The 57671-nt window shown below is 66.6% G+C and carries 53 protein-coding genes (2 of these 53 only partly in view); 42 read left to right on the top strand and 11 right to left on the bottom strand.

What is annotated here, in order from left to right; translation table 11 throughout:
- Together pgsA and pdxS are read left to right on the top strand one after the other, a co-directional pair.
- Positions 1-26, top strand: partial view of a phosphatidylinositol phosphate synthase gene (gene pgsA / locus ACETK3_RS10165; RefSeq protein WP_236798489.1) — the 3' portion only. The gene continues 598 nt to the left of window position 1, outside the view; only the last 26 of its 624 coding nucleotides appear in the window; the start codon falls outside the window, past its left edge; the stop codon is at positions 24-26.
- A gap of 137 nt (positions 27-163) precedes the next feature.
- Entirely contained in the window at positions 164-1090 is a 927-nt protein-coding gene (gene pdxS, locus ACETK3_RS10160; protein ID WP_141181666.1) for a pyridoxal 5'-phosphate synthase lyase subunit PdxS, read from the top strand.
- A 351-nt stretch (positions 1091-1441) separates the two neighbouring features.
- Here the strand turns inward: pdxS and ACETK3_RS10155 are convergent, their stop codons facing one another.
- Together ACETK3_RS10155 and ACETK3_RS10150 are read right to left on the bottom strand one after the other, a co-directional pair.
- On the bottom strand, positions 1442-3454 hold the full coding sequence (locus tag ACETK3_RS10155; RefSeq protein ID WP_373992825.1) for a M3 family metallopeptidase: 2013 nt from the start codon (positions 3452-3454) through the stop codon (positions 1442-1444).
- 35 nt (positions 3455-3489) lie between these two features.
- Positions 3490-3624, bottom strand: a complete 135-nt coding sequence (locus ACETK3_RS10150) for a hypothetical protein (protein WP_373992824.1) — start codon at positions 3622-3624, stop codon at positions 3490-3492.
- On the opposite strand from ACETK3_RS10150, the gene ACETK3_RS10145 reads away from it, so the two are divergent.
- The gene (locus ACETK3_RS10145; RefSeq protein ID WP_237428240.1) at positions 3623-4996 is read left to right on the top strand and encodes a hypothetical protein; all 1374 of its coding nucleotides are present in this window, start codon (positions 3623-3625) and stop codon (positions 4994-4996) included. The genes ACETK3_RS10150 and ACETK3_RS10145 overlap by 2 nt on opposite strands.
- Before the next feature lie 16 nt (positions 4997-5012).
- Here the strand turns inward: ACETK3_RS10145 and ACETK3_RS10140 are convergent, their stop codons facing one another.
- Together ACETK3_RS10140 and ACETK3_RS10135 are read right to left on the bottom strand one after the other, a co-directional pair.
- Positions 5013-5768: a type 1 glutamine amidotransferase gene (locus ACETK3_RS10140; protein ID WP_236798486.1), complete on the bottom strand. Its 756-nt coding sequence runs from the start codon at positions 5766-5768 to the stop codon at positions 5013-5015.
- A complete protein-coding gene (locus tag ACETK3_RS10135) occupies positions 5765-7057 on the bottom strand; it encodes a MurT ligase domain-containing protein (RefSeq protein WP_373992823.1) in 1293 nt (430 codons plus the stop codon). Before ACETK3_RS10135 ends, ACETK3_RS10140 begins: the two co-directional genes overlap by 4 nt.
- A 90-nt stretch (positions 7058-7147) precedes the next feature.
- On the opposite strand from ACETK3_RS10135, the gene pdxT reads away from it, so the two are divergent.
- The 9 genes from pdxT (at position 7148) to ACETK3_RS10090 (ending at position 17128) form a co-directional block, all read left to right on the top strand.
- The gene (gene pdxT, locus ACETK3_RS10130; protein WP_373992822.1) at positions 7148-7858 is read left to right on the top strand and encodes a pyridoxal 5'-phosphate synthase glutaminase subunit PdxT; all 711 of its coding nucleotides are present in this window, start codon (positions 7148-7150) and stop codon (positions 7856-7858) included.
- A gap of 3 nt (positions 7859-7861) precedes the next feature.
- The gene (locus ACETK3_RS10125) at positions 7862-8617 is read left to right on the top strand and encodes a YebC/PmpR family DNA-binding transcriptional regulator (RefSeq protein WP_236798483.1); all 756 of its coding nucleotides are present in this window, start codon (positions 7862-7864) and stop codon (positions 8615-8617) included.
- A 65-nt stretch (positions 8618-8682) separates the two neighbouring features.
- Positions 8683-9261 (top strand): crossover junction endodeoxyribonuclease RuvC, encoded by a 579-nt coding sequence (ruvC, locus tag ACETK3_RS10120; protein WP_159631890.1) that lies wholly within the window; start codon positions 8683-8685, stop codon positions 9259-9261.
- Positions 9262-9349: 88 nt separating this feature from the next.
- Entirely contained in the window at positions 9350-9994 is a 645-nt protein-coding gene (gene ruvA, locus ACETK3_RS10115; protein WP_236798482.1) for a Holliday junction branch migration protein RuvA, read from the top strand.
- A complete protein-coding gene (gene ruvB / locus ACETK3_RS10110) occupies positions 9987-11072 on the top strand; it encodes a Holliday junction branch migration DNA helicase RuvB (protein ID WP_236798481.1) in 1086 nt (361 codons plus the stop codon). Before ruvA ends, ruvB begins: the two co-directional genes overlap by 8 nt.
- A gap of 209 nt (positions 11073-11281) precedes the next feature.
- Positions 11282-11695 carry a preprotein translocase subunit YajC gene (yajC, locus tag ACETK3_RS10105; RefSeq protein WP_236798480.1) on the top strand — a complete coding sequence of 138 codons (414 nt, stop codon included), beginning with the start codon at positions 11282-11284 and terminating at the stop codon, positions 11693-11695.
- 99 nt (positions 11696-11794) lie between these two features.
- Positions 11795-13552 (top strand): protein translocase subunit SecD, encoded by a 1758-nt coding sequence (gene secD / locus ACETK3_RS10100; RefSeq protein WP_236798479.1) that lies wholly within the window; start codon positions 11795-11797, stop codon positions 13550-13552.
- A complete protein-coding gene (secF, locus tag ACETK3_RS10095; RefSeq protein WP_373992821.1) occupies positions 13552-14568 on the top strand; it encodes a protein translocase subunit SecF in 1017 nt (338 codons plus the stop codon). The genes secD and secF overlap by 1 nt, the downstream gene beginning before the upstream one ends.
- A 169-nt stretch (positions 14569-14737) precedes the next feature.
- Positions 14738-17128: a bifunctional (p)ppGpp synthetase/guanosine-3',5'-bis(diphosphate) 3'-pyrophosphohydrolase gene (locus ACETK3_RS10090; protein WP_373992820.1), complete on the top strand. Its 2391-nt coding sequence runs from the start codon at positions 14738-14740 to the stop codon at positions 17126-17128.
- On the opposite strand, the gene ACETK3_RS10085 is transcribed toward ACETK3_RS10090, so the two are convergent.
- The 3 genes from ACETK3_RS10085 to ACETK3_RS10075 all read right to left on the bottom strand — a co-directional run bounded on the left by ACETK3_RS10085 (position 17009) and on the right by ACETK3_RS10075 (position 20278).
- Entirely contained in the window at positions 17009-17782 is a 774-nt protein-coding gene (locus tag ACETK3_RS10085; protein ID WP_373992819.1) for a hypothetical protein, read from the bottom strand. The two genes, ACETK3_RS10090 and ACETK3_RS10085, sit on opposite strands and share 120 nt — an antisense overlap.
- Before the next feature lie 99 nt (positions 17783-17881).
- The gene (locus ACETK3_RS10080; RefSeq protein ID WP_373992818.1) at positions 17882-19393 is read right to left on the bottom strand and encodes a DUF349 domain-containing protein; all 1512 of its coding nucleotides are present in this window, start codon (positions 19391-19393) and stop codon (positions 17882-17884) included.
- 66 nt (positions 19394-19459) lie between these two features.
- Entirely contained in the window at positions 19460-20278 is an 819-nt protein-coding gene (locus tag ACETK3_RS10075; protein ID WP_373992817.1) for a peptidylprolyl isomerase, read from the bottom strand.
- 229 nt (positions 20279-20507) lie between these two features.
- Here ACETK3_RS10075 and hisS point away from each other — a divergent pair, with 229 nt between their 5' ends.
- Complete coding sequence (gene hisS, locus ACETK3_RS10070) at positions 20508-21878, top strand: histidine--tRNA ligase (protein WP_236798473.1); 1371 nt, start codon at positions 20508-20510, stop codon at positions 21876-21878.
- 28 nt (positions 21879-21906) lie between these two features.
- Here the strand turns inward: hisS and ACETK3_RS10065 are convergent, their stop codons facing one another.
- Positions 21907-23160: an APC family permease gene (locus tag ACETK3_RS10065; RefSeq protein ID WP_373992816.1), complete on the bottom strand. Its 1254-nt coding sequence runs from the start codon at positions 23158-23160 to the stop codon at positions 21907-21909.
- Between the two features lie 97 nt (positions 23161-23257).
- Between ACETK3_RS10065 and aspS the strand changes: the two genes are divergently transcribed.
- Positions 23258-25057: an aspartate--tRNA ligase gene (gene aspS, locus ACETK3_RS10060; protein ID WP_236819585.1), complete on the top strand. Its 1800-nt coding sequence runs from the start codon at positions 23258-23260 to the stop codon at positions 25055-25057.
- A 98-nt stretch (positions 25058-25155) separates the two neighbouring features.
- Positions 25156-25965 carry a GNAT family N-acetyltransferase gene (locus ACETK3_RS10055; protein ID WP_373992848.1) on the top strand — a complete coding sequence of 270 codons (810 nt, stop codon included), beginning with the start codon at positions 25156-25158 and terminating at the stop codon, positions 25963-25965.
- Between the two features lie 19 nt (positions 25966-25984).
- Here the strand turns inward: ACETK3_RS10055 and ACETK3_RS10050 are convergent, their stop codons facing one another.
- On the bottom strand, positions 25985-26653 hold the full coding sequence (locus ACETK3_RS10050) for an acVLRF1 family peptidyl-tRNA hydrolase (protein WP_373992815.1): 669 nt from the start codon (positions 26651-26653) through the stop codon (positions 25985-25987).
- A gap of 53 nt (positions 26654-26706) precedes the next feature.
- Between ACETK3_RS10050 and ACETK3_RS10045 the strand changes: the two genes are divergently transcribed.
- From ACETK3_RS10045 to nusB, 14 genes are all read left to right on the top strand, one after another.
- Complete coding sequence (locus tag ACETK3_RS10045) at positions 26707-28191, top strand: replication-associated recombination protein A (RefSeq protein WP_236798469.1); 1485 nt, start codon at positions 26707-26709, stop codon at positions 28189-28191.
- 169 nt (positions 28192-28360) lie between these two features.
- Entirely contained in the window at positions 28361-28987 is a 627-nt protein-coding gene (gene rpsD / locus ACETK3_RS10040; protein ID WP_009357431.1) for a 30S ribosomal protein S4, read from the top strand.
- Positions 28988-29132: 145 nt separating this feature from the next.
- Entirely contained in the window at positions 29133-29507 is a 375-nt protein-coding gene (locus ACETK3_RS10035; RefSeq protein ID WP_142133738.1) for a DUF948 domain-containing protein, read from the top strand.
- 16 nt (positions 29508-29523) lie between these two features.
- Positions 29524-29754: a DUF6167 family protein gene (locus tag ACETK3_RS10030; protein ID WP_236798468.1), complete on the top strand. Its 231-nt coding sequence runs from the start codon at positions 29524-29526 to the stop codon at positions 29752-29754.
- A 127-nt stretch (positions 29755-29881) separates the two neighbouring features.
- Positions 29882-32560, top strand: coding sequence for an alanine--tRNA ligase (gene alaS, locus ACETK3_RS10025; RefSeq protein ID WP_373992814.1), 2679 nt, complete (start codon positions 29882-29884; stop codon positions 32558-32560).
- Between the two features lie 7 nt (positions 32561-32567).
- Positions 32568-33167: a Holliday junction resolvase RuvX gene (ruvX, locus tag ACETK3_RS10020; protein WP_236798466.1), complete on the top strand. Its 600-nt coding sequence runs from the start codon at positions 32568-32570 to the stop codon at positions 33165-33167.
- Positions 33164-34774: an endolytic transglycosylase MltG gene (gene mltG, locus ACETK3_RS10015; protein ID WP_373992813.1), complete on the top strand. Its 1611-nt coding sequence runs from the start codon at positions 33164-33166 to the stop codon at positions 34772-34774. Before ruvX ends, mltG begins: the two co-directional genes overlap by 4 nt.
- A complete protein-coding gene (locus tag ACETK3_RS10010; protein ID WP_373992847.1) occupies positions 34771-35631 on the top strand; it encodes a shikimate dehydrogenase in 861 nt (286 codons plus the stop codon). Before mltG ends, ACETK3_RS10010 begins: the two co-directional genes overlap by 4 nt.
- Before the next feature lie 23 nt (positions 35632-35654).
- Positions 35655-36854, top strand: coding sequence for a chorismate synthase (gene aroC / locus ACETK3_RS10005; protein ID WP_236802863.1), 1200 nt, complete (start codon positions 35655-35657; stop codon positions 36852-36854).
- Positions 36854-37423: a shikimate kinase gene (locus ACETK3_RS10000; RefSeq protein ID WP_373992812.1), complete on the top strand. Its 570-nt coding sequence runs from the start codon at positions 36854-36856 to the stop codon at positions 37421-37423. The genes aroC and ACETK3_RS10000 overlap by 1 nt, the downstream gene beginning before the upstream one ends.
- On the top strand, positions 37420-38511 hold the full coding sequence (aroB, locus tag ACETK3_RS09995) for a 3-dehydroquinate synthase (RefSeq protein ID WP_236798463.1): 1092 nt from the start codon (positions 37420-37422) through the stop codon (positions 38509-38511). The genes ACETK3_RS10000 and aroB overlap by 4 nt, the downstream gene beginning before the upstream one ends.
- A complete protein-coding gene (locus ACETK3_RS09990; protein ID WP_237428224.1) occupies positions 38511-39029 on the top strand; it encodes a tetratricopeptide repeat protein in 519 nt (172 codons plus the stop codon). The genes aroB and ACETK3_RS09990 overlap by 1 nt, the downstream gene beginning before the upstream one ends.
- A gap of 171 nt (positions 39030-39200) precedes the next feature.
- Positions 39201-39764, top strand: coding sequence for an elongation factor P (gene efp / locus ACETK3_RS09985; RefSeq protein ID WP_142133745.1), 564 nt, complete (start codon positions 39201-39203; stop codon positions 39762-39764).
- Positions 39764-40174: a transcription antitermination factor NusB gene (gene nusB, locus ACETK3_RS09980; protein WP_237428223.1), complete on the top strand. Its 411-nt coding sequence runs from the start codon at positions 39764-39766 to the stop codon at positions 40172-40174. The genes efp and nusB overlap by 1 nt, the downstream gene beginning before the upstream one ends.
- Positions 40175-40253: 79 nt before the next feature.
- On the opposite strand, the gene ACETK3_RS09975 is transcribed toward nusB, so the two are convergent.
- Positions 40254-41525: a PrsW family intramembrane metalloprotease gene (locus ACETK3_RS09975; protein ID WP_373462164.1), complete on the bottom strand. Its 1272-nt coding sequence runs from the start codon at positions 41523-41525 to the stop codon at positions 40254-40256.
- A 194-nt stretch (positions 41526-41719) separates the two neighbouring features.
- On the opposite strand from ACETK3_RS09975, the gene pyrR reads away from it, so the two are divergent.
- The 13 genes from pyrR (at position 41720) to ACETK3_RS09910 (ending at position 56759) form a co-directional block, all read left to right on the top strand.
- Complete coding sequence (gene pyrR, locus ACETK3_RS09970) at positions 41720-42307, top strand: bifunctional pyr operon transcriptional regulator/uracil phosphoribosyltransferase PyrR (RefSeq protein ID WP_237428222.1); 588 nt, start codon at positions 41720-41722, stop codon at positions 42305-42307.
- The gene (locus ACETK3_RS09965; protein WP_236798458.1) at positions 42304-43332 is read left to right on the top strand and encodes an aspartate carbamoyltransferase catalytic subunit; all 1029 of its coding nucleotides are present in this window, start codon (positions 42304-42306) and stop codon (positions 43330-43332) included. Before pyrR ends, ACETK3_RS09965 begins: the two co-directional genes overlap by 4 nt.
- Positions 43332-44672 (top strand): dihydroorotase, encoded by a 1341-nt coding sequence (locus ACETK3_RS09960; protein WP_236798457.1) that lies wholly within the window; start codon positions 43332-43334, stop codon positions 44670-44672. The genes ACETK3_RS09965 and ACETK3_RS09960 overlap by 1 nt, the downstream gene beginning before the upstream one ends.
- Positions 44672-45190: a hypothetical protein gene (locus ACETK3_RS09955; RefSeq protein WP_236798456.1), complete on the top strand. Its 519-nt coding sequence runs from the start codon at positions 44672-44674 to the stop codon at positions 45188-45190. The genes ACETK3_RS09960 and ACETK3_RS09955 overlap by 1 nt, the downstream gene beginning before the upstream one ends.
- A 19-nt stretch (positions 45191-45209) precedes the next feature.
- Entirely contained in the window at positions 45210-46472 is a 1263-nt protein-coding gene (gene carA, locus ACETK3_RS09950; protein WP_236798455.1) for a glutamine-hydrolyzing carbamoyl-phosphate synthase small subunit, read from the top strand.
- On the top strand, positions 46472-49786 hold the full coding sequence (gene carB, locus ACETK3_RS09945) for a carbamoyl-phosphate synthase large subunit (RefSeq protein ID WP_237428221.1): 3315 nt from the start codon (positions 46472-46474) through the stop codon (positions 49784-49786). The genes carA and carB overlap by 1 nt, the downstream gene beginning before the upstream one ends.
- Positions 49779-50654 (top strand): orotidine-5'-phosphate decarboxylase, encoded by an 876-nt coding sequence (gene pyrF, locus ACETK3_RS09940; RefSeq protein ID WP_373992811.1) that lies wholly within the window; start codon positions 49779-49781, stop codon positions 50652-50654. The genes carB and pyrF overlap by 8 nt, the downstream gene beginning before the upstream one ends.
- Before the next feature lie 110 nt (positions 50655-50764).
- Positions 50765-51082, top strand: coding sequence for an integration host factor, actinobacterial type (mihF, locus tag ACETK3_RS09935; RefSeq protein WP_200830713.1), 318 nt, complete (start codon positions 50765-50767; stop codon positions 51080-51082).
- Positions 51083-51127: 45 nt separating this feature from the next.
- Positions 51128-51721 (top strand): guanylate kinase, encoded by a 594-nt coding sequence (gmk, locus tag ACETK3_RS09930; RefSeq protein ID WP_142133756.1) that lies wholly within the window; start codon positions 51128-51130, stop codon positions 51719-51721.
- A 15-nt stretch (positions 51722-51736) separates the two neighbouring features.
- Positions 51737-51997, top strand: coding sequence for a DNA-directed RNA polymerase subunit omega (gene rpoZ / locus ACETK3_RS09925; RefSeq protein ID WP_003800778.1), 261 nt, complete (start codon positions 51737-51739; stop codon positions 51995-51997).
- Positions 51998-52035: 38 nt separating this feature from the next.
- Positions 52036-53271, top strand: coding sequence for a bifunctional phosphopantothenoylcysteine decarboxylase/phosphopantothenate--cysteine ligase CoaBC (gene coaBC, locus ACETK3_RS09920; RefSeq protein WP_237428219.1), 1236 nt, complete (start codon positions 52036-52038; stop codon positions 53269-53271).
- 107 nt (positions 53272-53378) lie between these two features.
- Positions 53379-54614, top strand: coding sequence for a methionine adenosyltransferase (gene metK, locus ACETK3_RS09915; protein WP_237428218.1), 1236 nt, complete (start codon positions 53379-53381; stop codon positions 54612-54614).
- Between the two features lie 60 nt (positions 54615-54674).
- Positions 54675-56759, top strand: a complete 2085-nt coding sequence (locus ACETK3_RS09910; protein WP_373992810.1) for a primosomal protein N' — start codon at positions 54675-54677, stop codon at positions 56757-56759.
- Positions 56760-56772: 13 nt separating this feature from the next.
- Here the strand turns inward: ACETK3_RS09910 and ACETK3_RS09905 are convergent, their stop codons facing one another.
- On the bottom strand, positions 56773-57671 hold the 3' portion of the coding sequence (locus ACETK3_RS09905) for a glycosyltransferase family 1 protein (protein WP_236798448.1). 181 nt of this gene lie beyond the right edge of the window; the window shows 899 of its 1080 coding nt (coding positions 182-1080); the start codon falls outside the window, past its right edge; its stop codon occupies positions 56773-56775.

The following is a 57671-nucleotide window of genomic DNA, read 5'->3' as shown; positions in this document are numbered from 1 at the left end:
TGGCAGCACCAACCTCCGCTGATTAAGCATGATTAAGCCGGTCCCGCGGCGGGGGACTAGTATATAAGTGCCCGGTCAAGGGACCCGGCAACCCGTGCGTGCACCTCCGGCAGCTGCCGCCGCATGCCCGGCGAAGATCATCTGTCTACCCATAGGGGTTTTTGTGTCTACACCTGATGTAAGCAACGAGGCCGGTTCGTCCGCGAGCAGCGTCACGGGCAGCAGCCGCGTGAAGCGTGGCATGGCCGAGATGCTCAAGGGCGGCGTCATCATGGACGTCGTCAACGTCGAGCAGGCCCGCATCGCCGAAGACGCCGGTGCCGTGGCGGTCATGGCGCTCGAGCGCGTTCCCGCCGATATCCGCGCCCAGGGCGGCGTGTCCCGCATGTCCGATCCCGACATGATCGACCAGATCATTGACGCCGTGTCCATCCCGGTCATGGCAAAGGCCCGCATCGGCCACTTCGTGGAGGCCCAGGTCCTGCAGTCCCTCGGCGTGGACTACATCGACGAGTCCGAGGTCCTGACCCCGGCCGACTACGTCAACCACATCGACAAGTGGAACTTCAAGGTTCCCTTCGTCTGCGGTGCCACCAACCTCGGTGAGGCCCTGCGCCGCATCAACGAGGGCGCGGCCATGATCCGGTCCAAGGGCGAGGCCGGCACCGGCGACGTCTCCAACGCCACCGGGCACATGCGCAAGATCCGCTCCGAGATCGCAAGGCTCTCCTCCCTGCCCGAAGACGAGCTGTACGTCGCCGCCAAGGAACTTCAGGCCCCCTACGAACTGGTCAAGGAAGTGGCTGCGGCCGGCAAGCTCCCCGTGGTGCTGTTCACCGCAGGCGGCATTGCCACCCCCGCTGACGCTGCCATGATGATGCAGCTCGGCGCCGACGGCGTCTTCGTCGGCTCCGGCATCTTCAAATCCGGCAACCCCGCCCAGCGCGCCGCCGCCGTCGTGAAGGCCACCACCTTCTTCGACGACCCCGACGTCATCGCCAAGGCCTCCCGCGGGCTGGGCGAAGCCATGGTGGGCATCAACGTCGACGAGATCCCCCAACCGCACCGTCTCGCTGAGCGCGGCTGGTAACTCACTACTCGTTTTGGCGCCTTGTCGGCGCCGGACGGCGCGATCCTCTGCGTGCTATCCCCGCGCTCCTTTGGCAGCTTTCGCGGCTGGCTGGGGCGCGGGGCCCCTTTACGCACGCTGCCGGACCGCACCGTCCGGCGCTTCGTGTCGCCAACCGCGGTGACTGACGACGCCGGTTCCTCACTTTCTTCTGGTGGGGGACCGGCGTCGTCCGTTTTTTAGCTTTTCTCGTCGATTGCTCCCCACCGGCCCCCTAACCTCGCAAGCTCGGCCAGGGAACCCTGCCGACGTGGGCCCACGTACTTGTCGTTTTCGGGGGTCTGAACGACACTTGCTCAGCAATCGATGGGGTTACTCCAGACCGCGGCGCTTTAGCAGGGGCTCGAGCCTTGCTTCGCGGCCTCTCAGCGTGCGGAAGGAGTCCAGCGGGTCGCGGCTGTTGCCGCGGCTCAGGAGCTCCTGGCGGAAGCGTTCGCCGTTGCTCCTGGTGAGGCCGCCGTTCTCGGTGAACCAGTCCACCGTCTCGGCATCCAGCACTTCGCTCCAGATATAGGAGTAGTAGCCCGCTGCGTAGCCTGCCCCCGCGAAAATGTGCTGGAAGTAGCCGGTCCGGTACCGCGGCGGGATCAGCGGGTGGGCAATTCCCGCCGCAGCGAGGGCCTTGGCCTCAAACGCCAAGGCATCCTCCGGCACCTCACCCGGCTCCAGCGTGTGCCAGGCGAGGTCCAGCAGGGCCGCGCCCAGGTATTCGGTGGTGGCGAAGCCTTCCCCCCAGAGCCGTGATTCGTTGAGCCGGTCCACAATCTCCTGCGGAAGCGGCTCCCCGGTGACGTGGTGGCGGGCGTAGTTCGACAGCACCTCCGGCCACATGATCCACATCTCGTTGACCTGCGACGGGTACTCCACGAAGTCCCTGGGCACGGAGGTGCCTGAAAAGCGGGGATACGTGACGTTGGAGAACAGGCCGTGCAGGGCATGGCCGAACTCGTGGAACAGGGTCCGCAGCTCGTCCAGGGTGAGAAGCGTTGGCTCGCCCACCGGCGGCTTGGAGATGTTGAGCGTATTAGTCACCACGGGCTGCGTGCCGAGCAGGGCAGACTGCTCAACGAGCGAGTTCATCCACGCCCCGCCCCGCTTCGATTCACGCGCATAGTAGTCGCCGAGGAACAGGCCCAGGCTGGAACCGTCCTCATTCCGGACCTCCCAGATGCGCACATCCGGGTGGTAGGCCTGGAGATCCGCCCGCTCCTGGAAGGTGATCCCGTACAGCGATTTTGCGGCATAGAACACGCCGTCGGTGATGACCCGGTCGAGCTCGAAATACGGACGCAGGGCCTGTTCGTCGACGTCGTACTTCTCCCGCCGCACCTTTGCGGAATAGTAGGCCCAGTCCCATGCCTCCAGCGGGTGCCCGGCGACCTCGGCCAACGCGGCCGCTTCGGCATCCGCGTTACGGACGGCTGCCGGCGCCATGCGGTTGAGCATGGTCCGGACGGCCTCGAAGTCAGGCGCGGTCTGGCGGTCCGCGACAAGCTCGGCATAGTTGGCGAAACCCAGCAACTGCGCCTTTTCCGCCCGCAGCCCGGCCAGCTCGCGGGCCAGGTCCAGCACATCCAGGCTGCCGCCGTCACTGCCCCTGGCCAGGGACGCTTCAAACAGGCGACGGCGGACGGCACGGTTCTCGAGCGAGGCCAGGGCAGGCTGGTTGCCCGGCTGGACCAGGGTGAGCAGGTATTTGCCCTCGTGCCCGGCGGCGCGGGCAGCTTCCGCAGCGCTGGCGACGTCATCGGCGGGCAGCCCCGCCAGGTCACGGACGTCCTCCACCAGCAGGGCAGCCGATTTCATGCCCTCTTTGACCCGCTGGCCGAACTCGGTGCCCAGCCGGGCCAGCCCGGCGTTAATTGCCCGCAGCCGTTCCTGGCCTGGGCCGTCCAGCTGGATGCCCGACTGGCGGAACTCCCTCAAGTACTCCTCTACCAGCCGGACGGATTCCGGATCACGACCGGCCGTATCAATGGCCGCAAAGCGCTCGAACAGCCTCCTGTTGAGGTAGACCTCGTCCTGGTGGGCAGAGAACCGCGGTGACAGCACCGTTTCGAGTTCCCTGATCTGCTCAGACGCGTCCGCCGAAACCAGGGTGAAGAACGCCGCGGCCGACCGGTTCAGGAGTTGTCCGGAGCGTTCCATGGCAAGGGCTGTGTTCTCAAACGTGGCCGGTTCGTCGTTGTCGGCGATGGCCTCGATTTCGTCCAGGTGCGCAGCCAGGCCTGCTTCGATGGCCTCACCGTATTGCTCCGGCGCGAGCGCCGCGAAAGGTGGAATGCCGTAGGGCAGGGGACTGGCAGTGAGGAGGGGGTTCGTCATGGGGTAAACCTTTCACAGCGGGGCACGCTTCTCAATTACCTGCCCATGGCGTCGTCCTCCCAGCCGGGATCCCTACAATTGCCGCTATGGAGTCCAGCCAGGACTGCAACCAGCGCGCCCAGCAGGGCAAAGTCCCAGTTCGGGTAATGACGAAGGAGACCAGGGTCCATGACCAAAAGTGGCACAAGGCCCGGGACCACCTTCCTGGGTGTACCGTTCCGGTGGCTGGGTCCGGGCGTGGTGATGGTGCTCGTGATGGCGTACGGCATCTTCTGGTATCTGGCTCGTCCGGGAAATGAGCCCGTTGCCGGTTACGTCGGGCAGCTCTTCGGCGGCGAATCCGTGCTGCTGTATTCGATCGCGCTGGTCCTGGTCAGTACCCTTCCCCTTGTCGAGCCTGTTTTCGGCGGCATCGACCACGCCGCCATCTGGCACCGCAGGGCGGCGATTACGGCAACCATCCTGCTGTTGCCGCACATCGAACTTGCGTCCAACCCGGAAGCCACCAGCCTGGGAAAAACCTTGGCCGTGGTGGCTATCTGCGGCCTCGCGGCGCTGGTGGTGTGGGCCATCCTGCCACGTTGGCGGACCATGCTTCCGGCACCCGTGCGGCGGCTGGTGGTCACCGCGCTTCAGTCCAAGCCGGTCCAGCTGGCCGCCCGCCTACTGGGCGGCTACGAGCGGTGGCGGGGCTTCCACCGCCTGACCGGCCTGTTCCTTGCGGCCGGATTCCTGCACGGCCTGCTCGATGCCAGCGCATTCGGTGCTGTACCCGGACTGCGGTGGAGCTACGTGGCCATCGGCGGAACGGGCCTGGCCTTCTATGCCTACCGCGAACTGCTGGCACGGCGCTTCCTTCCGCACCACGACTACCAGGTGGCCGGGGTCCGGCCTGTTGCTGCGGACCTGGTGGAGGTGGCGCTGCGACCCCTGGGCCGGCCGTTGGCCTTCAAGCCGGGCCAGTTCGCCATGGTTTACCTCGAAACGGCCGAGGGCTGGCAGCGCCATCCTTTCTCCATCTCCGGACCCGCCCCGGAGGGTGGAATCAGCATTACGGTGAAGGCCCTGGGCGACCACACGACCAGGCTTCCCGACGTGGTCCAGCCGGGCATGCCGGCGGTCGTGGGCGGTCCCTATGGTCGGTTTGACCGGCACCGTGGCACTGCCCACCAAGTCTGGATCGCGGGAGGAGTGGGGATCACGCCGTTCCTCAGTTGGCTGCGGTCCCTCGACGCGGAGCCTGACGGGCAACTGCAGCAAGAGGTCCACTTCTTCGTCACCTCGGCGGGACGTTCCCCGTTCGCCGACGAGATTGCCGCCGTCGCCAGGAAGCATCCCCGGCTTACCGTACACCTGGTGGACACCGCCGCGGACGGACGGCTGACCCCGGAAGCGGTCCTGGCCTCAGTGGGCACCGAACCACGGCGGCTGTCGGTCTTCATGGGCGGCCCGGACGTCATGCTGCGGCAGTTCCGGAAAGCCTTCCAGGCGGCAGGCGTCCGCCGGGCAAACATCCACCGCGAGTACTTTCAGTGGCGTTGAGTACGGATACCGCAGCTCAGCGGGGGCGGCGGGCAGCGTGCTCCCTGGCGAGGACGGCGTAGGTGTCGTCCGGGTTGCCGGGGGAGAAGCTGCCGAATTTGCGCTCCGCAGCCGTCCGGATGAGGAAGTCCGCGATCGCCGGGTTCTTGGGCAACAGCGAGCCGTGCAGGTAGCTGGCCACGATGTTGCGGTAGCGGGCGCCCTCATGGCCATCGTTGCTGTTGTTCCCCATACCCTTGGGGACGGTGCCTAGCGGCCTGACACCGGCGCCCAGCGTCGTCTGTCCGCTGTGGTTCTCGTAGCCCAAAACCTCACCGAACTCTGGAGTGGAAATCTTGACGTTGCCGATCAGGCGCTCGTCGGTGCCGTGGGTTTCCACGTCCAGGACGCCGATACCCGGGATAACAGCGCCAGTGCGGGTCTTGAAGAAGCGGCCGAAGAGCTGGTACAGGCCGCAAATGAGCAGCATGGGCGCACCGTCCTCGGCCAACTCCTTGAGTTCTCCGGCCCGGGCCTGCAGGTCGTCCTGGATCACCAGTTGGCCGCTGTCCTGGCCCCCGCCTCCCACGATGATGTCCACGCCGTCAGGGAAGGGGTCGCCCACGTTGTACTCAAGCAGTTCGGGGGTGTACCCGTGCCAGGCGATGCGCCGCTGCAGGACCAGGGCATTGCCCCAGTCGCCGTAAATGTTCATGTCGCGGGGGTACAACTGGACTACCCGGAGGGTGCCTTTGGACTGGGCGGCAGCCGTCGCTGCTTCTGCCGGATTCACGAGACAACCTCCACGGTGGTGATTTTGGACAGCTCGCGGCGAATGGCCAGCATCGCCGTGTAAGTGCAGAAGATCCGCTTTGGCTTGCCCCGGCCCTCCCTGACGAAGGCTGCGAGGGCGGCGGGGATCTCCGGCTCCACGGCCCCGACCTGGACGTCGTCGTACTGCAACCGCAGCGCCATGTCGTAGGCCCGGGACCCGGTGAGCAGCTCCACGCCGCCCTCCCGGAGGGAATCGAACTCCACGTCCCAGAGCCAGGACATGTCCCGGCCGTCGGCATAGTTGTCGTTGATCGCGATCATGGTGGCGTAACCGCCGGCAGGGAAGGATTTAAGTCCCAGCCGGAAACCGCTGGGGTTCTTGACCAACACCAGGTCCAGTGGCTGGCCGTCCACGGTGAGGCTTTCACCGCGCCCGAAGGCGGGGGCAACCTTGGACAACGCCTCGAGCAAGGTGGCGTGGTCCGCCGTCGCGGCGCCTGCCCCGCAGATGCTGCGGGCCAGGGTCAGGGCCGCGGCCGCATTGAAGATGTTGTACACGCCGCGCAGCTTCATCGCTGTGGTGACCGTACCGCCGTCGTACTCAAACTCGGCACTGTCCGCGCCCACTTTCCGGAGCACGACGTCGGCGGCCGGCTTCTCCGGCAGGCCCGCCGGGGCGGGGCTTCCGGGAGCAGCCCGCATGTCGTCGTCATTGGGGAAGGTCGCCAGCAGGGAGTCGTCGAGGCCGAAGTACTTGACCTCCTGACCCGTCAGGGTGTCTGCGATCCGTGCCACCCGCGGATCCTCGCGGTTGAGGACCACGGTTCCGGTGGTCTTGGCGGCAATGTGCTGCAGGAGCTGTGCGGTCTTGTCGATTTCGCCGAAGCGGTCCAGCTGGTCGCGCAGCACGTTAAGGAGCAGGCAGTAGCGCGGCGGGACACTGTTCACAAAATGCACCGCGTGGGCTTCGTCAAGCTCCAGGACGGCAATGTCCGCGTCCAGCCGGCCGCGCCAGTCCACTTCACCCAGGAGGGCCGCCGCCACGCCCCGCGTGAAATTGCTGCCGGTGCGGTTGGTGAAAACCTTCAGGCCCTGGCTCTCCAGCAGTTCCACCACCATCTTGGTGGTGGTGGTTTTGCCGTTGGTGCCGCTGACCACCGCCACACCGTGCGGCAGGGTGGTGAGCGTCCGCCGCATGAAGCCGGGGTCGATTTTTTCGACCACCAGGCCGGGCAGCGCGGACCCGCCGCCCCGCAGCCGGGACACCCTGCGGACCAGCTTGCCGAGCGGAACACTGTAGAAGACCATGTTTTGAATATATCCCAGCAGCGGCATGCAACCTTTGCCGGCAGGATGCCTGCGGCACCAGCCATACGGCCCGGGCCGTATGCTGGAAAGATGACAAACCCCCCATCTGCTGCCCAGGCGCGCGTGGGGTCAGGCCTGAATATCGGTGCCCTGGCCCTCCAGGGCGACTTCCGTGAGCACCTGCGTGCCGCGGAAGCCACGGGCGCCCAAGGCGTGCCCGTGCGCCGCCCGGAGGAACTGGACGGCCTGGACGGCCTCATTATCCCCGGCGGCGAGTCCACCGCCATCGATAAGCTGGCCCGTGCCTTCGAGCTTGCCGATCCGCTCCGCAAATACATCGGCGAGGGCCTGCCCGTGTATGGCTCCTGTGCAGGCATGATCCTGCTCGCGTCCGACATCGCCGATCCGGCAACCGATCTCTCCGGTGCGCCGCAGCAGACCTTCGGCGGCCTTGACATTACTGTCCGCCGCAACGCCTTCGGCCGCCAGCGCGAATCCTTCGAAACCGACCTGGACTTCAAGGGCCTGGACTTCAGCGCCACCGAATCGGGCGTGGAACCGGTGCACGCAGTCTTCATCCGCGGGCCCTGGGTGGAACGGGTGGGAGAGGACGTGGAGGTCCTGGCACAGGTGGAACCGGCCGACCCCCACCATGCATCCCACGCCGCATCGCTGCCGGGGGCGGCTAGAATTGTGGCAGTGCGTTCCGGCCAGCTGCTGGCCACCTCCTTCCATCCGGAAGTGACCGGCGAGAAACGCGTACACGAACTTTTTATCCGAATGATCAGAGGAGAAGCGTAAAGCATGTCAGGCCACTCCAAATGGGCAACGACCAAGCACAAAAAGGCGATCATTGACAGCCGCCGCGCAAAGTCGTTCGCCAAACTGATCAAGAACATTGAAGTTGCCGCCCGGATGGGCGGACCGGACCTCGCCGGCAACCCCGGCCTGGAACTCGCCGTCACCAAGGCCAAGAAAACCTCGGTTCCCAACGACAACATCGACCGCGCCATCAAGCGCGGCGCCGGCCTCACCGGCGAAGTGGTGGACTACACCGAAATCATGTACGAGGCCCGCGGCCCGCAGGGCTCGGCCCTGCTGATCGAATGCCTTACCGACAACAAGAACCGGGCAGCATCAGAGGTTCGCCTGGCCATCTCCCGCAACGGCGGCACCATTGCCGACCCCGGCTCCGTCAGCTACCTCTTTACCCGCAAGGGCGTGGTGAACCTGCCCAAGAACGGCCTCAGCGAGGACGACGTCCTGATGGCCGTCCTCGATGCAGGTGCGGAGGAAGTCAAGGACAACGGGGAGACCTTCGAGATCCACTCGGAGCCGGGCGACCTGCAGGCCATCCGTGAAGCGCTGAAGGAAGCCGGCATTGAATACGACACGGACGAAGTGGAGTTCGTGCCCTCCATGCAGGTGGAGCTGGACGTTGACGGCGCCCGCAAGTTCCTGAAGCTCGCCGATGCCCTCGAGGACCTCGACGACGTCCAGAACGTCTACAGCAACGCCGACCTGAGCGACGACGTCCAGGCTGCCCTGGAATCCGAGTGACGTCCCACCTTGCCCGCTAGTCCGCAGGAATTTAAGTCGGGTTCCCCGGCCGAAGCGGAGTACAAATGACCCTCCGTGTCCTCGGTGTTGATCCCGGCCTCACCCGCTGCGGCATCGGCGTCGTGGACGTCGAACGGAACCGGCGCGCCAGCATGGTCGCCGTTGGCGTCGTGGGCACGTCCCCGGACGAGACCCTCGACCGCCGGCTGCTCGTGATCGCCACGGCCATCGACGAGTGGCTGGACCGCTACGAGCCGGAAGTACTCGCCGTCGAACGCGTTTTCTCGCAACTCAACGTGAGCACGGTAATGGGTGTCGCCCAGGCCTCCGGCGTGGTGATCGCGGCGGCCGCACGCCGGGGAATCCCGGTGGCGCTCCACACGCCGTCGGAGGTTAAGGCAGCCGTCACCGGCAGCGGGTCCTCCAACAAGGACGCCGTGACCAAACTGGTTACCAAGATCCTCCGGCTGGATGCCCCTCCGCGCCCCGCCGACGCGGCCGACGCGCTGGCGCTGGCCATCACGCATGCGTGGCGCGCCGGCAGCGGTGCCGCCGTGGCCACCACCGGTCCCGGCAGCTCATCCCTGACGCCCGCCCAGCGCGCGTGGGCCGAAGCGGAGGCAAAGGCGCGCCGCGCACGCTGATTGTCCCTGCTGCTTGCTAGGGTATTCGTAGATATGTTCGGATAGCCGGGCCCCACGAACGGGCCCGCAGTACCACGGGAGCCCGGCCTTGATCAGTTTCCTCCGCGGAACGGTAGCGCACGTTGGCCTGTCAACGGCTGTGATTGACCTCAACGGTGCCGGGATGAGCGTCTATGCCACCCCACAGACCCTTAGCCACCTCCGCGTCGGTGAAGAGGGCAAGGTGTTCACCTCGCTGATCGTGCGGGAGGACTCGCTCACGCTCTTTGGCTTCGCGGACGACGACGAGCGCGAGGTTTTCGAGGTTCTGCTCAGCGTCAGCGGAGTCGGGCCCCGGCTTGCCCTTGCTGTCCTGGCAGTCCATGACCCCGAAGCCATTAGGGTGGCGGCACACACGGGGGACAGCAAGACCTTCACCAAGGTCCCCGGCATCGGCCCCAAGGTGGCGGGCAGGATTGTGCTGGAACTCGCAGGGAAGCTCGTCCCGCAGGGGACAGCTCCAGCTCCCGGAGCCGGAACCCCTGCCGAGGCCGCCTGGAAGCCCCAGGTGGTGGCCGCAATGACCAGCCTTGGCTGGTCCGAGAAGGACGCGTCCACCAGTATCGACAAAGCCCTGGCCGACGAACCCGAAGTGTCCTTCCGCGGCAACGTTCCCGAGATCCTCCGCACCACGCTCCGGTGGCTCGGCCAGGACGGCGCACGCGCCGGCAACCGCGTAGGCACACGTGGCTGAACCCTCACTGGTTGCCGCGGGGGAGGAGCCGGAAGAGCGCGCCATCGAGGCCGCGCTGCGGCCCAAGAACCTGGACGACTTCGTTGGCCAGCACCGGGTGCGCAAGCAGCTGTCGCTGGTGCTGCAGGCCTCCCGGATGCGCGGGCGGACAGCGGACCACGTGCTGTTCTCGGGCCCGCCCGGCCTGGGCAAGACCACCCTTGCCATGATTGTCGCCGCGGAGATGAACGCGCCGCTGCGCCTCAGCAGCGGACCGGCCATCCAGCACGCCGGCGACCTCGCGGCCATCCTGTCCTCGCTGTCCGAAGGCGAGGTCCTGTTCCTCGACGAGATCCACCGCATGTCCCGTCCGGCGGAGGAAATGCTGTACATGGCCATGGAGGACTTCCGCGTCGACATTGTCGTGGGCAAGGGTGCAGGCGCCACTGCGATTCCCCTGGAACTGCCGCCGTTCACCCTGGTGGGGGCCACCACCCGTGCCGGGTTGCTCCCGGGACCGCTGCGCGACCGGTTCGGGTTCACCGGGCACCTCGAGTTTTACTCGGTTCCCGAGCTGGAGCTGGTTCTGCGCCGTTCCGCCGGGCTGCTGGACCTGAAGGTCAACTCCGCCGGATTCGCTGAGATCGCCGGCCGTTCCCGCGGTACGCCGCGTATCGCCAACCGCCTGCTGCGCCGTGTCCGGGACTGGGCGCTGGTGCACGGCATCGAACAAATCGATGCAAGGGCCGCCTCCGCTGCCCTGGACATGTATGAAGTGGACAAGAAAGGCCTGGACCGGCTGGACCGGGCGGTCCTGGACGCCCTCATTACCAAATTCGGCGGCGGTCCCGTGGGCCTCTCCACCCTCGCTATTGCCGTGGGTGAGGAAACCGAAACGGTGGAAACCGTCGCCGAACCCTTCCTGGTCCGCGAAGGCCTGCTGGGCCGCACGCCCCGCGGCAGGATCGCGCTGGCGGCTGCGTGGACGCACCTTGGCTACGCCATCCCGTCCAACGTGTTCGCGCAGGAGCAGCTGGACCTTTTCGAGCCCGGCGGGGACGCTTCCGCGGCGGGGGAATGGGTCGCGGAGGGCCAATAGCAGGCTCCCTTCAGCTTTTCCCTTTAGACTGGTATGACGCCCGGCACGTTCGGGTCTTTGTTTCGCGGGTGGCCCTGACGCCCCCGTCGCTTGGGGAAGGAAAAGTCAGGCGCTCTGCCTGCATCACCAGCCCGCCCCGGCCGAAGCGAAGCCGACGTCGCTGGAAAACCAGCTGTACCAGAAAAAGAACGGAATTCCCCTTGGATCCAATGTCAATTCTCCTGTTCGTCATGCTCGGCGTGTTCATCTTCATGATGTTCCGCCGCAACAAGAAGACGCAGCAGCAGCAGGCAGAGCTCCAGTCGAAGTTTGGCCCGGGCGTGGAGGTCATGACCAGTTTTGGCCTTTTCGGCCGGATCGTGGACATCGACGAGGCCGACAACAAGGTCACGCTTGAACTTTCCCCCGGCAACCTGGCCACCGTCCACCGCCAGGCCGTCACCAAGGTCATCGAGCCTGCCGTGGAAACCACCCCTGAGGCCGAGCCCGCCGCTGCTTCCCCTGTGGTACCGGACGATGCGTCCTCCCTCACCACCCCGGAGACCGGGAGCACCGCCACCGGCGCGGAGACTCCGGAAGAAAACCTGAAGCGCCTCAACGACGAGGGCAAGAAGGACAGCTAGGCCCGCTGGCCCCTTTCCTCCCTCTACCGCTGCGGACCACCGCCGGCGCGGCCATGGCCTGCGCCGGCGGTTCCTCCGCGAATAAGAGAAAGATCGACAATGGCACGAACTGGCCGCAAGAAGCCGGGGCTCCGCGTCCTGGTCTGGCTTGGCGTACTCCTGGCGGCGCTGACCGCCGTCCTGGCCGGCGGCACCATCGCCGGACAGGCCAGCTGGGCGCCCAAACTCGCCCTGGACCTGGAGGGCGGCACCCAGATGATCCTCGCCCCGAAGGTGGAGGGCGGATCGGACATCAACGAGCAGCAGCTCAACCAGGCCGTGGCGATCATCCGCCAGCGCGTTGACGGCTCGGGCGTCTCCGAAGCGGAAATCAGCACCCAGTCCGGGCGCAACGTGGTGGTCAGCCTTCCCGGCACGCCTTCCGCCGAAACCCGGAACCTGATCCAGGCCTCCGCGGACATGAATTTCCGCCCCGTGCTGCTCAATGGTGACGGCGCACCGGTGCCGCCGGAGTCGCAGACCCCTGAGGCCCAGCTCCCCAAGCCGACGGCTGCCCCGGCGAACAGCAGCGACACCAACTGGATCACACCCGAGATCTACAAGCAGTTCGAGACACTTGACTGCAACAGCCCCGCAGCCGAGAAGTCCCAGCGGTCAGATCCCACGAAGCCGCTGGTCACCTGCGAGCCTGCCACCGACAAGTCCCCGGCGATCAAGTACATCCTGGGTCCCGTGGAGGTGAAGGGCAGCAACATCGTCACTTCGTCCTTCCAGCTGCAGCAGGGCGCCCAGGGCGCGGTCACCAATGAGTGGGCCGTCAACATCCAGTTCGACGCCGAAGGTACCGCGAAGTTCAAAGAGGTCACCGAGCGCCTGAACCAGTTCTACACGGCCGCCGGCGGGCAGTCGGGCAGCGACCCCAAGGCGCAGTTCGCCATCGTCCTGGACGACCAGGTCATCTCCGCGCCGCGTGCGCTGGCCGTCATCACCGACGGACGTCCGCAGATCACCGGCGGCTTCACCGAGCAGACCGCCAAGGCCCTGTCCGACCAGCTGAAGTTCGGCGCCCTTCCCATCAGCTTCGACATCCAGAGCGAGCAGCAGATTTCCGCCACGCTTGGTGGGGAACAGTTGCGCATGGGATTGTTGGCCGGCCTGATCGGGCTCCTGCTCGTGGTGGTCTACTCGCTGTTCCAGTACCGGGCCCTGGGCTTCGTGACCATTGCCTCCCTGGTGGTGGCCGGTGCCCTGACCTACCTGGCCATCGCCATCCTCGGCTGGACCGAGAACTACCGGCTGTCCCTTGCGGGCGTTGCGGGCATCATCGTGGCCATCGGCCAGACAGCTGACTCGTTCATCGTCTACTTTGAGCGCATCCGTGACGAACTGCGTGAAGGGCGCGGCCTGGTGTCCGCGGTCGAAAACGGCTGGAAGCGGGCCAAGCGCACCGTCCTGGCGTCCAAGGCCGTCAACCTGCTGGCCGCGCTCGTCCTGTACTTCGTCGCCGTGGGCAACGTGCGCGGTTTCGCCTTCACCCTGGGCCTGACCGCCATTGCCGACCTCATCGTGGTGTTCATGTTCACCCACCCCACGCTGCAGCTTCTGGCCCGCACCCGTTTCTTCGGTGAAGGCCACAAGTTCTCCGGCCTGGACCCCGAACGGCTGGGCGCGGTGCCGCTGTACCGCGGCGCCGGGCGGATCCGTACTCCCGAGGAGCGGCCTGTGGTGGTCCGCAGCAAGAACGCCGGTGCAGCGGCCGAGGCCGAGCGCCGCATGACCATCGCCGAACGGCGCATGGCAGAAAAGCAGGAACAGCTGGCTGGCTCGTCCAAGACCTCCGCGAAGGAGAACAAGTAATGTCAGGCTTCTCCACTTTCGGCAACGAGCTTTACTCGGGCAAGCGCTCCTACGACTTCGTTGGCGCCAAGAAGATCTGGTTCATCATCGCCGCGGTGGGCGTGGCCCTGTCCATCATCATCCCGGTGGCCAAGGGCGGCTTCAACCTCGGTATTGAATTCCGCGGCGGCTCTGAATTCACGGTCTCCAACGTCAAGACCACCGATGCCGCCATCGGCGAGAAAGCCGTCACCGACGTTGTATCCGGCAGCGTTCCGCGCGTGGCAAACGTGGCCGGCAACACCATGCGCATCCAGACGGACAAACTGACGGACGACGAAACCCTCAAAATCAAGCAGGGCCTCACCAGCGCCTATGGCGTTACGGACAACGAGGTGACATCCACGTTCGTGGGCCCCACCTGGGGTGCTGACGTGACAAAGCAGGCACTGATCGGCCTGGTGGTGTTCGTGCTGCTGGCGGCCCTGCTCATGGCCCTGTACTTCCGTACCTGGAAGATGTCCCTCTCGGCCCTTGCCGGCATGGCGGTGACCATGTTCATCACCGCCGGGGTCTACGCCCTGAGCGACTTCGAGGTGACCCCGTCGGCCATCATCGGCTTCCTGACCGTCCTCAGCTACTCCCTGTACGACACCGTGGTGGTCTTCGACAAGATCCGCGAGAACACCTCCGGCATCGACGCGTCCACGCGCCGGACCTTTGCCGAGGAAGTCAACCTCGCGGTCAACCAGACGCTGGTGCGGTCCATCAACACCATGATGGTGGCCATCCTCCCCGTCGGAGCCATTCTGTTCATCGGTGCCGGACTCCTCGGCGCAGGAACGCTCCGCGACCTGTCCCTCGCCCTGTTCGTCGGGATCCTGATCGGCACCGCCGCGACGATCTTCGTGGCGGCGCCGATGTACGCCTGGCTCCGCCAGGGCGAACCGGATTTGGTCAAGCAGGCACGGCGCGTGGAGCAGCGCCGCGCCGGGGCTGCGGAGCGGTCAACGACGGCGACGCCGGCGCAAGCCTGACCGGCAACCGCGAAGCCTGACGGGGAACCACAGGCAGTTGTAAAGCCCTCAAGGGCCGGGTGATGCAGATATTGCGTCACCCGGCCCTTGACTATTCTGTCCCGGTTATAAAAGTCGCCGCCCGGAGGAATAGACTGGGGTAATTAAATCGGTGGTGAGGGGTGCTTCATTGGAAGAACGTTCGGCGTCGGCGCCAACGGCACAGGAAGATAAGAATCCTGCCGGTGTACAAGCCGGTGCGGCAACGCCCGCGCGCCCTGGTTCCCTGGTTCCTGTCGACAACTCAGGATCCCGCGCCACGTTCCCGGGCCGCCGTGAGCGGACCCGCTCCCGCCTTGCCCGCCTGACCGGCCGCGGCCCAGCCACGTACTCTCCCATCCTTGAACCGTTGCTCCGCACCGTCCGCGCCAACAATCCCAAAGAGGACTTCGACCTCATCCAGCGCGCCTTTGACGTAGCCGAGCGCAGCCACCGCGGGCAGAAGCGCAAGAGCGGGGATCCGTACATCACCCACCCCGTGGCCGTGGCAACCATCCTCGCTGAACTGGGACTCAGCGGCACGACGCTGGCTGCAGCGCTGCTGCATGACACGGTGGAAGACACTCCGTACACGCTTGCCGACCTGAAGCGGGACTTCGGGCCGGAAGTAGCAATGCTGGTGGACGGCGTGACCAAACTGGACAAAGTCAGCTTCGGCGAGGCTGCCCAGTCGGAGACCGTCCGAAAAATGGTCGTGGCCATGGCCAAGGACATCCGTGTCCTGATGATCAAGCTGGCGGACCGGCTGCATAACGCCCGCACCTGGCGCTTCGTTTCGGCCGAATCCTCTGCCCGCAAAGCCCGGGAAACCCTGGAGATCTTCGCACCGCTGGCCCACCGCCTGGGTATGAACACCATCAAGTGGGAGCTTGAGGACCTGTCCTTCGCGGCGCTGTATCCCAAGGTGTACGAGGAGATCGTCCGGATGGTGGGGGACAGGACCCCCGAGCGGGAAAAGAGCCTGGGCGTCATCCGCGACCAGATCACGGAGGACCTGCGCGGAGCCCGGATCAAGGCCACCATCACCGGCCGGCCCAAGCATTACTACTCCATCTACCAAAAGATGATTGTCCGCGACAAGGACTTCGACGACATCAACGACCTCATGGGTGTCCGCGTCCTGGTGGACTCCGTCCGGGACTGCTACGCCGCCCTGGGTATCATGCATTCGCGCTGGAACCCCCTGCCCGGCAGGTTCAAGGACTACATCGCGATGCCGAAGTTCAACATGTACCAGTCGCTGCACACCACCGTCATCGGTCCGGGCGGCAAGCCGGTGGAGATCCAGATCCGCACGCATGAGATGCACCGCCGGGCCGAATACGGCGTGGCGGCCCACTGGAAGTACAAGGACCAGCCGAACCGCACCGCCGTGGGTCCCGGAAGTCCCCGCGACGGCGACATGGGGTGGCTGCGGTCCCTGGTGGACTGGCAGCAGGAGACATCGGATCCGGGGGAGTTCCTGGACTCGCTCCGGTTTGAAATCAACGCCCGCGAAGTGTTCGTCTTCACCCCCAAGGGCGAAGTCATGGCACTGCCGGCGGGATCGACACCCGTGGACTTTGCCTACGCAGTCCACACGGAGGTGGGCCACCGCACCATCGGCGCCAGGGTCAACGGCAAGCTGGTCCCGCTCAACAGCGAACTGAACCACGGCGACTGGGTGGAAATCTTCACCTCCAAGGCCGAGGGAGCGGGGCCCAGCCAGGACTGGCAGCACTTCGTCAAGAGCGCCCGGGCACGCAACAAGATCCGGCAGTGGTTCAGCAAGGAACGCCGCGAAGAAGCGATCGACCGCGGCAAGGAACTGCTGACCCGTGCCATGCGGAAGCAGAACCTCCCGCTGCAGCGGCTGATGACGCACGAGGCCCTGGCCGCCGTGGCGGAGGAGTTCAGGTACGCCGACATCTCCGGGCTTTACGCCGGGGTGGGCGACGGACACACGTCCGCGCAGTCGGTCATGGAGAAGCTCATTGAAAGCCTGGGCGGCAATGAGAGTGCCGATGATGACGTCGAAGAGGTCAGCATCCCCACCCAGGTCACCAAGGCCCGCTTCTCCGACTCCGGTGTAGTGGTCCGCGGCGTAGGCGACGTCTGGGTCAAGCTCGCCCGCTGCTGCACTCCCGTTCCGCCGGATCCGATCCTCGGTTTCGTGACCCGGGGTTCCGGTGTTTCCGTGCACCGGACTGACTGCACGAACATCTCGGACCTGAAGGACCAGCCGGACCGGATCGTGGACGTGGACTGGGCGCCAACCCAGTCGAGCGTCTTCCTGGTGGAAATCCAGGTTGAGGCGCTGGACCGCAAGTCCCTGCTCTCCGACGTGACCAGGGTCCTGTCGGACAACCACGTCAACATCCTCGCCGCCAGCGTCCACACCTCCACGGACCGCGTGGCGATCTCAAAGTTCGCTTTCGAGATGGGCGACCCCAAATATCTCAGCCACGTCCTGAGCGCCGTCCGCCGGATCGACGGGGTCTTCGACGTCTATCGCACCACCGGCAACAAACGCCGGAGCTAGCAGGGCAAGCTTTTCCAGCGCCGCCCGCTTGTGCGGCACCCGGGGTGTTGCCTCGATGGCCCGGACCAGGAGGCGCAGCTTCACGTCCTGCTGCGGCCTTGCGAGCAGGCCGGCGAGGGCAGGTACGGCGCGCTCCGATTCCACATGCAGGGCGATATCAAGCGCGGTCCGCAGGGGGCTGGACACCATGAGCCCGCCCAGGCTGATCACATCGAACGGCCCAAGCTTCACTTCATGCAACGTGCAGCCGCGCGTGCTCCGCAGGCTGGACACCCTCCGCTTGGCATCCACCAGCAGGGCCAGGCGGTCAGGCTCAGCCGCACAGCCGTAGATCCAGGCCGCCGTCATCCGCCCGGCAACAACGCGCTGCCGTATTGCCGCCGGTACAGCCCCTGCCGCTGCCCTTGCACGCAGCTGAGGGGACGCAGGGATTCCGGGGAGCGTATAGCCGTGCTGATGGAAACGGGCCAGCAGGCCGTCCGCTGCGAGGGACTGCAGTTCCGGACCGGCGAAGGGGCCGCCGGGAGCATAAAGCTCGGGAAAGCGGGGCGCTGCGCCGGATTCCGCCGGGTTTTCCCGGCAAGCCGCACGGGAAACTGGCGGGCCGGCTGCCCTGCCTGGCCCGGCGGCGGATGGAGTTGGAGGAGTGGCCATAGCCCCATCCTGCCCGGGACGCCCTTAAACGGCACAGGCCCCGCCCGGTTTATGTGGATAACCGGAACGGGGCCTGCGCCCGTCAGCTCAACGGGTTGTTCAGGACAGCTCGCTGGCGGAGCGCTGGATCTGGTCGAGCCAGGCCTGGCGCGCCTCAAGGGCTTCCTGGGCAGCCTTGATCTTGCGCTGGTCGCCGCTCTTCTCTGCCTTGGCGAGGTCTTCCTGGAGCCCGGCGATGGCGGACTCCAACTGGGACAACGCGCTGTTGGTGCGTGCCTTGCGCTCAGGGTTGGACCGCTGCCACTGCTCTTCCTCGGCGTGGCGGACGGCGTCCTCCACCTTCCGCAGTCCGGCCTCGATCCGGCCCATGTCTGCCCGCGGCACCTTGCCGGCCTCTTCCCAGCGGTCACGGATGGACTGCAGGGCCTTCTTGGCCGCGGCGAGGTCCTTGACCGGCAGGATGGTGTTGGCCTCGGCCAGCAGTTCTTCCTTCACGGTAAGGTTTGCGGCGTATTCCTGGTCGATCTCGTCATTGGCGGCCTGGCGCGACGTGAAGAAGACGTCCTGCGCGGCGCGGAAGCGTGCCCACAGCGCGTCATCGTCCTTGCGGCTGGCACGCGGCGATGCCTTCCACTGGTCCATCAGCCGGCGGTATTCCCCGGCGGCGTAGCCCCAGTCGGTGGAGGTGGACAGGGCTTCAGCTTCGGCAATCAGCTTCTCCTTGGCAGCCTTGGCCGCAGAGTTGTTGCTGTCCAGCTGGGAGAAATATGCCCTGCGGTGGCGGTCGAAAACGGTGCGGGCAGCACGGAACCGCTTCCAGAGGGCGTCTTCGTTGCTGCGGCCCAGCCGGACGCCGCTCTTCTGGGCGGCTTTCCAGTTTTCGAAAAGCTCGTTCATGCGGGCGCTGGAGGTCTTCCACTGTGTCTGGGCGGGATCCTGGCCGGAAATCTGCTCCGCCTCGGCAACAATGGCTTCACGCGCTGCGAGCTCGGCGGCCCGCACGGCGTCGTGCTCTGCTTTCTCGGCCTTTTCCAGCTCCGCGATCTGGCCGGACAGCTTATCCAGGCGCGCTTCCGCAGCCCGGAGGTCGCCCACCATGTTCCGCTCGGCAAGCTGCTCATGCAGGTGCGTCACCGTCTTCTGCATGTCGGTGCTGGGGGCCTTGGAGCTGACCCGCTGTTCCAGCAGAACGATCTGAGCCACGACGTCGTCGTACTTCCGCGCAAAGTACAGCAGGGCTTCGTCGTCGCTGACGCCGGGGTACTGGCCCACGGGGTGCTCGCCGTCATCGATCTTCAGATAGACGTGGCCGTCGCCCTCCACCCGGCCCCATTTGGACGCCTCGGCGACGGAGGTGCTGGGTGCGGCAGGAGCCGGTGCGGCGGCGGGTGCGGCCGCAGCCGGCTTGGGCCGGGAGGCGAAAGCGGCAGGAGACGGTGCAGACGGCCGGGGCCCGGGGGCCGGCGCAGCCGCCGAGGGCGCTGCGGGAGCCTCGGGCGCGGCAGATGACTGCTCGGCATTCGCATCAGGACCGGTACCTTCGCCGGTGGCGGGGGCCGCCGTTTCGGTCAGGTCTGTTGCTGTTTCGTCGGATTTCTGACTGTCTGTCACCGCTAAAAGTCTTTCGCTTGGAGGGAAATACTCACGTACTCACCGTGGCCCGTCCGGCCCGGCTTCCTACTTCAGAGAAAACGAGTCTATCGTGACTGGTTGTTTTGGCGCGCCGTCCGTGTCGCTCGCTCCCGGCGTGATTCCTGCGGCCGCGATGGTGGAGACGACGTCGAGCCCGGAGGTGACCTTTCCTACAACGGTGTAGCCCCCGGCGGCGTCCGCCGGGATGACCGTGTCCTTGTAGACAATAAAGAACTGCGTCCCGTTGCCGTACGCGTTGTTGCCTGTGCGGGCAACGGCGATGGTGCCGGCAGGGTAGGTGTTGTCAGCCGGGGTGTTCTCGAGCGGACCCCACGTGTAGTTCGGGTCGCCCTGCCCGTCTCCCTTGGGGGAGCCGCACTGCAGGACGCCGAACTTGTCTGCGGTGGTCAGCCGGTGGCACGTCTTGCCATTGAAATAGCCTTCGTCGCTGAGGGACTTGAACACGGCGGCGGCCTGCGGGGCCTTGGTCCCGTCCACTTCCACGCCCAGCGGGTTGCCGTTCAGCAGCAGCTGGCCGGAGAACGTCTTGCCGGCCGCCGTATCCGCGGCCGGGATGTTCGGTCCATTGGTTGCCGGCGCGGAGGGTGTGGGGGAGGAGCTTGCGGAAGCGGAGGGCTCCGTCAATCCCGCCTGCGCAGCAGCGTATTCGGCTTCCGTGGGATTGCCGGCGAACGCGGTGAGTTGGAGGACGACGGCGAGCACCACGGCGGCGGCCCCGGCGCCGGCGGCCACGAGGTTGTCGCGCTTCCGTCGCTTCTCCTGGCCGCGCCGGAGCTCACGCTTGGCCTCCATTTGCTGGATGCGCCGTTTTGCTTCGCGTGCACTGCGTGAACTGGCCGCCAAGGGTCCTCCTCGTCGTCGGGCTGCTGGTGCCCGGCGGTTGGCCGCAGGGCGCAGGTGTCAGGGGCCAGGCTTCGCGGGTCCGCTGCATTAGAGATGCACAGGGATGCCGCATAAACTGGCTGCCGCACATAGTTTATGCATGGCTGGCTGTGCTGCCGCCGCATGCCGTCTTAACGGGCGCGGGCCGGCAGTTCCGGCGCCCCTTCCATTCCTAAGGAGAACCTTCCCCATGGCACGCACCGCCTCCCTGTCCGGATTCCCCGAGTGGCTTCCCGAGGAACGGCTGGTGGAGCTGCATGTGCTCGATACCCTGCGCCGGGTTTTTGAGCTCCACGGTTTCGGCTCGATCGAGACCCGAGCGGTGGAGACGGTGGGCCAACTGCTCCGCAAGGGGGAGATCGACAAGGAAGTTTACGGCCTGAGCCGGCTGCAGGAGGATGAGAGCGAGAACCCCGTCAAAGGCGGAAAGGCCGACCCGCACGCACTTGCCCTGCACTTTGACCTGACGGTTCCGTTCGCCCGGTATGTCGTGGAGAACGCGGGCTATTTGTCTTTCCCGTTCCGCCGTTACCAGATCCAGAAGGTGTGGCGCGGGGAACGGCCCCAGGAGGGACGGGCCCGCGAGTTCACCCAGGCGGACATTGACGTGGTGGGCGACGGCGAGCTTCCGTTCCGCTATGACGTCGAGATCGCGCTGGTCATCGCCGAGGCACTCAGCGCCCTGCCCATCCCCGACTTCCGCCTGCGCATCAATAACCGCAAGCTGGCTGAAGGGTTCTACCGCGGCATTGGACTGGAAGACACCGCAGGCGTGCTGCGCAGCATCGACAAGCTCGAAAAGGTGGGCCCCGCCAAGGTGGCCGAACTGTTGAAGAGCGAACTCGGCGCGTCCGACGAACAGGCAGCCAAGGCCCTGCAGCTGGCGGCCATTCGCACCGAGGACACGTCCTTCGTGGCCCAGGTCCGGGCCTTGGGCGTCAGCAACGAACTGCTGGATGAAGGCCTGGACGAACTGGAGCAGGTCATCGATGCCGCCGTCCAGCGCGCCCCGGGCAAGGTCCTGGCGGATCTCAGCATTGCCCGCGGCCTGGACTACTACACGGGCACCGTGGTGGAAACGGTGCTGGTAGGCCACGAACAGCTGGGCTCCATCTGCTCCGGAGGCCGTTACGACGCCTTGGCATCGAAGGGAAACCGCAAGTTCCCGGGCGTCGGCCTCTCCATCGGTGTCACCCGCCTGGTGTCCCGGATCCTGAGCCAGGACCTGGCCAAGGCTTCCCGTTCGGTTCCCACCGCCGTCCTGGTGGCCCTGAACCAGGACGACAGCTGGGGAGCGGCCCAGGACGTTGCCGCCCTGCTGCGCAGCCGGGGGATCCCCACCGAGGTTGCGGCGAAGGCGGACAAGTTCGGCAAGCAGATCAAGTTCGCGGACAAGCGGGGGATCCCCTTCGTCTGGTTCACCGACGAGGACGGCACCCACCAGGTCAAGGACATCCGCACCGGCGAGCAGGTGCTGGCGGCTCCCGAAACCTGGATGCCGCCGCTGGAGGACCTGACCGTGCAGGTTGAAACGACCGCGACTGCACCGGCTTCGGTGTAGCCCGGGAACCTAAGGCGGGGGCTGGTACCTACGCCTGGGGCTGGTGCTGCCGGAAGCGCAGCACCAGCCACCGTCCGGCCACCCCTGCCGCCAGGACCACCGCCATGGTCAGGAGGGACGCCGCCGGCAGCGTGAAGGCGAGTACGACGCATCCCAGGAACCCGACAGCGTTGAGCCAGCGTGGAGCGTACCCGGGGTGTGCCGCGAGCGTGAAGGCGGAGGCGTTCGCTATCGCGTAGTAGACCAGTACACCGAAGCTTGAGAAGCCCACCACGGTCATCACGTCAGTGGTCAGCAGGAGCAGGATGACGACGGCGGCCACGGCCAGTTCCGCGACGAACGGAACGGTGTGGCTGCCGCCCACCTTCGCCAACGGTCCGGGAAGATCCCGTTCCCTCGCCATGGCCAGCGTTGTCCTGCCCACCCCCGTGATAAGTGCGAGAAGGGCGCCCAGGCATGCGGCCGCCGCTCCGGCCTGCACCAGCGGCGCACCCGCGGCCAGGCCTGATTCCAACACCGCGTCCAGCAGGGGTGTCCGGGTGGCGGCAAGCCGGTCACCGAGGTGGGCCTGCAGGAGCAGCGCCAGCACCAGGTAAATGGCAAACGCGGCCGCCAGGGCCGCGAGGATGGCCCGCGGTATGGCCCGGGCCGGGTTCCGCACCTCTTCGCCCAGCGTGGCGATCCTGGCGTACCCGGCGAAGGCGAAGAACATCAGTCCGGCGGCGGGCAGCACCCCGGCCGCACCTGCGGACGGAGCCCCTGCCGTTTCCGTCGCAGGGTGCGGCCCCAGAACTGCTGCGACGGCAACGAAAACCAGTGTTGCCAGGACCATGCACAGCAGGATCCGGGTCAGCAGGGCGGTCCTGGTGATGCCCAGCAGGTTGACGCCGGTCAGCACCACGACGGCGGCGATGGCCACCGGAACAGCAAAAGCCGGGGCCACGTAACTGCCGAACGTCAACGCCATGGCGGCGCAGGAGGCGGTCTTGCCCGTGACAAAACCCCAGCCGGCCAGGAAGCCGGGCCATTCGCCCAGTTGCTTGCGGCCATAGATGTACGTTCCGCCACTGGTGGGATACTTTGCGGCGAGGGCTGCGGAAGCCACCGCGTTGCAGTACGCCACGACGCCGGCGACCACCACGGCCAGGACCAGCAGGTTCCCTGCCAGGGCGGAGGCCGGGGCGAACACCACGAACACGCCTGCACCCAGCATGGAACCGAGTCCAATGGCGGTGGCATCAAAGGTCCCCAGCCGGCGCTGCAGCTGCTGTGGTTCGCTCATGCGGCGGCAGTCCCTTTCCAGCGGGTAAACTCGGACGGGATCGTTCCCGCAACGATCATATTGAACTTCCCCCTGTTTTCCCGCAGAAAGGCGTGCTGTGCTGCGCACACATGACCTCGGATCCCTTCGCTCCGAGCACATTGGACAGACCGTAACCCTGGCCGGCTGGGTGGCCCGCCGTCGTGATCACGGTGGTGTGGCATTCGTGGACCTGCGCGACGCTTCAGGCGTGGCGCAGGTGGTTGTCCGTGAGGAAGAAGTGTTCCACGGGCTGCGCAACGAGTACGTCCTGCAAATCAAGGGCACGGTGTCCCGGCGACCGGAGGGCAACGAGAACCCTGCGCTGGCCACAGGCGAAATCGAGGTCATCGCCGAGGACGTCACCATCCTCAACACCTCGGACCCGCTGCCGTTCCAGATTGACGAGCATGTGGAGGTCGGCGAGGAAGCCCGCCTGAAGCACCGCTACCTGGACCTGCGCCGCCCTGGCCCCAGCCGCAACCTGCGCCTGCGGTCAGAGGCCAACCGGGTGGCGCGCGAGCTGCTCCACCAAGAGGGCTACGTTGAGATCGAGACGCCCACGCTGACGCGCTCGACGCCGGAAGGCGCCCGCGACTTCCTGGTTCCGGCACGCCTGGCCCCGGGTTCCTGGTACGCCCTTCCGCAGTCACCGCAGCTTTTCAAGCAGCTGCTGCAGGTGGGCGGCTTCGAGAAGTACTACCAGATTGCCCGCTGCTACCGCGACGAAGACTTCCGCGCGGACCGGCAGCCGGAATTCACCCAGCTGGACATCGAGGCCAGCTTCGTGGACCAGGACGACATCATCCGGATGGGCGAAAACATCGTCAAGGCCGTATGGCAGCTCATCGGCGTCGACATCCCCACGCCCATCCAGCGGATTACCTACGCCGATGCCATGGCACGGTTCGGCTCGGACAAGCCGGACCTTCGGTTCGGCCAGGAGCTCACCGAGTTGACTGAGTTCTTCAAGGACACCAGCTTTGGGGTGTTCAAGGCGCCGTACGTCGGCGCCGTGGTGATGCCCGGCGGCGCCTCGCAGCCGCGCCGCACCCTGGACGCCTGGCAGGAATGGGCCAAGCAGCGCGGCGCCAAGGGCCTGGCCTACGTGCTGTACAAGGAGGACGGCGAACTCACCGGTCCTGTGGCCAAGAACCTCACGGACACCGAGCGCGCCGGCCTGGCCGATGCGGTTGGCGCCAAACCGGGCGACTGCATCTTCTTCGCCGCAGGCGAGAAGACCCCGTCGCGGGCCCTCCTGGGTGCTGCCCGCGTGGAGATCGGCCACCGCACCGGCCTGATCGACCCCACCGACTGGGCGTTCTGCTGGGTAGTGGACGCCCCGATGTTCGAGCCCGCCGCCGCCGCAGTCGCCTCTGGTGATGTGGCTGTCGGCGGAGGGCAGTGGACGGCTGTCCACCACGCGTTCACCTCGCCCAAGCCGGAATTCCTGGATACCTTCGACAAGGACCCGGAGTCTGCACTGTCCTACGCCTACGACATCGTCTGCAACGGCAACGAAATCGGCGGTGGCTCCATCCGTATCCACCAGCGTGAAGTGCAGGAGCGGGTCTTTGAGCTGATGGGCCTGGACAAGGAGGACGCGCAGACCAAGTTCGGCTTCCTGCTCGAAGGTTTCAAGTACGGCGCGCCTCCGCACGGCGGCATCGCGTTCGGCTGGGACCGTGTTGTCTCGCTGCTGGCCGGGGTGGAGTCGATCCGCGACGTCATCGCCTTCCCCAAGTCCGGCGGCGGCCACGACCCCCTCACCGAGGCCCCGGCCCCCATTACGCCGCAGCAGCGCAAGGAAGCAGGCGTGGACTTCAAGCCGGAGGCCAAAAAGCCGGAAGAGAAGAAGAAGCCCGAAGACCAGCAGTAGTACCCGCGGCCTGGGGCCGCAACGCAGCAGGAGGTTCTCCGGTCCGCCGGGGAGCCTCCTGCTGTTAAGGAAGGAACAACCTCGTGGCCGTAGGCGATATGCAGCCCCCACCCCCGAATATTGAAACTACCGCCCTCGAATCCGCCATGGACGCCGCCTGGCCCGCCCTGGAACAGGACGCTGCCGGCGGCTGGATCCTCCGGGCGGCGGAAGGTGTCACGCAGCGGGCCAACTCCATCTGGCCGCGGGACGCCGCGCAGCACCTGGGCGAAGAGCTTCCCGCGCTGCTCCGCCGGGCTCGGTCCTGGTACCGCAGCCGCCGGCTTCCGGTCATCTTCCAATTGTTTGAGGGCCCGGATGCGGCCGCGCTGCACGGACTTCTTGATGCGGAGGGCTTCACCCGCCAGTCCGAGACCATGGTCATGACCCGCAGCGCCCTGCACGTCCCCGCTCCTGCAGCCGAGCCGGGCACTCCGGCTGTTGAACTCTCACCGAAGCCATCGAAGGACTGGCTGCGGGTCTGGTGGCAGGTGGACGGCCGCGGCGGGGAGGACGCCATGGCCGTCGCCCAAAAAATCCTTGAAGGCTGCCCCTCCGTCTATGCCCTGGTGCGGGACGACGGGGGCCGGCCGGCCGCCGTCGGGCGCCTTGCGCTTCCCACCGGCAGCCACTTGGGTGGCCTGTACTGCATGGCCACCCTGCCGGAAGCGCGTCGCCGCGGGTTCGCGGCAGCGGTCCTCGACTCCCTGCTGCAGGCCGGCAACAGCCGGGGCGTGACGGGCTTCTGGCTGCTGGTGACTGCGGCGAACCACGGCGCGCAGGAGTTGTACGCCAAGGCCGGGTTCAAGGAAGCCGGCCGCTACCTGTACCGGCAGGAACGGCCCCGCCGGGCGGCCACCGGCTGCTGAACCGTCATGGCCGAAGCACCTACCCGGGCGGATCCGCTACGGTGATCCGCACCGCGCAGGCGTCGGCTGCGGCCTTCTTCACCACGGCGGCCCTGGGTTCCGGCACGTCGAGGTATGCGAGGCGGGGGAGCTGCGCATAGTCCCGGAGAACTGGTTCGGCGAGGACAAGGTCCGCCAGTGTCCTGTCGCCGCCCGGCACCAGATATTCGAAGGCGTGCCCGGCGAAGACCAGCCCTGCCTGTTCCGCCACGGCAACCACCAGGGCATCCGCCTGGCTGGAGCGCCGGCGGGCAAAGCGCTGCTGGGACTGGCCGCCCGCGGCCGTGCGCGACTGGACGTACCGGGTTCCCGCTTTTGACGCGTGCAGCGTACCTTCGCTTGCCACCCCGAGGCCGTAGCCGCCCCGCCGGACCAGCAGCAGTCCCAGCCGGCGGGGCTGGGAGGCAAGGGCGGCCAGCCGCTCCAGCGGGCCGGCGCCGCGACCCGGCCGCCCATCTGCCGGCCACGGCGCCTGGAGGAGGGCTACGGTGCCATCGGCCGCCACAAGGCGGAGGCCGTCATCGTCATCCTGCAGCCGGTACCCGCCGTGCGATGCGCTGAACCGTTCAGCCCAGCCCGCCAGCCGGGCGCCTGAGACGAAGGCGGTCCGGACGGAGGGCGGTCCGCCGGCAGAAGCAGGGGAAGGCATGGGGCATCCTTGGGGCGGAGAAAGCAGCGGTTGACTGGAAGTAGCCTATCTATGTGGATGATCTCTTCGGCAACGGGCCAGAACATGACGACGACGAGGGTCCCGTCGCCGGGGCAGGCAACGGTTCCCGGGGCAACAGTGCGCGCGGCCAGGGCTCGCCCCGCAGCCCCCTTGCCGTAAGGATGCGGCCCCGCACCCTCGATGAGGTGGTGGGCCAGCAGCACCTGCTCGGCCAGGGCTCGCCGCTGCGCCAGCTGGCGGCCGGGGCAGGCGCCGACGCAGCCGGTCCGGCCGGACCCAGTTCCCTGATCCTTTGGGGTCCGCCGGGTACCGGCAAGACCACGCTCGCGCACGTCATCGCCCGCGGTCCCGGCCGCAAGTTCGTGGAACTGTCCGCCATCACTGCGGGCGTCAAGGATGTCCGCCGCGTCATGGACGACGCCCTCACCGCGCGGGACCTGTACAAGACCACCACGGTGCTGTTCCTGGATGAGATCCACCGCTTCAACAAAGCCCAGCAGGACGCCCTGCTGCCCGGTGTCGAAAACCGCTGGGTGGTCCTCGTGGCTGCCACCACCGAGAACCCTTCCTTCTCGGTGGTCTCGCCGCTGCTCTCCCGCTCGCTGCTCCTCACGCTCAAACCCCTGACCGACGCGGACATCGAGGGCCTGCTGGTGCGCGCCGTGGAGGATCCGCGGGGGCTGGGCGGCAAGGTCCGGCTCAGCGACGAGGCGCTGGAGCACCTGGTCCGGCTCTCGGGCGGGGACGCCCGCAGGGCGCTCACGGCACTGGAAGCCGCGGCGGGTGTCGCTTTCGGTGACGCGGACGACGTCGAACGTTCCGTGGCGGAGGAAGGCGCACCTGGTGGGCCGGCCGCCGAAGCGCCTGTCGCCCTGGAGCCCGTCGTTGTGGAGTTGCGGCACACCGAGCGCGCCCTGGACGCGGCTGCCGTCCGTTATGACCGCGCCGGTGACCAGCACTACGACGTGGCCAGCGCCTTCATCAAATCCATCAGGGGCTCGGACGTGGATGCGGCCCTGCATTACCTCGCCCGGATGCTCGAGGCGGGGGAGGACCCGCGGTTTGTTGCCCGCAGGATTGTCATCTCCGCAGCGGAGGATGTGGGCATGGCCGACCCCACCGCCCTCCAGACGGCCGTCGCAGCGGCGCAGGCCGTGCAGCTTATTGGCATGCCTGAGGGCCGGATCATCCTGGCCGAGGCCGTGGTCCACCTGGCCACCGCACCAAAGTCCAATGCCGCCTACATGGGCATCAACAAAGCGATCGCCGATGTGCGCGCCGGCCTGGGCGTGGGGATTCCCGCGCACCTGCGTGACGCGCACTATCCCGGCTCCAAACAGCTGGGCCATGGCGTGGGCTACAAGTATGCCCACGACGCACCGCACGCCGTGGCTACCCAGCAGTACCCGCCGGATGACCTGGTGGGCCGGGACTACTACCAGCCCACCGGCAACGGTGCGGAACGGGACATTGCCCAGCGGCTGGAGCGGCTGCGGAGGATTGTCCGGGGCAAGTAATCGCGTGGTAAGCTGACTCTTTGTCTGGCAAGGCACGGACGCACAATCTCCCCAATTTACGTTGGACAGGTTATGCCCTGCGCCCAGTAGCAAAAGGCAGCGGTTGGCCGATGCTCTCCATCGTGGAGGCCAGTAACACTGACACACCGCAGATATTGGAAGGACACAAGTGGCTAACAACACTCGTGCTCGCCGTCAGGCCCGCCTCTCGCGGTCCCTCGGCATTGCTCTGACCCCCAAGGCCGCCAAGTACATGGAGCGCCGCCCGTACGGCCCCGGTGAGCATGGCCGTGCCCGCAAGAAGCAGGACTCCGACTACGCCGTTCGCCTGCGTGAAAAGCAGCGCCTGCGCGCCCAGTACGGCATCCGCGAAGCACAGATGACCCGTGCCTTCGAAGAGGCCCGCCGCACCAAGGGCCTGACCGGTGAAAACCTCATCGAACTGCTCGAAATGCGCCTCGACGCCCTGGTCCTGCGTGCCGGCTTCGCCCGCACCATCGCCCAGGCCCGCCAGCTGGTTGTGCACCGCCACATCATGGTTGACGGCGTCCGCGTTGACCGTCCGTCGTTCCGCGTCGGCGAGGGCCAGCTGGTCCACGTCCACAGCCGCAGCGAAACCATGGTTCCGCTCCAGGTTGCCGCAGCCGGTGCCCACCGCGACGTCCTGCCTGCCGTTCCGGCCTACCTGGACGTCAAGCTGGAGGCCCTGCAGGCACGCCTGGTCCGCCGCCCCAAGCGCTCCGAAATTCCCGTGACCTGCGAAGAGCAGCTCGTCGTCGAATTCTACGCACGCTAAATCCCAGCAGCGTATCCAAAGAAGCCCGTGGCAAGCGCCGCGGGCTTCTTTGTATGTAAGGTACTTGGGGGACATCTGCGCAACGGGCCTTCCGTGCATGCCGCGGATGGGGCCCCACCACGGAATTTCAAGGAGATGAACGTCTATGTCTGGTGGCGATATTGCCGGCCTGATCGCTGCCGGGGTGTTCGCGCTCCTGGTCCTGCTGCTTGCGGTCCCCATCCTGAAGCTGGGGAAGGTCTTTGACGAGATGCGGACTACCATCCGCTCCCTCAGCGACGGCGCCACGCCACTGATGGATGAGGTCACCGCAACTGTTTCCACCACCAACCAGCAGTTGAAGAAGGTGGACGGGATCTCATCCAACGTCTCGGACGCGTCCGCCAACATCTCCGCCCTGTCGTCGCTGGTCGCCGCCACCGTGGGTTCCCCGTTGATCAAGGTTGCCGCGTTCAGCTACGGCGTGCGCAGCGCCTTCGCCAACCGCCGGAAGCCCGCTGCAGGCCGCCGCAGCCGCTAGATTCGAAAAGAAGACCATGAAAAGAATTGTGTGGATGGGAATCGGCGTGGCCATTGGCGTCATCGCCTTCCGTAAAGTCAGCCAGGCGCAGTCCAGCCTCGGGCCGGAAGGCCTGAACCGTGCAGTGGGCCGGTTGGCCGACGGCGTTTACGACTTCGCCGACGCCGTGCGTGCAGGGATGCATGAACGCGAAACCGACTTGAGGACCGCCCTGGGCATCGAGTCCGCGGAAGTTGTTCGCCGCTAGCCCGGAAGGGCATATAGCGCCGGCAGCCAGTCAACAACCGGCAGGAACCCGATCCGGGAAGCCGCCACCTGAACGAAATATCCGTGCCGCCCTGCGGTGCGGACCAAGAAGGGTAAGAAAACAGCTCATGAAGTCGCAGGAGATCACAAAGCGCTGGGTGGACTTTTTTGTCAGCAAGGGCCACACCGCGGTTCCCTCCGCATCGCTGGTCTCCAGCGACCCCTCGCTGCTGTTCACGGTGGCCGGCATGGTCCCGTTCATTCCCTACCTCACCGCCCGCGAGGAACCGCCCTACTCCCGCGCCACCAGCGTGCAGAAGTGCATCCGCACCGGCGACATCGAGGAAGTGGGCAAGACCGCCCGCCACGGCACCTTCTTCCAGATGTGCGGCAACTTTTCCTTCGGCGACTACTTCAAGGAAGACGCCATTAAGTTCGCCTGGGAACTGCTCACCAAGAGCGTTGACGACGGCGGCTACGGCCTTGCGCCCGAGCGGCTCTGGGTCACCGTCTACGAAGAGGACGACGAAGCCGAAGAGCTGTGGCTGAAAAACACCGGCGTCCCCGCCGAACGCATCCAGCGGATGGGCAAGTCGGACAACTACTGGTCCACCGGCCAGCCCGGCCCCGCCGGTCCCTGCTCGGAGATCTACTACGACCGCGGTCCGGCCTACGGCGTCGAGGGCGGTCCCCTCGCGGACGAGACCCGCTACATCGAGATCTGGAACCTGGTGTTCATGCAGTACCAGATCGAGAACGTCCGGTCGAAAGTCGACTTCGACATCGTGGGCGAGCTGCCCAAGAAGAACATCGACACCGGCCTGGGCATGGAACGCCTCGCCATGATCCTGCAGGGCGTCGAGAACATGTACGAGACCGACCAGGTCCGCCCCGTCATCGACAAGGCCGCGGAACTGTCCGGCAAGGAATACACCTCCGCCGAAACCCCGGACGATCCCCACCACACGGACGACGTCCGCATGCGCGTGGTGGCCGACCACATCCGCTCGGCGCTGATGCTGATTTCCGACGGAGTGACCCCCTCCAATGAAGGCCGCGGCTACGTCCTGCGCCGCCTCATCCGCCGCGCCGTCCGTTCCATGCGCCTGCTCGGCGTTGAAGAAGCCTGCCTGCCCCAGCTGCTGCCGGCTTCCCGTGACGCGATGAAGGGTGTGTATCCCATCGTGGAAACCGACTTCGACCGGATCAGCCGCATCGCCTACGCGGAAGAAAAGGCATTCCTGCGCACCATCGCCTCCGGCACCGCCCGGCTTGAAGACGCCGTCAAGGAATCGAAGGCCGCCAACCAGCCCCTGTCCGGTGCCGATGCCTTCGCCCTGCACGACACCTACGGCTTCCCCATCGACCTCACGCTCGAAATGGCCGAAGAGGCCGGGCTCAAGGTGGACGAGGCCGCGTTCCGCAGCCTGATGCAGGAACAGCGCCAGCGCGCCCAGGCCGATGCCAAGGGCAAGAAGGGCGGCCACGCCGACGTCAGCGTCTTCCAGGACCTCCTGGCCCAGGGTGAGACGGTCTTCACGGGCTACTCCGAGCTGGAGGGTGAGTCGCGGGTCCGCGGCCTGCTCAGCGCCGGCCGCCAGGTCCAGCAGGCCCTCACCGGGGACGAGATCGAACTCGTGCTGGCCGAAACGCCGTTCTACGCCGAAGCCGGCGGCCAGGCCGCCGACACCGGCCTGATCACCGGCGACGGGTTCGTCGTCGAGGTCCTGGACGTCCAGCGGCCGGTAAAGGGCCTCAGCGTGCACAAGGCGATTGTCCGGGAAGGCGAAATCGGTGCTGATTCGCTGGTGCGCGCCGCCGTCGACCGCGAACGCCGCCACGCCGCAGAGCAGGCGCACACGGGCACGCACATCGTGCACGCCGCCCTGCACCAGATCCTTGGGCCCGAAGCCACCCAGCGCGGCTCCTTCAACAAGGCCGGGTACCTGCGCTTCGACTTTGCGTGGGGCGAAGGGCTGAGCACCGCCACCCGGTCCGAGATCGAAGAAGTCTCCAACCTTGCCATCCGCAACAACTACGCGGTGGAGACGAAGATCATGGGCCTGGCCGAAGCCAAGGCACTGGGCGCCATGGCGCTTTTCGGCGAGAACTACGGCAGTGAAGTCCGGGTTGTGGAGATCGACGGCGCGTGGTCGCGCGAGCTGTGCGGCGGCACCCACGTTGCCAACACGTCGCTGATTGGCAGCCTTTCCCTCCTGGGTGAGCAGTCGGTGGGTTCGGGGAACCGCCGTGTGGAGGCTTTCGTGGGCATGGAGGCGTTCCGCCACCTCGCCGCCGAACGCGCACTGGTTACCGAATTGACCGACCTGCTGAAGGTCCCCTCCGGCCAGCTCGCGGACCGGATTTCCGCCACTTTGGCCAAACTGAAGGCAACCGAGAAGGAACTGGACCGGCTCCGCAAGGAGCAGCTGGCCGCAGCCGCCGCGAATCTCGTCAACACCGCGCAGGATGCTGTCGGTGTCCGGGTGGTGGCCCACGACGTCGGCTCCGTCAGCGGCGCTGACGACCTCCGCGGCCTCGCGTTGGACCTGCGCAACCGCCTCGGTTCAGAAGCTGCCGCGGTAGCCGTCGCCGGTGTCGCCAACGACCGCCCCCTGATCCTGGTTGCCACCAACGAGGCAGCCAGGGAAGCCGGTGTCAAGGCCGGCGCCCTGGTCAGAGTCGCTGCCGGCGTGCTGGGTGGTGGCGGTGGCGGCAAGGATGACGTTGCCCAGGGCGGCGGTACGGACGCCGGTAAGGTCGGTGCTGCCCTGGCTGCCGTCGTCGACGCCATCTCAAGGCGCTAACCCTCCGATGACCAATCCTGTTGCTGCCGGCGGCTACCCCCAGGGCGTGAAACTGGGGGTGGACGTCGGCACCGTCCGGGTCGGGGTCGCCATCTGCGACCGGGACTCGATCCTTGCCACGCCCTACAAGACCCTCGACCGGAACGCGAAGAAGAACTCGGACATCCGCGTCATCGCGAAGCTGGCGGAGGAACTGGAGGCTGTGCAGGTTATCGTTGGCCTGCCCAGGACCATGAAGGGTGAGGAACATGCCTCAGCCAGGATGGCAACGGACTATGCGCTGCTGCTGGCTGCTGAATTTTCCAGCCGCGGCCTGGCCGTTGCCGTCAACCTTGTGGACGAGCGCCTCAGCAGCGTCACGGCCCACCGGAACCTGCACGAAGCTGGCATGAGCAGCAGGGAGCACCGTAAAGTAGTTGATCAGGTCGCGGCGGCGGGTATTCTTCAGCACGCCATCGACATGCAGAAAGCCAGGGGAGCGGATGTCGGCTCACGCGTGACAGCGCCATCCCCGTCCGTGGACCTGGGGGCCGGTGGGGTGGACGAACCAGTCCGCACCGCCCCCGCAGACACGGCCCGATTTTCAGATAATGGAAGGCAACAGTGAGCCCTGCCAACATTGATGACACCTCCGGTCCGCTGGGCACCGGCGCCCAGCGGCCGCTGACCCGCAAGGAACTGCGCGCCCGGGAGAAGACCCTCAATACCGGGGGCCAAAACGCCGTGCCCGAACAGGCCTACGAGACGGGCGAGGTCCCTCCGCAACCCGCCGCACCCCCGGCCGCCGCTTCTCCGGCCACCGAATCCACTTTTGCTCCGCTTCCCGGCGCCGGTGACGTCCCGGCGGCACCGCAAACGCCCCCGTCCATCCATGACGACGCGGCACACCCAGACGCCGCAGCGCATCACCACACGGATGACTACCAGGACGACCACCTCGACGACGTCACGCCCCTTACGGACGACGTCCACTATGCGCACCAAGAGGCCCACATTCACGATGAAACGGACGTCCCCGACTACCCGGAGAGCGTTCACGGCCACTCTGAGTATGAGGCAACCGACTACCACCCTGAGGCCCACCCCGAATCCGCGCATGTTGACCCGGTCGCCGGGATCCTGCCTGCCGCATCCAGTGAGGTGGTGAAACGTCCCTCGAAGAAGGTCCGCCGCCGCCGCAGGCTGTTGGCACTGTTCCTGACGCTGGCCGTGTTCGTTACGGCCGTGGCCGTAGGCGCCCAGTTCCTGAAGCCCCTCCTGGGCAGCGGCAAACCATCGGACTTCCCCGGCCCCGGAACGGGTGAGGTCCGCGTGACCGTCGCCAGCGGCGAGGGCACCAGGTCCGTTGCATCAGAACTGGAGAACCAGCGCGTCGTGGCTAACGCGGATACCTTCATGCAGGCGTTCCATGCGTCCGGCGCAACCCTTTCTCCGGGGGACTACGTTTTCAAGACCGAGATGAAGAACGCGGATGCGGTCAACGTCCTGGCCGGCAAAGACAAGTCCAAGGTCATCTACTTCGCCCTGAGTGCAGGGCTCCGCATCAGTGAATCCCTCCAGGCGATCTCCGAGGGATCCGGCATCTCCGTGCAGCAGTTGCAGGCGCTCAGCAACCAGCCTGCGCAGTTCGGCCTGCCCGCCAACGCGAAGAACCTGGAAGGCTACCTGGCGCCGGGCGAGTACCGCTTCCCGCTGGGTACCCAGGCAAAGGACATCCTGCAGGCGCTGGTGAAGGCCACCACCGATGAACTCGTCTCACAGGGCATCACGGACCCCGCAAAGCAGTACCAGGCCGTGATCGTGGCGAGCATTGTCCAGGCCGAGGGAGGCCAGGCCGACTACGGCGACGTTGCCGGCGCCATCTACAACCGGCTGAAGCCCAATGACCAGACCGGCGGCTTCCTGCAGGTTGACTCAGCCGTCACGTACGGACTGGGAACCCGGAGCTTCAACTTCACGGATGAGCAGCGTAAGGACAAGTCGAACCCGTACAACACCTACGCGAACCCCGGGCTGCCCCCTGGCCCCATCGGGTCTCCCGGCAAGACAGCTATCGACGCGGCAGCCAGGCCAAAGACCAACGACTACCTGTACTGGGTCACCATCAACCTGGATACCAAGGAAACCAAGTTCGCCAAGACCCTTGCTGAACACAACGCCTACGTGGAGCAGTACAACGCCTGGTGCCAGGCAAACGCGGGCCGCTGCACATGAGCCTGCGGGCTGCCGTCCTGGGCCACCCGATCAGCCACTCAAAATCCCCGGCGCTGCACCTCGCGGCCTATGAGCGGCTGGGTACAGGCATCAGTTACACGGCCATCGACGTCACTGAGGAGCTGCTGCCGTCCTTCATGCGCCAGATCCGGCACCAGCCGGGTTGGCGGGGATTGTCGGTGACCATGCCGCTGAAGACGGCGATGCTGGACGAGGTGGACGAGGTGCGGGGAGTTGCACGGACCCTGGGCGTCGTGAATACCGTGACGTTCGAAGAGACCGCCGCCGGCCTCAGGATGGTGGGCTCCAACACTGACGTGACGGGCATCGTCAACGCCCTCTGCCATGCCGGTTCTGCTGCCGCACCCTCGGCCGTTATCCTGGGCGGGGGCGGCACGGCGGCCTCGGCCGTCGCCGCACTCAAGGAACTGGGCACCGAAACGGTGCAGGTCTTTGTCCGCGATGCGTCCCGCACGGCCGACGTCCGCGCGGCTGCCGACAGCCTCGGGATGGCCCTGGAGGTCCGCCCCCTCGCCGGGGCCGCCCGCCCAACGGCGGAAGCCGACGTCGTCGTTTCGACACTGCCGCCGCGCGCGGCAGACGGGCTCGCCGCGGAAATTGCCGCGCTCAAAACCACGACACCAGGTGTGCTGCTGGACGTCGCCTACGATCCTTGGCCCAGCCTTATCGCGTCGGTTTGGCAGGGCGGCGGCGGCCGCGTGGTGCCCGGATTGGAAATGCTGCTGTACCAGGCAGTGGAGCAGGTGCGGCTCTTCACCCGGCGCGGAGAAGACGTTAATGCAGCTGTCATAGATGTGATGTGTGACGCAGTCGGCCTTGCCCGGCGGGCGTTCTGACCGCCCTACGTGGCAGGATGGAAATTATGCGTTGGTTGACTGCCGGTGAATCCCATGGTCCGGCTCTAATGGGAATTATTGAGGGCGTCCCCGCCGGTGTGGAAATCACCAGCGGCCACATCGCAGACTCGCTGGCCCGCCGCCGCCTCGGCTACGGACGTGGCGCGCGGATGAAGTTCGAGCAGGACGTCGTGACCATTCTTGGTGGCGTCCGGCACGGACGCACCCAGGGGGGTCCGGTCGCTATCGAGGTGGGAAACACCGAGTGGCCCAAATGGGAGCAGATCATGTCTGCCGATCCCGTGGACCCCGAACTCCTCGCCGACCAGGCCCGCAACGCGCCCCTGACGCGCCCGCGCCCGGGGCATGCAGACTTTACCGGCATGCAGAAATACGGCTTCGACGAGGCCCGGCCCGTGCTGGAACGTGCAAGCGCCCGGGAAACCGCCACGCGCGTGGCACTGGGGACCGTGGCCGCACAGTTCCTCAGGCATCTCGGCATTGAGTTGGTCAGCCACACGGTATCCATCGCCAGTGTGACGGTGCCGGAAGGCCGTCCGCTGCCCGTGCCCAGTGACGTCATCGCGCTGGACACCGATCCCCTGCGCTGCTTCGACCGCGAAACCTCTGACGCCATGGTCGCCGAGGTCGATGCCGCGCACAAGGAAGGCGAAACCCTGGGCGGTGTCGTTGAGGTCCTGGCCTACGGCCTTCCGCCGGGATTGGGCAGCTATGTCCATTGGGACCGCCGCCTGGACGCCAGGCTGGCCGCGGCCCTCATGGGGATCCAGGCCATCAAGGGCGTGGAGGTTGGCGACGGTTTCCTGACGGCGGCACGCCGCGGGTCCGCTGCCCACGACGAAATCCTCCGCGACGGCGAAGGCCGGATCGTGCGCGCCAGCAACCGCGCCGGCGGCATCGAAGGCGGCATGAGCATCGGCGACGTCCTCCGTGTCCGGGCAGCCATGAAGCCCATCGCCACTGTGCCCCGCGCCCTGCGGACCATCGATGTCAGCACCGGCGAACCAGCCAAGGCCCACCACCAGCGCTCCGACGTTTGCGCTGTGCCGGCTGCCGGAGTGGTGGCCGAGGCCATGGTGGCCCTGGTCCTCGCCGAAGCGGTCATCGAGAAGTTCGGCGGTGACTCGGTGGCGGAGACCGCACGCAACATCAAGGGCTACCTGGACAGCATCCCGGCATCCCTGGACTCGATCGGCCAGTAGTGCTCCACCGCAGCAGTCCCGGAGCGGTTGGCGGCCGGCCGATTGTGCTCATCGGCCCCATGGCCGTGGGTAAATCAGCCGTCGGCCGGCAGCTCGCCCAGCAGCTGGGTGTCCGTTTCATTGACACCGACGCCGTGATCGTCGCCGGCCACGGCTCCATCGCCGAGATCTTCGCCGGGCGCGGCGAGCACGCCTTCCGGGAAATCGAGGCCCGGACCGTCGCCGAGGCCGTGGCGGAAGCCGAGGGCACGTCCACGGTCATCTCGCTCGGCGGGGGAGCGGTGCTGGACCCAGGCACGCAGCAGCTCATCAGCCGCTGCACCGTTGTGTACCTGGAGTGCGACGCCGATACCGTCGCGGACAGGATCGCCCGCAACTCCGGCCGGCCGCTCCTTGCCGGAGACGCGATGGGCCGCTGGACGGCCATGTTCGCCACCCGCAGGCCGGTCTACGAAAGGCTGGCCGACATCACCCTGGACGTCCGCCACGGCTCGATACCCGAACTGTGCGGCCGGCTGGAAGCAGCACTGCGCAACCATGCAGCTGCCAAACAGGAAGTTGAAAAGTGAACACGCAATCAACAGTCATCAACGTCACCGGCGAAGGCGCCGGCAACAACTACGGCGTCGTCGTCGGGCGCGGCCTCCTTGGTGAACTTCCCGCCCTGCTCGGAGAGCGCGTCCGCCGGGTCCTCGTGATCCACCCCCGCGCGCTGCGCCTCACGGGCGACACCGTCCGCGATGAACTCGCAGAAGCGGGTTTCACGTCCCTCACCGCGGAGATCCCGGATGCCGAGGAAGGCAAGCACATCCAGGTGGCCGCCTTCTGCTGGCAGGTCCTGGGCCAAAACGACTTCACCCGCTCCGATGCAATTGTCGCCGTGGGCGGGGGAGCGGTGACCGACCTTGCCGGCTTCGTTGCAGCCACCTGGCTGCGCGGGGTGAAGGTCATCCACATGCCCACCAGCCTGCTGGGCATGGTGGACGCCTCCGTGGGCGGCAAGACCGGCATCAACACGGCTGAGGGAAAGAACCTCGTGGGCTCCTTCCACCCGCCGGCGGCCGTCCTGGCGGACCTGGACACCTTGGACACGCTGCCGAAAAACGAAATCATTTCGGGCCTGGCCGAAGTCATCAAATGTGGCTTCATCGCCGACCCCGCCATCCTGGACCTGGTGGAAAAGGATCCGGCCGCGGTGGTGGACCCCCGCTCCGAGGCCCTGCGGGAGTTGATCGAGCGGGCCATTGCCGTGAAGGCGAAAGTGGTCTCCGAGGACCTCAAAGAGTCCGGGCTGCGGGAAATCCTGAACTACGGACACACCCTGGGCCACGCCATCGAACTCGTGGAGCGGTACTCGTGGCGGCACGGCGCCGCGGTGTCCGTGGGCATGATGTTCGCAGCTGAGCTCGCCCGGAGCGTGGGGCGGCTCAGCGACGCCGACGCCGACCGGCACCGGAGCATCCTGGACGGACTCGGGCTTCCGGTCACCTACCGGCGGGACCGGTGGCAGGGCCTGCTGGACGGGATGCGCCGCGACAAGAAATCCCGCGGCGACCTGCTGCGGTTCGTGGTGCTGGACGGCATTGCCAAACCCGGAATCCTCGACGTCCCGGATACCTCGCTGCTGTTCGCGGCCTATCAGGAGATTGCTTCCTGATGCAGGGCGACATAAGCGGCACTGCCGACTGGCCCGAGGCCGGCTTCCCGGGCGTCCGCATCAACCCCGATAGCCTGCAGCCCCAGATCGTCAACGAGGACGTGGTCCGGGAGACCCTGGCCGCCTCCTCGGATCCGGCGGACCAGATCTTCGTGCTGCTGGTTGAGGGCCACGCGTCCGAGGCTGCCGAGCTGCTTGCGGAGGCCCGCTTCAAGGATCCGGAATCGTTCCTCCTGCGCATCTTCGAAGCCGAAGTGCTGAGCGTCAGCCATCGGATGGACCGCGCTGTGGGCCTGTTCCGTCAACTCCTTGCCGAGGCGCACGGCACGCCGGGGGAGGCCCTGGCCCTCCAGTACCTGGGCAGGGCACAGTACGCAGCCGGACAGACCTCTGCTGCGGTTGAATCCTTCTCCAGGGCGCTGGACCTGCGGGTGGCTCAGTCAGCCGACGCCGCCCAGATCTACTCGTCCACGGTGGCTCTCCAGCGGGCCAGGGACGTCCTGGACCTGGCCTGCTGAGGCCGCAGCCATAGGCTGCGGAAGGGCGCCCGGTATTTACCGGTAGAATGGTTGTGGAATTTTTGCATCCACGCGATTTTTGACAAACACGTGCAGGCGGGCCGTTGCGGCGTGCCCGCCCGGCATACAGCATCTGACCACGCGGCCAGACAAAGAAACCAAAGGAAACCAGTGGCAACCACTAACGACATTAAGAACGGAACGGTCCTGAAGCTTGAGGGCCAGCTCTGGAACGTCATCGAATTCCAGCACGTCAAGCCCGGCAAGGGCGGCGCCTTTGTGCGGACCAAGATGCGCAACGTGATGTCCGGCAAGGTTGTCGACAAGACCTTCAACGCCGGGCTCAAGATCGAAACGGCTACCGTCGACCGCCGCGACTACCAGTACCTGTACCAGGATGGCGCGGACTTCGTGTTCATGGACACCTCGGACTACGACCAGATCACCGTCTCCGGTGCCACGGTAGGCGACGCCACCAACTTCATGCTCGAGAACCAGATGGTCAACATCGCCATCCACGACGGTACCCCCCTCTACATCGAGCTGCCGCCGAGCGTTGTCCTCGAAATTACCTACACTGAGCCGGGCCTGCAGGGTGACCGCTCCTCCGCAGGCACCAAGCCCGCCACCCTGGAAACCGGCTACGAGATCCAGGTTCCGCTGTTCATTGAAAACAACACCAGGGTCAAGGTGGACACCCGCGACGGCAGCTACCTGGGCCGGGTCACCGACTAGTGAGCGCCCGCGGTAAAGCCCGCAGCAGGGCACTGGATGTTCTTTTCGAAGCGGAGCAGCGCTCTGTTTCACCGTTCGACGTGCTCCGCGCACGCCGGGAAAAGACCGACCAGGTGGTCAACCCCTACACCGTGGAAATCGTCGAAGGAGTGCTGTCGCAGCAGGCAGCCATCGATGAGTTCCTGGAGACCTACTCGCAGGGCTGGAGCCTGGAGCGCATGCCGTCAGTGGACCGCATCATCCTGCGCATCGGCACCTGGGAGCTGCTTTACAACGACGACGTCCCTGATGGCGTGGCGGTCAGCGAAGCAGTTGCGCTGGCCAAGACCTTGTCCACGGACGAGTCGCCGCAGTTCATTAATGGCCTCCTGGGCCGGCTGCAGCAGCTGAAGCCTTCGCTCCTCGCGTAAGAGCTGCCGGCAGAACTATCAATAGACAAAAGAACCCCGCCAATGGCGGGGTTCTTTTGCGTTGCCGGTGGGATTCGGTTCACCCGGCCACTGACGCCCGCAGGGCCAGGATCCGCTGGAGCTGCAGCCTCTCCTCGGCCTGGTGGATGGCTACGTCGCGTCCGCTCAGGATCCGCTGGCGGGTGTTGGCCAGCTGGGTTGCCGCCTTGAGGAACTGCTTCATCTGCTGCTTCCTGCCCGCACTGGCTGCCCACGCCAAGGCTGTCCGGCGGCCCCCGCGCGTGGCCAGCAGCTGTACCTCAGCGGGCGTGAACCAGCCCGCGGCGGAATACTCCAGCAGGCGTTGGCGGGTCAGGCGTTTCTCTGCCACCCGCAGGAAGATGATGCCTGCCACTGCCAGAACGAAGATCGGCACCTGGACCACGATGTAGTCCAGCAGGAATCCCTGTCCCATGCTGTTCCACCTGTTGTGGAGGAACATGGCCGGCAGCAGGCCCACGAAGAACGCGCCGATGGATGCGCCGGTGTGCCAGCGCCTGGCGGCGAAGCCCATAATGAGGCCGGTGGTGCCGGTGAAGATCGCATGGGCGAAAGGGGACATGACGCCGCGCAGGAAGAAGACCTGGGCGAAGTCGGTTGCCGGCGAGGCCGATTCGGCGATGGCCCGGCCGAAATAGAGGATGTTCTCGGTGAAGGCGAAGCCGCCGGCGATGGTGAAGGCGAACACCACGCCGTCCACGGGGCCGTCGAACTGCCGCCGCGCTGCCAGCAGGAGGATGAGCAGGCCCAGGGACTTGGCGAACTCCTCGACGATGGGTGCCTGCACGGTGGCCATGTAGGTCTGAAGGTCAGGCTGGTCCGTGAACTGGAAGGCGATCACGAAGAACGGCTGGATCAGCAGCGTTACGGCAACGGACACCGCGGCGCCCCACGTGAAAGCAAAAAACAGGAGCCGTTTCGGTTCCGGCTCCCACCTGTCGATGATGTGCACCGCCGTCAGCACCACCGCAAGCGGGACCAGGGACGCCAGGAAACCAATCAGGAATCCGGCAGCACCGGTGTTGGACAGCAGGAACGGCACCACCAGGAACAGGCTAAGGAAGGCGAGCACGCCGCCGGCAACGCTCAGCCCCAGCAGTCCGCTGCGGGTCCGCGACGCCTGCAGCACCGTTCCCTGCGCCTGCGGCGGAACCACGCCCGCCGGCGGCTGGCCCTGGTGCCCCGGCGCCGCCCGGTAGTTTTCCGGCTGCACCTGACCCATCCAGCTTGGATTCGCTTCCCGGGGCAGGGCACCACCGGCACCGCCGTAGTGGTCGTCGGGGAGTCCGGGTGAAGGGTGCTGCGAATACATCGGCATACCGGAAAGCCTAAGCGGGCGCTCCCGCGCCACAAAGGAAGCGGGCTTACTTTCTGTTTGCGGCCCGCGGGATGTGACCAGCACCGCGTTGATCCGGGGCCGGCGGGGCAGGACCGTGTGGTAATTTTGAACAGCAAACATTCCTTTTTTAATTCCGTCCTGTGAGGCGGGGAAAGGGGAGACGAGCGTTGACATCTGTCACCAGCGCACCGGTTCCAGCCAGGGTTGTCCTCAACCAGGCGGACATTGACCGGGCCCTCACTCGTATCGCCCACGAGATCCTCGAAGCCAACAAGGGTTCCCGGGACCTGGTCCTGCTGGGCATTCCCCGCCGCGGTTATCCGCTGGCTGTCCGGTTGGCGGAAAAAATTGCCGCCGCGGACAACACCGTTGATGCCGCCGCCATCGTAGGCCAGCTTGACGTCACCATGTTCCGTGACGACCTCTCCCACCAGGGAACCCGCCCCCCATACCCCACCAGGCTGCCCCGGACGGGGATTGACAACAAAGTGGTGGTGCTCATCGACGACGTTCTTTACTCCGGCCGCACCATCCGCGCCGCCCTGGACGCACTCGTGGATCTCGGCCGCCCGCGCATCGTCCGGCTTGCAGTCCTGATCGACCGGGGCCACCGCGAACTTCCCATCCGCGCGGACCACGTGGGCAAGAACCTGCCTACGTCCTCAGCCGAAAAGGTCCGGGTCCGGCTGGAAGAGACGGACTCCTCCGACGGCGGAAGCCCGGTCAACGAAGTCGTGATCGAGGGGGGCGCATGAAACACCTCCTGTCGACCGAGGACCTCAGCCTCTCGAACGCCATCCGCATCCTGGACACCGCCGAGGAAATGTCGGCCGTGGGGGAGCGGGAAGTCAAGAAACTTCCTGCGCTGCGCGGCCGCACCGTGGTCAACCTCTTCTTCGAAGACTCCACCCGCACGCGGATCTCCTTCGAAGCTGCCGCCAAGCGGCTCTCAGCGGACGTCATCAACTTCGCCGCCAAGGGATCATCCGTCTCCAAGGGCGAATCCCTCAAGGACACGGCCCAGACACTGTCCGCCATGGGTGCGGACGCCGTCGTCATCCGGCACTGGGCCTCCGGCGCACCCCACCGCCTCGCCGCCACTGACTGGATCGACGCCGCCGTCATCAACGCCGGTGACGGCACGCACGAACACCCCACCCAGGCCCTGCTCGACGCCTTCACCATGCGCCGCCACTGGGCCCGCCTCTCCGGCACAGCGTCTGAAGGGACGGACCTCAAGGGCATGCGGGTGGCCATCGCCGGCGACGTCCTGCACTCCCGCGTGGCGCGTTCCAACGTCTGGCTGCTGCGCACCCTTGGCGCTGAAGTCACCCTGGTGGCCCCACCCACGCTGCTGCCGGTCGGCGTCGACAAATGGCCCTGCAGCGTCAGCTACGACCTCGACCAGACCCTGGCCAACGGCGTGGACGCCATGATGATGCTCCGAGTCCAGGGCGAACGCATGAACGCGTCGTTCTTCCCCAGCACCCGGGAATACTCCCGCCGCTGGGGCTTCGACGACAACCGCCTGCGTGCCCTCGACGACCTCGGCATGACGGACACCATCATCATGCACCCCGGACCCATGAACAGGGGCCTTGAGATCAGCGCCGCCGCCGCCGACTCACCCCGTTCCACCGTCCTCGCGCAGGTCCGCAACGGCGTGTCCGTGCGGATGGCCGCGCTGTACCTGCTGCTCTCCGGAGACACCCGGGAACCAGCCGCACACCGGGCACCGGCCTACGCTGCCGCCGCCCCTTCCCCCAAGGAGAGCAACTGATGGCAGCCAGCACCGGAACCTACCTCATCCAGGGCGCCGCCATCCTGGGCGGGGAGCCTGCGGACCTGCTGATCCGCGACGGCATCATCGCCGAGATCGGCCATGGCCTGTCGGCTGACGGTGGGACCGTCATCGACGCCACCGGGCTGGTGGCGCTGCCCGGCATGGTGGACGTCCACACGCACCTGCGTGAGCCGGGCCGCGAAGACGCCGAGACAGTGGAAACGGGCACCCGGGCCGCGGCACTGGGCGGCTACACCGCCGTGCACGCCATGGCCAACAGCACTCCCGTTGCCGACACCGCCGGCGTGGTGGAGCAGGTCTACACGCTTGGCCTTGCAGCCGGCTGGGTCGACGTCCGCCCGGTGGGCGCCGTAACCGTCGGCCTGGCAGGGGAGCAGCTCGCCGAACTCGGCGCCATGGCCGATTCCCGCGCGCGGGTGCGGATGTTCTCCGACGACGGGATCTGCGTCCATGACCCGGTGCTCATGCGCCGCGCCCTCGAATACGTCAAGGCGTTCGACGGCGTGGTGGCCCAGCACGCGCAGGAACCGCGGCTCACAGCCGGGGCACAGATGAACGAGGGCGACGTGTCCGCCGTCCTGGGCCTCACCGGATGGCCCGCCGTGGCGGAGGAAAGCATCATTGCCCGCGACGTCCTGCTGGCCCAACACGTTGGCTCCCGCCTGCACGTGTGCCACGTTTCCACGGCGGGCTCGGTCGAGATCATCCGCTGGGCCAAAGAGCGCGGCATCGACGTCACCGCCGAGGTCACCCCGCACCACCTGCTCCTGACCGACGACCTGGTGCGCAGCTACGACCCCGTGTTCAAGGTCAACCCTCCGCTGCGCACCGACGCCGACGTCCAGGCATTGCGCGCGGGCCTGGCAGACGGCACGATCGACGTTGTGGGTACCGACCACGCACCGCACCCCAGCGAACACAAGGAATGCGAGTGGGCGCAGGCTGCCATGGGCATGACCGGGCTGGAAACGGCCCTGTCCGTGGTCCAGGACGCCATGATCGAAACCGGCCTGATGACCTGGGCCGACTTCGCCCGGGTCACCTCCACCGCGGCTGCGAAGATTGGGCGGCTGGCTGACCAGGGCCGGCCCATCGAGGCCGGCGAACCCGCCAACCTCATCCTGGTTGATCCGGCAGCACGCTGGACAGTGGACCCCTTCCAGATGGCCACCATGGGCCGCAACTCCCCGTTCAAGGGCAGGGAACTTCCGGGCAAGGTGGTGGCCACCTTCTTCAAGGGCCACCCCACCGTCCTGGACGGCGCCCTCAACACCCCCCACCCGGAAGCCGCCGCAACCCCGGCAGGCGCTGCCTGATGGACAAAATCCTTCCCGGACTTGCCATGCTGGCGGTTGTCGCCGTCGTCTTTGTCCTCCTCGCCGTTGGCTGGCGCAACCGCCTGAAGCGCCAGTCCGACGTCGAGCAACTGCCCCAGGTGCCCGACGCGCCCGGCGAGCCCACCGCCGCTGCCGACGGGCAGTACGTGGCCACCACCACGGCAGGCGACTGGCTCGACCGGATCGCGGTGCACGGCCTGGGCATCCGTACCAACTCCAGCCTCGAGGTGTATCCGCACGGGGTCCTCTATGAGCGCTCAGGTGCCCCGGCCCTCTACATCCCCGCAGCCTCCCTCACGGGTGTCCGGCAGGACAGCGGTATGGCAGGAAAGTTCGTGGAAAAGGACGGCCTGCTGGTGCTCGCGTGGAGGCATGGTGCCCACGAACTGGACACCGGCTTCCGGACCCGCCGCGCGGCGGACAAGGAAGCTCTGTACCAGGCCCTTCAGGATTTGATTTCGTCAGCCCCCGCGGCTGGTGCCACCAGTGGAAAGTAAGACAGTGAAAGCGAATACATTGACAGCAACCACCTCCGCTCCTGTATCAGCCCCGGCTGCGCTGGTCCTCGAAGACGGGCGCATCTTCCGCGGCACCAGCTACGGCGCCACGGGCACCGCCCTGGGCGAAGCCGTCTTCGCCACCGGCATGACCGGTTACCAGGAAACCATCACCGATCCGTCCTACGCCCGCCAGCTGGTGGTGCAGACGGCGCCGCACATCGGCAACACCGGCGTAAATGATGACGACGCCGAGTCCCGGCGCATCTGGGTGGCTGGCTACATTGTCCGCGACCCCGCGCGCCGGCCCTCCAACTGGCGTTCCGAGCGATCGCTGGACGAAGAGCTGGTGGCCCAGGGCATCGTTGGCATCCAGGGCGTTGACACCCGTGCCATCACCCGGCACCTGCGCGAGCACAAGACCATGCGCGCCGGCATCTTCTCCGGTGAGGCCGCCCAGGTTACGGACAAGGAACTGGTCGACGCCGTCCTGGCGAGCGCCCCCATGGAGGGTTCCCGCCTGGCCGAGGAAGTCAGCGTTGACGAAGCCTACGTGGTGGAACCCAAGGACCACGGATGGGACGGCGACCCCCGCTTCACCATCGCGGCGATCGACCTCGGCATCAAGGCCATGACCCCCGTGCGGTTCGCCGAACGCGGCGTCCGCGTCCACGTGCTGCCCGCCACCGCCACCCTGGAGGACGTCAAGGCGGTCAACCCGGACGGCTTCTTCATGTCCAACGGCCCCGGAGACCCCGCCACGGCCGACGCCCAGGTCAAGCTGCTGCGCTCGGTCCTGGACGAGAAACTGCCCTACTTCGGCATCTGCTTCGGCAACCAGATCCTGGGCCGGGCACTGGGCTTTGGCACGTACAAGCTCCGCTACGGCCACCGCGGCATCAACCAGCCCGTCATGGACCGCCGCACCGGCAAGGTGGAAATCACCTCCCAGAACCACGGTTTCGCCGTCGACGCCCCGCTCGACGGCGCCACCCAGGCACCAGAGGAGCGCTACGGCCGCGTGGAAGTCAGCCACGTCAGCCTGAACGACGACGTCGTGGAAGGCCTGGCCTGCCTCGACATCCCCGCCTTCTCCGTGCAGTACCACCCGGAGGCTGCAGCCGGACCGCACGATGCCGCCTACCTGTTTGACCGCTTCATCGAACTGATGGAAGGCACCCGCGACGGCCGGACCGCCAACCTGTCAAAGGAACCCGTGGATTCCGCGCACTCTGCCGGGGCTGACCACAAAAACGACAACAAGACTGAGGACAAGAAGTAATGCCGAAACGTACAGATCTCAAGAGCGTCCTCGTCATTGGTTCCGGCCCGATCGTCATCGGCCAGGCCGCCGAGTTCGACTACTCCGGCACCCAGGCGCTGCGTGTCCTCAAGGAGGAAGGCCTGCGCGTCATCCTCGTGAACTCCAACCCGGCCACCATCATGACCGACCCCGAGTTCGCCGACGCCACCTACGTTGAGCCCATCACCCCCGAGGTGGTGGAGAAGATCATCGCCAAGGAACGCCCGGACGCCGTGCTGCCCACCCTGGGCGGCCAGACCGCGCTGAACACTGCAATCGCCCTGGACAAGAACGGTGTGCTCGAGAAGTACAACGTGGAGCTGATCGGCGCAAACATCGCCGCCATCGAGCTCGGCGAGGACCGCGAGAAGTTCAAGGGCGTCGTGGAGCGCTGCGGCGCCGAGTCCGCCCGCAGCCACATCATCCACACCATGGACCAGGCTCTCACCGCCGCGGTCGACCTTGGCTACCCCATGGTGGTCCGTCCGTCCTTCACCATGGGCGGCCTGGGCTCGGGCCTGGCTTACAACGAGGAGGACCTGCGCCGCATCGTCGGGCAGGGCCTGCAGTACAGCCCCACCAGCGAGGTGCTGCTCGAAGAAAGCATCCTGGGCTGGAAGGAATACGAGCTCGAGATGATGCGGGACAAGAACGACAACGTGGTTGTTGTCTGCTCCATCGAGAACTTCGATCCCGTAGGCGTGCACACCGGTGACTCCATCACCGTTGCCCCGGCGCTGACCCTCACGGACCGCGAGTACCAGAAGCTGCGCGACGTGGCCATCGCCGTCATCCGCGAGGTGGGCGTGGACACCGGCGGCTGCAACATCCAGTTCGCCATCGATCCCAAGACCGGCCGCGTTGTGGTCATCGAGATGAACCCCCGCGTTTCCCGTTCCTCCGCCCTGGCATCCAAGGCCACCGGTTTCGCCATCGCCAAGATCGCCACCAAGCTCTCCCTGGGCTATACGCTGGACGAGATCCCCAACGACATCACGCAGAAGACGCCCGCGTCCTTCGAGCCCACCCTGGACTACGTGGTGGTCAAGGTCCCGCGGTTCGCCTTCGAGAAGTTCCCCGCGGCCGACAACACCCTTACCACCACCATGAAGTCGGTGGGCGAGGCCATGGCCATGGGCCGCAACTTCACCGAGGCACTCCAAAAGGCCCTGCGCTCCCTGGAACAGAAGGGTTCGCAGCTGGACTTCAGCTCTGTCCCTGAATACGAAGTCGCAGAGCTCATCGAAAAGGCCAAGCGCCCCACCACCGAGCGGCTGCACCAGGTCCAGCGAGCCCTCCTGGGCGGCGCCACCGTGGAACAGCTCTTCGAGGCCACCAAGATCGATCCCTGGTTCCTGGACCAGCTCGAACTGCTGAACGAGGTCTCCCGGGAAATCCGGCAGGCCGGCGCCCTGACCGTCGACATGCTCAAGCGCGCCAAGCGCCACGGCTTCTCCGATGAGCAGATCGGCGCGCTGACGCACAACTCCGAGGCCGTGGTCCGCGGGGTGCGGCAGGCCCTGGGCATCCGCCCCGTCTACAAGACCGTTGACACCTGTGCCGCCGAGTTCGCCGCCTACACCCCGTACCACTACTCGGCCTACGACGAGGAGGACGAGGTTGCGCTGCACTCCAAGCCGTCCATCCTGATCCTCGGCTCGGGTCCCAACCGCATCGGCCAGGGCATCGAGTTCGACTACTCCTGCGTGCATGCCTCCATGGCGCTGCGCAAGGCAGGCTACGAGACCGTCATGGTCAACTGCAACCCGGAAACCGTCTCCACCGACTACGACGTCTCCACCCGCCTGTACTTCGAACCGCTCACGCTCGAGGACGTCCTGGAAGTCATCGCGGCCGAGGAACGCACCGGCGGCGTCATGGGCGTGTTCGTCCAGCTCGGCGGCCAGACCCCGCTGAAGCTCGCCCAGCAGCTTGCCGACGCCGGCGTACCCATCCTGGGCACCTCCCCGGAGGCCATCGACCTCGCCGAACACCGCGGAGCCTTCTCCCGCGTGCTGGACAAGGCCGGCCTGGTGTCACCCAAGAACGGCACCGCGGTCTCCTTCGAGGATGCCAAGACCATCGCCGACGAAATCGGCTACCCCGTCCTGGTCCGCCCGTCCTACGTCCTGGGCGGCCGCGGCATGGAAATCGTCTACGACGAGCCCAACCTGTCCCGCTACATCGCCAACGCCACGGAGATCACCCCGGACCACCCGGTCCTGATCGACCGGTTCCTGGAGGACGCCGTCGAAATCGACGTCGACGCCCTCTTCGACGGCACCGACATGTACCTGGGCGGCATCATGGAGCACATTGAAGAAGCCGGCATCCACTCCGGTGACTCCGCCTGCGTCCTGCCGCCCATCACCCTGGGGAGCAACGTCATTGAACGCGTCCGGACCGCAACCCGTGCCATCGCTGAGGGCGTGGGCGTGCGCGGCCTGATCAACATCCAGTTCGCGCTGGCCTCCGACGTTCTGTACGTCCTGGAAGCCAACCCCCGCGCGTCCCGGACCGTGCCGTTCGTATCCAAGGCCACCGGCGTCCAGATGGCCAAAGCCGCCGCGCTCATCGGCGCCGGCGTGACCATCAACCAGCTGCGCAGTGCCTACAAGATGCTGCCCGAGATTGGCGACGGTTCCACCCTGCCGCTGGACGCCCCCGTCGCTGTCAAGGAAGCGGTGCTGCCGTTCAGCCGGTTCCGCACGCTCGAGGGCAAGGTGGTGGACTCGCTGCTCGGACCCGAGATGCGTTCCACCGGCGAGGTCATGGGCATCGACAAGCACTTCGACACCGCCTTCGCCAAGAGCCAGGCCGGCGCCAACAATGCCCTGCCCACCGAGGGCAAGGTGTTCGTCTCCGTGGCCAACCGGGACAAGCGAGCCGTCATCATGGCGGTCAAGCGGCTCTCGGACCTCGGCTTCGAGATCGTCTCCACCGGCGGCACCGCCGACGTCCTGCGCCGCAACGGACTGCAGGCCACGCCGGTCCGCAAGGTCGCCGAGGGCAGCAGTGCCGAGGGCGAGGGCACCATCGCGGACCTGATCGTCGCGGGCGAGATCGACATGGTCTTCAACACGCCCTCGGGCGGCGAGGCCCGCAGCGACGGCTACGAAATCCGCGCCGCAGCGACCTCCATCGGCATCCCGTGCATCACCACGGTGGCTGAGTTCAACGCCGCGGTCCAGGCCATCGAAGCCATGCGCACTTACGAATGGTCGGTCACCAGCCTGCAGGAGCACGCGGCAGCCCTTGCGGAGTCGCAGAAAGCGGCCCTGCAGCATGCCTGAGCAGGTTCCCGGTTCGCCTGCATCCGGCGCCGGCCGGGAGTCCTTTGGCTCCCGGCTCGGCGCGGCCATGGCCGCCCGCGGCCCGTTATGCGTTGGCATTGACCCGCACCCGGCCCTCTTAAAGGGCTGGGGACTGGACGACGACGCCGCCGGGCTGAGGTGCTTTTCCCTCACCGTCCTGGAAGCGGTGGCTTCGCTCGCTGCCGCGGTCAAGCCGCAGGTGGCGCTTTACGAGCGCCACGGATCTGCGGGCATGGCCGTGCTGGAGGAGGTCCTGGCCACCGCGCGCGACGAATCAGTTCTGACGATCGCCGATGCCAAGCGCGGGGACATTGGTTCCACCATGGCTGCCTACGCCGACGCCTGGCTCCGTGACGAGTCTCCGCTGGCGGCCGATTCCGTCACGCTTAGCCCCTACCTCGGCTTTGAGTCCCTGCGCCCTGCGCTTGACCTGGCGGCAGAGACCGGCCGCGGGGTCTTCGTGCTGGCCCTGACCTCCAACCCGGAGGGCGCCTCCGTCCAGCACGTGGGCGGAAAGGATTCCGTGGCCCGAAGGATCACGGCCGCAGCGGCGGCGGAGAACGTGCGCTTTGCAGGAAACCTGGGGTCCGTGGGCCTGGTGGTGGGTGCCACCGTTGGCAGCGCCCTGGCGGATTTAGACCTGGATCTTGCGGCCGTCCGCGGCCCCATCCTGGCACCCGGGCTCGGGGCGCAGGGGGCCACGCCGGCCGACCTTGGGGCCACCTTCGGTGCTGCTTACCCTCTGGTCCTGGGAACGTCCAGCCGCGACATCCTGTCGGCGGGACCGCAGGTCCGCGCCCTGCGTGAGGCCGCCCTGCGGACCCTGGAGGGGCTGCGGGGACAATAGCCTGCAATTGCCCTGATGCATTGATTCACGCTGCACCAGAGGGTAGTTTCAGGACAGGTCCAAGGGCGGCCGCCCTTGGATGAAATCCGCCGACTTCGGGGGTGTCCGTGATGGTCCTGCGACCTTTATCTGCGTCTGAACGGGCCGATGCCCTGGGCAAGGCGGCAGCCGCCAGGGCCACCCGGGCCGCCGCCAAGGAAAGCCTTCGAAACGGCGACAGGTCCGCCGCGGACATCATCAGCTCGGCACTGGAGGATGACGCGCTGGCCCGCATGAAAGTCTCTGAGCTGCTCGAGGCCCTTCCCGGCATCGGCAAGGTACGGGCCGCCGCGATCATGCAGCAGCTGGGCATTGCAACCTCCCGCAGGGTCAGGGGCCTGGGCGTCCACCAGCGCCGGGCGCTGGTAGATTTTATAGATGAGCATTGAGGCAGGCAGCGCCTGTCTTTCCCCCAACTGCGGCAAAAGGAATACGTGAGCAAGAAACCTGGACTGACAGTCCTCGCAGGTCCGACGGCTGTTGGCAAAGGCACCGTGTCCACCTACATCCGTGACAATTACCCCGAGGTGTGGCTTTCCGTCTCAGCCACCACCCGCGCACCCCGGCCCGGGGAGGTCGACGGCGTTCACTACTTCTTCAAGTCCAAGGAGGAGTTCGAGCAGCTCATTGCGGATGGTGAACTCCTGGAATGGGCGGTGGTCCACGGCCAGAACACCTACGGCACCCTGAAGAGCACCGTGAACCGGGCCATCGCTGAAGGCCGGTCCGTGCTGCTGGAAATCGACCTGCAAGGCGCCCGCCAGGTCAAGGCAGCCGTCCCGGACGCCCAGTTCGTCTTCCTGGCCCCGCCCACCTGGGACGAAATGGTCCGCCGGCTGGTGGGCCGGGGCACCGAAACGCCGGAAGAACAGCAGCGGCGCCTGGAAACCGCTAAACTGGAACTTGCTGCTGAACCGGAGTTCGACCACACCGTCATCAATGACGACGTCCGCCGGGCAGCGGACGAGCTTGTTTCACTCATGGGGCTGACACCGCATCCACACCTGCCGGAACCGTCAGCCCGCTAGGAATTTGGAGAATTCGTGTCCACGAACCTTGAAGGCATCATCAACCCGCCGATCGACTCGCTGCTCGAAGCAGCCGACTCCAAGTACGGCCTGGTGATCTTCGGTGCCAAGCGCGCTCGTCAGATCAACGCCTACTACGCCCAGCTGCACGAGGGCCTGTTCGAATACGTCGGACCCCTGGTTGACACCAAGCTGAACGAAAAGTCGCTCTCGATCGCCCTGCGTGAGATCAACGAAGGCAAGCTGGTTTCCACGCCGATCGAAGCCGCAGAGTAGTCCTGCCGCTGAACTGACTTGCTGTTGACGGAGGTCACGTGCGCATAGTCCTCGGAGTCGGGGGAGGGATTGCCGCCTATAAGGTGGCATCGCTCCTCCGGCTTTTTACTGAAGCCGGCCATGACGTCACCGTGATCCCCACGGAGGCGTCCACCCGCTTCATCGGAACCGCCACCTGGGAGGCGCTGTCCGGCAACCCCGTGAGCAACAGCGTCTTCGACGACGTGCACCTGGTCAACCACGTCCGCCTGGGCCATGAAGCGGACCTCGTCGTGGTGGCACCCGCCACGGCAGATCTCCTTGCGAGAGCTGCCACGGGCCAGGCCGGGGACCTGCTCACCAACACGCTGCTGATGGCGCACGGCCCCGTGTTGTTCGCCCCAGCGATGCACACGGAAATGTGGCAGCACGCCGCCACCCGCGCCAACGTCGAAACCCTGCGCTCCCGCGGCGCTGCCGTCCTTGAACCCGCATCCGGCCGTCTCACCGGGGCCGACTCAGGTCCGGGAAGACTGCCCGAGCCCCACATGATTTTCGACGCAGCCATGGCACTGGTGCAGGGGCAGTCCGACTACCAGCTCCCGCTTGCCGGCCGCACCGTGACCATCAGTGCCGGCGGCACCCGGGAACCGTTGGACCCCGTTCGCTTCCTCGGCAACCGGTCGTCCGGCAAGCAGGGCGTGGCCCTGGCGGTCGCTGCGCGGAACGCCGGCGCCAGCGTGCGGCTGCTGGCAGCCCATATGGACGTTCCACCGCCGGCCGGCGTGGAAGTTGTCCGCGTTGAGACTGCCCTGCAGCTCCGCGAGGCTGCACTGGCCGCCGCTGCCGGGTCCGATGTCATCATCATGTCCGCAGCTGTTGCCGACTTCCGCCCGGCGGCAGTCTCGGACACCAAGATCAAGAAGCGCGACGACACGGCAGATCCGGTCATCACCCTGGTACGCAACCCGGACATCCTGCAGGAGCTCGTGGAGCAGCGCGATGCCGGCCCGGCCCAATCCGGGCAGCTCATTGTAGGGTTCGCGGCCGAGACCGGGGATGGCCAGGGGGACGTCCTGGCGTATGCGGAGGCAAAGCTGCAGCGTAAAGGCTGCGACCTGCTGGTGGTCAACCATGTGGGGACGGACAAAGTCTTCGGGCAGGACTCCAACTCCGTGGTCATCCTTTCGCGCTCCGGCTCCGAACCGCAGGAAGCATCGGGAACCAAGACTGAGGTTTCGGAAGCCATCATCAGACGCATCAGTTCTGAACTGAACCGCGTTGCTTCGAACTGAACGTGTTCGCCTTGGCCTGGGTGTTCCTGGCCACGTTTGCTTAGCACGGGGACATCTACGGACTTCTCCCTGACGGGAGTACCAACACCAACCAGTAAGGTAGTTGAGTGACTTTACCGCTGCACCTTCCCCACACCCACGGGGCCACGCCCTCCGCGCTCCGGCTCTTCACGTCCGAGTCGGTCACTGAAGGCCACCCGGACAAGATCTGCGACCAGATCAGCGACGCCATCCTGGACGCGCTCCTGTCCGCTGATCCAGAGTCCCGCGTGGCCGTGGAGACCATGGCCACCACCGGCCTGGTGCATGTGGCAGGCGAAGTCACCACTGATGCCTACGTCGAAATCCCGCAGATCGTCCGTGAGACCATCCTGGGCATCGGGTACGACTCGTCCGCCAACGGGTTCGACGGCGCCCGCTGCGGCGTGTCCGTTTCCATCGGACAGCAGTCCAACGACATCGCTGGTGGCGTCTTTAACTCCCTCGAGGCCCGCGAAGGCCGCCAAGAGGACGACTACGACCTCCAGGGCGCCGGCGACCAGGGCCTGATGTTCGGCTACGCCAGCGACGAGACGCCGTCCTACATGCCAACGCCCATCTGGCTGGCCCATCGACTCTCCGAACGCCTCACCGACGTCCGCAAGACGGGCCAGCTGGCCTACCTCCGCCCCGACGGCAAGACCCAGGTCACCGTCGGTTATGACAAAGACGTTCCGGTGTCTGTGGAAACCGTGGTGATTTCCAGCCAGCACGCCGAGGGCGCAAGCCTTGAGCAGCTGCGCGCCGACCTCGCCGCCGTCGTGATTGAACCTGTCCTGGCTGCCGCCAACCTGGATATTTCCCGCGCGGCCAACATCCTCAACCCTGCCGGCGAGTTTGTGATCGGCGGCCCTGTGGGCGACGCCGGCCTCACCGGCCGCAAGATCATCGTGGACACCTATGGCGGCATGGCACGCCACGGCGGCGGCGCCTTCTCCGGCAAGGACCCGTCCAAGGTTGACCGCTCCGCAGCGTATGCCATGCGCTGGGTAGCCAAGAACGTGGTGGCCGCGGGCCTGGCCAAGCGCGCCGAGATCCAAATCGCCTACGCCATCGGCCAGGCGCGGCCGGTGGGAACCTACGTGGAGACGTTTGGCACCGAAACCGTGGATCCGGCCCGGATCAGCGAAGCCATCGCCGAAATTTTCGACCTTCGTCCCAGGGCCATCATTGATGCCCTGGACCTTAAGCGGCCCATCTACGCCAGGACAGCCGCCCACGGCCACTTCGGCCGGGATGACCCCGACTTCACCTGGGAGCGGCTGGACCGGGTTGACGACCTGAAGGCGTACTTCAACGCCTAATGTCAGTGGCCGGTGCTTTGCTGTTCGTGTCAAACCGGTAGCTGAACGGAGGTAACTGTCATGGGTTCTGACAGCTCCGTCCAGCCAACCCTTTTGCAGGGTTTCCCCGCACGCAAAATGCCCGGCGGCGTTGCAGTTGCTGCCCAACTGCCGGTGGCAAGGGTCCTGGTTGAGTCCTCCCTGCCACACCTCGACCGCCCCTTCGACTATGCCGTCCCTGAGCCGCTGGAACAGGTCGCCCAGCCGGGAACCCGGGTGAAGGTCAAGTTCAACGGCCAGGACCTCAGCGGATACCTCCTTGAGCGGCTGGAGGAGTCCGACGCCGGACACACCCTTGTGCCCCTGGCTAAGGTGGTGTCCCCGGTCCAGGTCCTCACACCCGCCGTCAGGGACCTTGCCACCGCCGTTGCTGCCCGTTACGCCGGTACCGTCAGCGATGTCCTCCGACTGGCGGTGCCGCCGCGGGTGGCGAAACTTGAAAAGGACTATCCCCACTCGCTGGGCGCGGAGGAGGCGGTGCCCGCGCCCGAGGCTGCGGGAACCCCCGCCGTTTCCGCCTGGGGTGCGTACCGCACAGGTGCTGCTTTTCTCCGGCACCTGGCGGGTGGGGGCTCGCCCCGCGCCGTCGTCAACCCCCTCCAGGGGTACGGGCCCGCAGGCTGGCCGGACCTGCTGGCCCAGGCCGCTGCTGCCGCCTATGCCTCCGGCCGGGGATCAGTGCTGGTGGTACCCGACTACCGGGATCTGGACCGGCTCGAGGAAGCGCTCAACGGGCTGGTGCCGTCCGAGGCCGTGGCCCGCCTCACCGCAGATGACGGCCCCACGCCGCGGTACCGCAACTTCCTGCGACTGCTCGCCGGCACCGCGAGAATCGCCATCGGCACGAGGTCCGCCGCGTTCGCCCCTGTTCAGGACCTGGGGCTGGTGGCCTGCTGGGACGACGGCGACGACCTTCACATCGAGCAGCGCGCACCATACGCCCATGCCCGGGAGGTCCTGCTCCTGCGGGCCGAGCAGGAAGGCACCGCCTGCCTGCTTGCCGGACATGCCCGCAGCACCGAAGTGCAGCGGTTGGTGGAAGCCGGGTGGGCCGTCCCGGTCGAAACCGAGCGTGGAACCCTCCGCAGGACCGTTGCCCGCGTCGTGAGCACTGCGGACAGCTTCGAACAGGCGCGCGATCCCTTGGCCACCCTCGCCCGCCTCCCGCACGCGGCATGGCAGGCCGCCAAGGAAGGACTGGAACGCGGGCCCGTGCTGGTGCAGGTGGCCAGGGCGGGTTACGCGCCCTCGCTGGTATGCGAAACGTGCCGTGAACCGGCCCGCTGCGGCCGCTGCCAGGGACCCCTGGCGCTGGCCGGAACATCAGCGCTGCCGCAGTGCCGCTGGTGTTCCACCCCGGCACCCGACTGGAAGTGTTCCCACTGCGGGGTCCGGAGGCTGCGCAAAGGCGCCACCGGAGTGCTGCGCACCGCTGAGGAACTTGGCCGCGCATTTCCCGGCACAACAGTCATCACGTCCTCCGGGGACCAAGTGAAGGCCAGGGTGGGCCCCGGCAAGGCGCTGGTCGTGGCCACGGTGGGGGCCGAACCTGTCGCAGAGGACGGCTACGCTGCCGCCCTGCTCCTGGACGGGGATTCCCTGCTCCGCCGCGAAACCCTCCGTGCCGGCGAAGACACCGTGCGGCGCTGGTTCAACGCTGCAGCCCTGGTCCGTCCCGCCCCGGACAAGGGTCTGGTGGTGGTTACGGCCTCGGACGCAGCCGCCACCGGCGCGCTGCTGCGGTGGGATCCGGCAGGATACGCCCAGCGCGAGCTGTCCCTCCGAACGGGGCTGCAGCTGCCCCCGGCAGTGCGGATCGCATCGGTGACGGGGCCGCGGGCTGCCGTGGAACACTTCACCGGCGCCGTGGAAGCGGACCTCGCACGCGCCGGAATAACGCTCCGCGCCGCAGGCCCGGCGCCGCTGCTGCTGACCGCACCGCCCTCCGGCAGGCGCTCGGCCGAAGACGTACGGACCCTGCTGTTCTTCCCGTACGGCCAGGCGTCCGCCGTCGTCCGCGTCCTAAGGGTCACCCGGGCAGCCGTGGCGGCCAAACGTGCCATCGACCCAGTGCAGCTGCGCTTGGACGGTGTGGATGTGCTCTGAGGGTTGACCTGCTCTAGGCCCGCTGCCTTTTCGCCATGACCTCGTGCGCCGCTTCCACCAGCTGGCGTGCCGACTCGTCCCAGCTGAACTCGCTTGCCCGCGCAATGGATCGCCGGGACAGATCCTGCCAGTGCGCATCATCCTGCAGTCGTGATACCGCGTCCGCGAACTGCCCCGGGGACTCGGGGTCCACATAGAGTGCGGCGTCCGCACCCACTTCCCGGAAGATCGGAATGTCGCTGGCGATCACCGGGGTGCCCAAGGCCATGGCCTCGACCAGGGGAAGTCCATACCCCTCGGCCCTGGACAGGCTCACCAGTGCAGTGGCCCGGCGCAGCAGCGCGTCATACTCCGCATCCGTCACGCCGTTGTGGAACACCACGGAGGCGCCCGGCGGAATGATGCGTTCCAGTTCGGCGCGCCGCTGGGGCGTTATGCGGCTGAGCAGGTGCAGGGTGTAGCCGGGCAGCCCGGCCATACCCGCCACCATGGTCTCCACATTCTTGTACGGCATGAACGAGCCCATGTAGATGATGGTTTTGTCGGCTCCACCAGACGGGTTGCGGGGTTCCTGGGCAGGCTGCGGGGCGTTGGCGATGATGCGCACGGGCCGGCCCGTTAGCCGGTACTTGGCCATCAGGGCCTCTGTAGTGCGGCTGATGGTGGCTACGATGTCCGCGCGGTTGAGGAGCAGGCGCTGCGGCCAGAAAGCCTTGTGGTACAGCCGCCAGAGCACGCGCACGGGTGCGGGCAGGAAACCCGGGGGAGCGGGGTGCTCGTAGTAAATGAGGTCGTGCAGGGTGAGGATGAGGCCGTACTTGCGGCCCCAGGTGCCCATGGTCTGCATGGGGCACACCACCACGTCCGCTCCAATGCCGTTGACCGTCCGGGCGACGAACAGCTCGCGGGGGG

It is taken from the genome of Arthrobacter sp. E44 (assembly GCF_041877125.1).
In the GTDB taxonomy this organism is placed as follows: Bacteria; Actinomycetota; Actinomycetes; order Actinomycetales; family Micrococcaceae; genus Arthrobacter.
Note: the sequence above shows the minus strand (reverse complement) of the source record. Positions and strands in the feature narration are given on the sequence as shown.

Excerpts from the sequence above, each read along its gene's own strand:
- ACETK3_RS10155 (WP_373992825.1), bottom strand. The coding sequence starts at position 3,454 with ATGACGAACCCCCTCCTCACTGCCAGTCCCCTGCCCTACGGCATTCCA.
- ACETK3_RS10145 (WP_237428240.1), top strand. The coding sequence starts at position 3,623 with ATGACCAAAAGTGGCACAAGGCCCGGGACCACCTTCCTGGGTGTACCG.
- ACETK3_RS10150 (WP_373992824.1), bottom strand. The coding sequence starts at position 3,624 with ATGGACCCTGGTCTCCTTCGTCATTACCCGAACTGGGACTTTGCCCTG.
- ACETK3_RS10135 (WP_373992823.1), bottom strand. The coding sequence starts at position 7,057 with ATGGTCTTCTACAGTGTTCCGCTCGGCAAGCTGGTCCGCAGGGTGTCC.
- pdxT (WP_373992822.1), top strand. The coding sequence starts at position 7,148 with ATGACAAACCCCCCATCTGCTGCCCAGGCGCGCGTGGGGTCAGGCCTG.
- ACETK3_RS10125 (WP_236798483.1), top strand. The coding sequence starts at position 7,862 with ATGTCAGGCCACTCCAAATGGGCAACGACCAAGCACAAAAAGGCGATC.
- ruvC (WP_159631890.1), top strand. The coding sequence starts at position 8,683 with ATGACCCTCCGTGTCCTCGGTGTTGATCCCGGCCTCACCCGCTGCGGC.
- yajC (WP_236798480.1), top strand. The coding sequence starts at position 11,282 with ATGTCAATTCTCCTGTTCGTCATGCTCGGCGTGTTCATCTTCATGATG.
- secD (WP_236798479.1), top strand. The coding sequence starts at position 11,795 with ATGGCACGAACTGGCCGCAAGAAGCCGGGGCTCCGCGTCCTGGTCTGG.
- secF (WP_373992821.1), top strand. The coding sequence starts at position 13,552 with ATGTCAGGCTTCTCCACTTTCGGCAACGAGCTTTACTCGGGCAAGCGC.
- ACETK3_RS10085 (WP_373992819.1), bottom strand. The coding sequence starts at position 17,782 with ATGGCCACTCCTCCAACTCCATCCGCCGCCGGGCCAGGCAGGGCAGCC.
- hisS (WP_236798473.1), top strand. The coding sequence starts at position 20,508 with ATGGCACGCACCGCCTCCCTGTCCGGATTCCCCGAGTGGCTTCCCGAG.
- ACETK3_RS10065 (WP_373992816.1), bottom strand. The coding sequence starts at position 23,160 with ATGAGCGAACCACAGCAGCTGCAGCGCCGGCTGGGGACCTTTGATGCC.
- ACETK3_RS10055 (WP_373992848.1), top strand. The coding sequence starts at position 25,156 with ATGCAGCCCCCACCCCCGAATATTGAAACTACCGCCCTCGAATCCGCC.
- ACETK3_RS10050 (WP_373992815.1), bottom strand. The coding sequence starts at position 26,653 with ATGCCTTCCCCTGCTTCTGCCGGCGGACCGCCCTCCGTCCGGACCGCC.
- ACETK3_RS10035 (WP_142133738.1), top strand. The coding sequence starts at position 29,133 with ATGTCTGGTGGCGATATTGCCGGCCTGATCGCTGCCGGGGTGTTCGCG.
- ACETK3_RS10030 (WP_236798468.1), top strand. The coding sequence starts at position 29,524 with ATGAAAAGAATTGTGTGGATGGGAATCGGCGTGGCCATTGGCGTCATC.
- alaS (WP_373992814.1), top strand. The coding sequence starts at position 29,882 with ATGAAGTCGCAGGAGATCACAAAGCGCTGGGTGGACTTTTTTGTCAGC.
- ruvX (WP_236798466.1), top strand. The coding sequence starts at position 32,568 with ATGACCAATCCTGTTGCTGCCGGCGGCTACCCCCAGGGCGTGAAACTG.
- ACETK3_RS10010 (WP_373992847.1), top strand. The coding sequence starts at position 34,771 with ATGAGCCTGCGGGCTGCCGTCCTGGGCCACCCGATCAGCCACTCAAAA.
- ACETK3_RS09990 (WP_237428224.1), top strand. The coding sequence starts at position 38,511 with ATGCAGGGCGACATAAGCGGCACTGCCGACTGGCCCGAGGCCGGCTTC.
- ACETK3_RS09975 (WP_373462164.1), bottom strand. The coding sequence starts at position 41,525 with ATGTATTCGCAGCACCCTTCACCCGGACTCCCCGACGACCACTACGGC.
- ACETK3_RS09965 (WP_236798458.1), top strand. The coding sequence starts at position 42,304 with ATGAAACACCTCCTGTCGACCGAGGACCTCAGCCTCTCGAACGCCATC.
- ACETK3_RS09960 (WP_236798457.1), top strand. The coding sequence starts at position 43,332 with ATGGCAGCCAGCACCGGAACCTACCTCATCCAGGGCGCCGCCATCCTG.
- ACETK3_RS09955 (WP_236798456.1), top strand. The coding sequence starts at position 44,672 with ATGGACAAAATCCTTCCCGGACTTGCCATGCTGGCGGTTGTCGCCGTC.
- carB (WP_237428221.1), top strand. The coding sequence starts at position 46,472 with ATGCCGAAACGTACAGATCTCAAGAGCGTCCTCGTCATTGGTTCCGGC.
- pyrF (WP_373992811.1), top strand. The coding sequence starts at position 49,779 with ATGCCTGAGCAGGTTCCCGGTTCGCCTGCATCCGGCGCCGGCCGGGAG.
- mihF (WP_200830713.1), top strand. The coding sequence starts at position 50,765 with ATGGTCCTGCGACCTTTATCTGCGTCTGAACGGGCCGATGCCCTGGGC.
- ACETK3_RS09910 (WP_373992810.1), top strand. The coding sequence starts at position 54,675 with ATGGGTTCTGACAGCTCCGTCCAGCCAACCCTTTTGCAGGGTTTCCCC.